Genomic DNA, 56,007 nt, shown 5'->3' on the forward strand with positions numbered 1-56,007 from the left:
GCAGCTTTACTGGTTTTTGCTTCGACACCTTGGATGGCAGCGCTGCAGGTTTGGTGACTGAGTCCGTACAATCACAACCTATCCTCGCCATCCGGTCAATCTGGAGGAAACAAATATGCTCCGCGCCATGATTTTTTTGATCGCTCTCGTTGCTGGTGGCGGTGCCGCGTGGATGTCTGTCGATGGGTTCGGCGCAGCGCCTGCGGCATCCGCCTATCCCGACGGCACGGCGACGATGGTCACGACAGATGTGCTTGTTGCAACGAATGATCTGCCATCGGGGACGCCTGTCGATGCCGAAACGATGCGCTGGCAACCTTGGCCCAAGGCCGGGTTGAATGAAGCCTTCATCACACGTGATTTGCGCCCAAATGCGATCCAGGACTTCAACGGTCAGGTCGTGCGCAGTGGTCTGACTGCCGGTGAACCACTTTCCGACGCGAAATTCACTGCGGGCGACGCCGGTGCGCTTTCCGTCATGCTGACGTCAGGAACGCGCGCTGTCGCCGTGCGGATCAGTGCCGAAAACAGTGCTGGTGGATTTGTTCTGCCCAATGACCGGGTCGATGTGTTGCTGACGACAAGTCGGCAGGACGGTTCTGGCCAAAACATCGTCAACAGTGGCGTGATCCTCAAGAACGTCAAAGTGCTTGCCGTTGATCAGATGGTTGACGGTAACAGCGACGCGGTCGTTGGCAAGACAGCCACGCTTGAACTGACCCCTGTTGAGGTCGAAATCGTTACAGCTGCGGAAGTTACCGGATCCATTTCGCTGGCTTTGCGCGCGATGGCCGACAATGGCGAGGATTCGACTGTGGTTGTCGCTGAAAAACGGACGCTGAGGATTTATCGCGGTGGCGCATTGGAAGTGATCAACCTCGACTGACAGCGGGGAGGACGAGCCCCATAGCGCAGATTGGACGAACAATGAAAAACGCCCCTTTACTGCTGACACCGGATGCCATGGTCGCGCAGCCGCGTGTCAGACCCTTAGGTCGCACGCCGCATATCAAAATTCATGCGTTCTGCGAGACAGAGACCCTTGAAGATGCGATGCAGAAAGTTGCGCGCGATCGGCGCTTTCAGCGTGCCGTGACTGACGTCATGCCGGGGGGCATCGGCGCTGCGATTGCGTTTTGCAGCAATAATCCAACCCCAGATGTCTTGTTGCTGGAGAGCCATGCCGCGAAACAAGACCTGCTCGAGGCATTGGCCGACCTGGCACCTGTCTGTGACGAAAAGACCAAGGTTATCGTGGTCGGCACATCCAATGATATCTCGCTTTATCGCGAGTTGATGGACGGCGGTGTCGCTGAATATCTGCTTGCCCCAGTTGATCCCTTGGCGATCATCGGCACGGTGTTGCGGTTTTTCCCGGAAAAGAACGCGGTCCGTATCGGCAAAGTCTGCGCGGTTGTCGGGACCAAAGGCGGAGTCGGGTCTTCGGTGCTGGCGCAAAATCTGGCCTGGACGATGTCGCAAAACGGGTCGGCGACGATTCTGGCGGATATGGATCTTCAGTTTGGAACCGCCGCACTGAACTATAACATTGATTGCCCAATCGGCTTTGCGGATCAGCTTCCAGAAGCGGATCGTCTTGACGGTGCGTTGTTGGAGCGTCTCTTGTTCAAGTACGGGCCGCATCTCAGCGTATTGCCGGGTGCGACAGCGGCACATACCGCCACAGAGCTTGACGCCGAAATCGTCGATAAAATGATGGAACTTGCCCGGACAATGTTTCCGCACATCATCCTGGATTTACCGAATGCCTGGTCACCTTTGGTGCGCTCGATCTTGGGAACCGCTGATGAGATCATCGTCGTGGCAGAGCCCGACTTGGCAAGCCTGCGCAATGCGCGCAGCCTGTTGGATTTCGTCAAAGCGGCGCGTCCGAATGATCCGCCGCCACGGTTGGTCCTGAACAAAGTCGGGATGCCAAAGCGCAATGAGATCAAGCCAGATAAATTTGCCGCAGCATTGAAAGTCAATCTGGCGGCGCAGGTGGCATTTGACCCGGCCAATTTTAGCGCCGCAGCAAACAATGGACAGATGATCACTGAGTTTTCAAAGAAGGCGGCGGTGACCCCGATATTGGGCCAATTGGCGCGGCAGGTCATGGGCCTTCCGTCAGCAAAAAAAGGGATCGGTCTTCGCAATTTCTGGCGCCGATAATCCGTTTATTGCGCAGTCAATCATCGATCCTGCCAATTCGGCCAGTCCATGAGGCTAGCTGATCTTACGGCCCGGTTCATGGGATAATCTGTCCATAGCTGGGTCTTGTTGCGTCAGACTGATCGGTCCCTCACGGCCATTGCAAGGAAACAGGGTATGTTCGGAAAGAGAAGCGAATTCAAACCAACGGTCGTCGAAAAAAAACCGGATGCACCCGAGCTGACCATTGTGGCAGAGAACCGTGAACCTGTCGCATCACCAAAGCAGGAAAAGCGTGCTGCAGAACCGCAAAAAGCCAAAGCCTATTATGACCTGAAAAAAGAGCTGTTCGCGGCGCTTCTGGAATCCATTGATGTCGCGCAGCTGACGACCTTGGACCCCGAGCAGGCGCGTATCGAAATCGGCAGTATTGCGAATGATATTCTGGCAGTCAAAAAGGCGGTCATATCCACCGCCGTTCAGGATGAACTGATCGATGACATTTGCAATGACGTCCTTGGCTACGGCCCGCTAGAGCCATTGTTGGCGCGCGACGATATTGCCGATATCATGGTCAACGGCGACAATTTCATCTTCATCGAAGTCGCAGGCAAAGTCATCCAGACCGATATCCGGTTTCGCGACAACACCCAGCTTCTTAACGTCTGCCAACGGATTGTCAGCCAGGTCGGACGTCGCGTGGATGAATCCAGTCCGATCTGCGACGCGCGGTTACCTGACGGCAGCCGGGTGAATGTCATCGCACCGCCACTTGCGCTTGAAGGGCCGACCTTAACAATCAGACGCTTCAAGAAGGATAAGCTGACGCTTGATCAGCTTGTCGACTTTGGCGCGATCACCCATGAAGGCGCAGAAATTCTGAAAATCATCGGGCGTGTCCGCTGCAACGTGATCATTTCCGGGGGCACAGGTTCCGGCAAGACGACATTGCTCAACTGCCTGACGCGTTATGTCGAACCCGATGAGCGGATCATTACCTGTGAAGATTCAGCTGAACTGCAGCTGCAACAGCCGCATGTGGTGCGACTGGAAACCAGACCACCCAACATTGAAGGTATTGGTGAGATCACCATGCGGCATCTGGTGAAAAACTGTCTGCGCATGCGCCCGGAGCGTATCATCGTGGGCGAGGTGCGTGGACCAGAGGCTTTCGACCTGTTGCAGGCAATGAACACCGGCCATGACGGATCTATGGGGACGCTCCATGCGAACAGCCCACGCGAGGCTTTGTCGCGGATTGAATCGATGATCACAATGGGGGGCTATTCGCTTCCCATGAAGACTATCCGCGAGATGGCCGTCAGCTCGATCGACATCATCGTGCAGGCGGCGCGTCTGCGCGACGGGTCACGGCGGATCACACATATTACCGAAGTCATCGGGATGGAGGGCGAAGTGCCCATCACCCAGGATCTGTTCATCTACGATATGACGGGTGAGGATGCGCGCGGCAATATCATCGGCCGGCATCGCTCAACCGGGATTGGCCGCCCCGCATTCTGGGAAAAAGCACGATACTACGGCGAAGAAAAACGATTGGCTGCCGCGCTGGAGGCGGCAGAAATAGCGGACTGATCGAAGGTCCAGACGAAAGGGTGAGGTCAAAATATGTCACAAAATCTGAACCTTCTTTTGACGTTCTTGCTGGCCAGCATTTTTGTCGGCGGCGTCCTTTTTGCTGTTCTTCAACCTCAGCTCGCGCATCTTGCGAATACGAAACGGCGCATGCGCCTAGTGTTGGGCGACGGCAGTTCGCCCACGGCAACGCACGGCGCGGCCAGCGGGATGCGGCGCCAACGATCTGTCGAAGATACGTTGAAGGCCATCGAAGAGAAACAGAGAGCCCAGGCAAAAAGCCGGTCTCGCAAAAGCCTTCAAAGTCGGTTGAGAGAGGCAGACCTGACTTGGTCAAACGCTTTATATTATGGGCTGTGCGTCGCGACGGCCTTCCTGCTATTTGCCTTGTTTCGGCTTGGTTTTGGCATGCAGGCGATTTTGGCCTGTGCCTTTGCTATGCTCGGTGCAGGCCTTCTTCCGCAATCATACCTGCGTCTTCGCCGTAACCGAAAATTGAAAGAGTTCGGCGTGCAATTTCCTGATGCAATTGACGTCATTGTCCGGGGTGTGAAATCCGGCATGCCGCTGGGAGACTGCATCCGGGTGGTCGCCTTTGAGGGGCAAGAACCGGTCCGCAGCGAGTTCAAGTCCGTGGTCGATGATCAAACACTTGGCGTGCCTGTCCAGGAAGCCGTGCAGCGTTTGGCAGAGCGGGTTCCACTGCCAGAGACGAACTTTCTGTCGATTGTCATTACGATCCAAAGCCGGTCTGGTGGGAACCTGACAGAAGCACTTGGCAACCTTTCCACCGTGTTGCGTGAACGCAAAAAGATGCGCGGAAAGATCAAGGCAATGAGTTCCGAAGCAAAAGCTTCTGCGGGGATTATCGGCTCTCTCCCGCCAATTGTGGCGTTCCTGCTGTTTCTGACCAGCCCGGACTATATTTCCCTGCTTTTCAATACGACGACCGGCAATGTGGTTTTAGTCGTCGCTGCGGTCTGGATGCTGATCGGCGTGCTGATCATGCGAAAAATGATCAACTTTGATTTTTAGGAATGTTGTGATGATTTTGAACATTCTCACAAACAACAAAGACATGGTTGTCGTCGTCATGACAGCGCTGGCTTTTTTCTGCACTGTGATCGCTCTTGGCTGGCCGTATCTGAAGGGTGACATCATCACAACACGGATGCAGCAGATTGTCGATGTTTCGGACAAGGACAGGCTGCGGAAAAAAGGAAAATCCAGCACTGGAAAACCACGTCTTTTGCTTCTGAGTGAGCCAAGTCAAATCCTGGCCGTTATCGTCGAACGATTTAACCTGGCGCGAAAACTTGAGGACGGCGCAACTGTTCAACTGCTCAGGTCAGCAGGGTTCAGAGGGCGTGCGCCCATCATTACCTTTCTCGCGATGCGTCTGCTGATGCCACTTTTATTGCTGGGATTGACGGCATTTTACTTGCTGGTTGTTATAAAGCCTGAAATTCCTTTCGCGGCCATCATTGCGATCATTTTTGTTTCTGGCCTGTTTGGATATTACCTTCCAGCGATCTATGTGAAAAACTGTATCGCAAAGCGGCAACAATCTATCAGGCGCACATGGCCGGACGCACTTGATCTGCTTTTGATCTGTGTTGAATCGGGCATGAGCAGCGAACATGCTTTTCGAAAGGTCGCAGATGAGATCGGTAACCAATCAAAAGAGCTCGCAGAAGAGCTATCACTGACCACAGCGGAATTGTCATTCTTATCCGATCGCCGCACAGCCTATGAAAACCTTGGAAAACGAACCAATCTTGATAGTGTAAAATCCGTTGTATCCGGTCTGATGCAGTCCGAAAAATACGGCACGTCACTGGGGCATGCATTGCGCGTGCTTGCGCAGGAAAGCCGTACCGCGCGGATGAGTGAAGCAGAGAAAAAAGCAGCCTCCTTACCACCAAAGTTGACGGTTCCGATGATCCTGTTTTTTCTGCCGGTCCTCTTTGCCGTGGTAATCACACCAGCCGCTATTCAGATCATGAATGGCTGATGAGGGATGAATTGACATGCCAGGGCAAAAAATAACCGAGACTTGCACATTATCTGCTGAGACAGGTCGGGCAGCGCGTCCCGATCCAAGGGCGAAATTCATTCGTCAGTTTGGTCGCGATTGCAGCGGTGGCATTGCGATCATGGCCGCGCTTTTGATGCCGGTACTGACACTTGGGCTCGGGCTGGGTGCGGAAACCGGATATTATTACATGACGCAGCGCAATCTTCAGAACGCTGCCGATCTGGCGGCGCATGCCGGCGCTGTCAGGCTGCGTGCAGGGGACGATGAAGCTGCAATTCGTGCCGCCGCGCTTCACGTGGCAAAAGCAGCAGGGTTTGTCGAAAGTGACGGCTTTTTCGATGTCAATGTCCCGCCCGAGACCGGACCGAATACTGGAAACCCGGCGAGTGTTGAGGTTCTCGTGACAAAAAGCCAGACACGGTTTTTTTCTGCGATAATCAACAGTGAACCGGTTCTTATTAACGCGAGGGCTGTTGCAAACGTCTTCTCCTCCGGGTCGTCAGCCTGTGTTCTGGCGCTTTCGCGCACCGACAGTCGCGCCGTCACGGTCAGCGGATCGACAGATGTCTCGCTCGACGGTTGCGATGTCGCATCGAACTCCAATGCGTCGGACGCCTTTTGGATGAGCAATTCTTCTGCGCGGCTGACGGTGGATTGTATCCAATCCGTTGGTGGCACCGTGAGCAATCATCAACTTATTCTTCAAGAATGTGCAGCCCCTAAGGAAAATGCGCCCGTCGTCCGAGATCCTTATGCTGATCTTGCAGAGCCTGAAACATCCATTCCTTGCGAAAGCAATGTCAATGTATCGGTCTTTAACCCGACGCAACCCCACCCAAGCGGTATGCCCGCGATGCGGATTTGCGGGGGGCTCGATATCAAGTCGAAAGTCGTTTTCAATCCGGGGCTTTATATCATCGATGGTGGTGACCTGACGATGAATGCAAACGGTGATGTGTCCAGTGCCGATGTCGGATTAACGGCTGACGGCGTCACCTTTTTCCTGAAAGGAACATCGACGCTTAAATTCAACGGGAATGGGAACTTGAATATCCAATCGCCGTCTTCGGGACCATATGCCGGAATTTTGTTCTTTGCCAGCCGTAGTCAGACAGGGCTGACGCATGAAATCCGTGGAAACTTTGGCTCTACAGCACAGGGGGCGTTATATGCCCCAACCTCCGCGATTAGTTTTAGTGGCAATTCGACAGCAACGAATGGATGCACGCAGATTATTGGTTTGACTGTCGAATTTACCGGGAATTCGACGTTGCGATCAAGTTGCAGTACTGAAAACGGTCGTATCATTGAAACGAATGTGTCCGTCAGGATCGTGGAGTGAATTAAATAAAATCTATTCAGATAAGCTTAACCGGCTAATCACTTTGTACCACTAAGATTCTGATGACCTCGCGTGTCACAACTGCGGATTTACACGCGTTCAGATAGGCTTGCTCTATGGAAATATCCACTGCACAGGCCGTTTGTAGCGCGAGACATGCATCTCGCAGAGATATGAAACCCATTATTCCGGCCCGCGCGATGAAAAAATGGGACTTTCGGGAAATTTCAATTTTATCCTGATCACCTGCTGTTGGATTTTGAAATGCGGTCTCGAGGCTGGATGCAAGATCCAGCAGTGCCGCGATAGCATGGGGATCACCGAGAAGTTCGCGAAAATCCTGAAAGACCCTGTCATCGAAATGTGCTGGACTAACGTGAACATCCTCCTGGATGCAAAAATTTTCTTGATGAGCCATTTTCAGCACCTGTGATATTCTATTCGTGCAATTATAGGGGAGATATTCTGGAATAAATAGTATTATTAGCCTCGGGTGGATGTTTCCATTTACTTTACTTTCGGCTTGGTTCCACCAAACGGCGCACTGTTGAATATGAAGATATTGAATCGATCTGTCACATCATAGGATGTTTGACATGATACAATGCAGACGGCATGTTCGAAGGCGATAAATGGCGGGCGACCTCTTGCTGGTAATCAGCAAGGCAGGACGACATGGTTGAACATTAAAAATGCCGCGCAATCGCAAGACAAAATATGGTTGCGAAGTGCCGCAGGAGAGAGACGTAAGGGGCTGTGGGGTTTGGTCTGATGACTGGTCATATAATGACATGAACGCAGCAGTGAAAATCATGGTTGTTGATGATGATGACCTTGTCCGGCGATATGCGGCTTTGGTGCTCGAAGCAGCAGGATACGATGTCTTTTCTTTTGGGGGTATCGAAGATGCTCTGGAAGCTCTGAAAAACGGAACGCACCCCGATTTGTTGTTCACGGATGTGTTGCTTGATGGAAATGAAAATGGATTTCACCTTGCGCGTCTTGCGCGCGTCATTTTGCCGGATCTGAAGGTTCTTTTTGCGTCCGGCTATGCCGACCCACGGTATTTTGATGAAGCACCGGAAGATATCGTGTTTCTTCCGAAGCCCTATAGTCGGCAAAGCTGCCTTCAGGCCGTTTCAGAAATTCTGGCGGCTTCACGATGATGAGGCTGCCCGCGCCGAGCGGCCACTGATCGCACCGCAGCATGAGGGCGATGAAGTGACACGGGACCTATCCGGCAGCATAAATACGACCGGCACCGCACCACATTAACCTGTCGAAACATGCTCTCCTACATGCGCCCAGGAGCTTTTTTGGCGCCGTGTCTGGCGCAGAGCCTCGCACGTAGTATCTGATTTATAATCATAAAATCATTCGCTCACCTGAAACTGATGCGGAGGTTGCGGCCTCGTTCGACGTAGGAGGCCACAGGCTTTCTGGCGCCGAAGCGGCGACGAAAACAGAGATCGTGACGATTGTGTCTTGCGCCCATCACAATCCTGACTAAAACCGTTTTGAATCCCGACTATTTTTATAAACAATGGAAACGTCATGTCTTACCCTGCCTCAATCCTCTGTCCCCTGTTTCGAGGCCATGCATTGATTCTTGGTTGCACCGCTTTAACGCTGTTGCCGGTCGCAGCCAGCGCACAAGATGATTCATCCTTTCGTCTGTCGCCGATCATCGTGCAGGCCGATGCGGTCATTGATGACGATGCCAATGCCATCGTGGCGCAGGAAATGTGGACCGGCGGCAAGGTCGCAACCAGCATTCTGGACACGCCAGCCTCGGTCAGTGTGGTCACCGCCAAAGAGATCGAGATGCGCAATGCCGATACGGTGGAAACCGTGCTGCAATATACCCCCGGCATCCATACTGATTACTACGGCTCTGACGACCGCAATGATTACGTGCTGGTGCGCGGTTTTCAGGCGACCAGCTATCGGGATGGCATGACTTTGGGGTCGATGCGCGATATCCGCGAGGATCCTTTCGCCTATGCGCGGGTCGAGGCGATCAGAGGCGCCAATTCCACCCTCTTCGGCGTGTCCGACCCCGGTGGTTCGATCAATTTCGTCACCAAACAGCCGCAATTTGAGCGGTTTGGCGAGGCTTATTCCACCATCGGCTCGCATGATCATGCAGAACTGGGTGTCGATTTCGGCGATACGTTGAACGCCAGCGGCACGCTGGCTTACCGCCTGACCGCCAAGGTGCAGGACAGCGGGCAGGAATATGACACCGGGCGCGACAACGGCACCTTGCTGATGGGGGGTCTGACATGGCAGCCGTCAGATGCGACCGCGCTGACCATCGTGGTTGACCAGTTGACCCGCGATGCGACACCCAACAGCGGTGGATATCCGCTGCAAGGCACGTTTGACCGCGAAAATTTCTTTGGCGATCCAAACCAGAACGACCATGACGTGGATCGCAAGACGGCTTCGGCCTTTCTGCGGCATGCGTTCAATGACAATCTGAACCTGCGCGCCAATCTGCGCTACAGCGATCTGACCGATAGTTTCGGCTATGTCTATCTGGCCGAAGGCACCGGGCCTGCCGGCATGGTCTATGACCGTGATTTTTATGGCCAAGACCGGTCTGCGCAAGAGCTGGTCGGCAATGTGATCCTGCAATATGACGCGCAATTCGCGGCTTTTGACAGCAGCACTTTGGCCGGTCTGGAATATCGCGATGCGCAAAGCACGGTGCGCGCCTCCTTCGCTGATGCGAGCCCCATCGACATCACCAACCCTGTCAATGCAGGGGCCGCCGTGACAGCCCCTTTGTTCACCGATGAGGATCGCGATTATCGCACGCGCTCGGCCTTCCTGCAGCAGAACCTGTCCTTTGACGACCGGTTCATCGCGACGGTCGGTGTGCGCCGCGATTGGCTGGATCTGGAAACAACCTCTCGTATCACATCCACCACGCAATCGGATGATTTCGCTGAAACCTCCTGGCGCGGTGCGCTGACCTATAAGATCACGCCAGAGATTTCGACCTATGCGAGCTATGTCGAATCCGTCGCACCGCCATCAATCGGTGTGGCACCGGAACGGGGCGAGCAATATGAGATCGGCGTGAAATATCAACCATCCGGCATGGATGCGCTGATCTCTGCCGCGGTCTTTGATCTGACCAAGGATAACGTCAGCGTGCCGGTGGTGCAGGATAACGGATCAATCGTGCAAGAGCTGATCGGCGAATCCCATGTCACCGGGTTCGAGGTTGAAGGCAAAGCCGCCTTGTCCAACCGGGTCGAGGTGATCGCAGGCTATTCCTATATCGATACCGAGGTGGTGCGCGGCAATGTGCGGGGCCGGGATGTGTCGGGCAATGAATTCGCGACCGTGCCGAACCATACCGCCTCGCTCTGGCTGAATTACACGCGGCCTGCGGGCGATGTGGTCAATGATCAGACGTTCGGGATCGGCGCGCGCTATGTCGGGGATTATTTCTATGGCATCCCGAATGGCGACAAGGCCGAGGCGGCGGTGATCGTCGATGCGTCCTATAGCTATGCCTTTGATCAAGGCGCGGAACTGGCGCTGAATGTCAGCAACCTGTTCGACGAACAGCATGTCGTGGGCTCTGCCACCGCCAATTACTACAACCCCGGCCGCAGCATCGCGCTGACCATGCGGCAAAGCTGGTAAGGCATCGCCCCGGTCCCGCAGCAGCGGGGCTGGGGTTTGTGCCTGCAGATCGGATTGGAGCTTTCCATGTTATCTTTCATGCGTCTCACGCTGGCCGCTGTGACCCTTGCCGCAACCGCGCAATTGATCAGCGCGCAGGATTACCCGCAGACAATCACCCATGCCTTTGGCTCCACGGTCCTGACCGAGAAACCCGCACGGGTCGCGACCGTGTCTTGGGCCAATCACGAAGTGCCGCTGGCCTTGGGCATCGTGCCGGTCGGCTTTTCACGCGCGAGTTTCGGCGATGATGACAGCGACGGTCTGCTGCCTTGGGTCGCGGCACGGCTGGACGATCTGGGGGCTGATGTGCCGGTCCTGTTTGACGAAGGCGACGGCATCGATTTCGAAGCGGTGGCAGCGACCGACCCCGATGTGATCCTTGCCGCCTATTCCGGCCTCAGCCAGTCTGATTATGACCTGCTGAGCCAGATCGCGCCGGTTGTGGCCTTTCCTGATCAGCCTTGGGCCACAGAATGGCGCGACATGATCCGCCTGAACAGCGCGGGTCTGGGCATGGCGGACGCGGGCGAGGATCTGATCCGCGACCTTGAAGCGCAGATCGCGGATGTTGTGGCGGATCATCCGCAGCTTGCGGGCAAGACGGCGATGTTCGTCACGCATCTGGATGCGCGCGATCTGAGCACGATTTCCTTCTACACCGCCAATGACGCAAGGGTGCGGTTTTTTGAAGATCTGGGGTTGGCCTCGCCCGCCAGCGTGCAAAGCGCCTCGGCCGATGGACTGTTCTTTGCGCAGATCAGTGCAGAACGGATCGATGATTTCGCCGATGTCGATATTGTGGTGACTTACGGCGATGCGACCTTGCTGGAGGCGATCGCCGCCAATCCGCTGGCGTCGCGCATGGCAGCGGTGCAAAGCGGATCGGTCGTTCTGCTGGGGAATGACCCGCTTGGCACTGCTGCCAATCCGACGCCGCTGTCGATCCCGTACATACTGGATGATTATGTGGCCTTGCTGGCCGCAGCGGCAGGCAAGGCAGAATGATTGCGACCGCGATCCTGCACCGGCCGCAGCTGACGCGCGGTGGCTGGCTGGCCGTCACGCTGGCCTTGTTGATCGTGGTCATGGGCCTGTCGGTGACCTTTGGCACCCGCGCGGTTGGCTGGTCTGACATTGGCGCGGCGCTGACAGGTCAGGTAGAGACCATCGGTCAGGCGGCGGTGGCCTTGCGTTTGCCGCGCACCTTGCTGGCGGCTTTGGCGGGCGCGGCGCTCGGTGTTGCAGGCGCTGTGATGCAGGGTGTGACCCGCAACCCTTTGGCCGATCCCGGACTGCTGGGCGTGAATGCCGGTGCGGCGCTGGCGGTGGTGATCGGCATCGCATGGTTCGGCATATCGGGCCATTATACCTATATCTGGACCGGCATCACCGGCGCGGCGCTGGCGTCGTGCTTTGTCTATGCCGTTGGATCGATGGGGCAGGGTGGTGCGACCCCATTAAAGCTGACGCTGGCCGGTGCCGCCACATCCATTGCCGCCGCTTCCGTCACATTGGCGCTGGTGCTGGGGCGCAATGACATCGCAGCATCGGTGCAATCCTGGCAAGTCGGCGGCGTCGGCGGCGCGACACTGGCTGCGACTTTGCCGATGCTGCCATTTCTGATTGTCGGCCTTGCCGTGGCAATGCTGTCGGCGCGGCATCTCAACATGCTTGCCCTTGGCGATGATACGGCGGTGGCTTTCGGCGTGCGTGTGTCGGTGGCGCGCGGCGCGGCCCTCATCGCGGCGGTCCTGCTCTGCGGTGTTACGACAGCGATCTGCGGCCCGATTGGCTTTGTCGGGCTGGTCGTGCCGCATCTGTGCCGCCTGCTGGTCGGTGTCGATCACCGCTGGCTGCTGCCGTTCTGCGCCGTGGTAGGCGCTGCCTTGCTGATCGGGGCCGATGTCGCAGGCCGCGTCATCGCCCGCCCGAGCGAGGTGGATGTCGGCATCGTCACCGCGCTGATCGGCGCGCCGGTCTTCATCGCCATCGTCCGCCGGCAGAGGCTGCGGGCGTTATGACCAGCGCTGTCTTGTCTCTGCCGCTGCTGCGGCACCGGCGCATCCGGCACCGGCAGATCGTCATTGCGATGCTGCTGGCCTTGCTGGTCGCTGGTGCGGCGCTGACGCTGAGCGTTGGCCAGACAATCACCCCGCCGTCTGATGTGCTGGCCGTGCTTTTCGGGCGCGATGTGCCCGGTGCCAGTTTTACCGTCGGCACCCTGCGCCTGCCACGCGTGGTGATGGCGATCCTTGCCGGGCTGTGTTTCGGGCTGGGTGGCACGGCTTGCCAGATTCTGCTGCGCAACCCGCTGGCCAGCCCCGATATCATCGGGATCAGCGCGGGCAGCGGGGCTGCGGCGGTTTTCGCCATCGTGGTTCTGGGGTGGAGCGGGTTTGGCGTCTCTGCCCTGTCGATCATCGGCGGGCTCGGTGCGGCGGCGCTGATTGCGGCGCTCGCTTGGCGAGACGGGCTGTCGGGCGGGCGGCTGATCCTGATCGGGATCGGCGTCTCGACACTGCTGAACAGCGCGATTGCCTGGCTTTTGCTCCAAGCGCCCGCATGGAGCCTGCAAGACGCGCTACGCTGGCTGACTGGCAGTCTGAACACGGCGTCCCTTGATCAGGCCCTGCCGCTGATCGTGGCCTTGCTGATCTGCGGCGGCGTGCTGCTGTCACTGACACGCGATATTGCGGCGCTGCAATTGGGTGATGACAAGGCCGCAGCCCTTGGCGTGCGGATCGGTGCTGTGCGCGTTGCGGTGATCCTCGCCGTCGTCGGCCTGATCGCGGTCGCGACAGCGGCCACTGGCCCCATCGCCTTTGTCGCCTTTCTGGCGGGTCCGATTGCGGCGCGGATCGCGGGGCCGGGCCAGCCGCCTTTGATCCCCGCTGCTCTCATCGGCGCTTTGCTGGTGCTGGGCGCGGATTATGCGGGGCAATTTCTGCTGCCGCATCGCTATCCAGTCGGGGTGGTGACCGGCGCTTTGGGCGCGCCGTTCCTGCTGTCGCTGATCATCCGGATGAACCGGACGGGGCGGCTGACATGAGTGATGCTGCCCTTGTGGCCCAATCCCTGACCGCAGGTTACGCCGATTCTATCGTGCTGTCGGATCTGAACCTGAGCGTGCCGCGCGGCCAGATCACCGCGATTGTCGGGGCCAATGCCTGCGGCAAATCCACCTTGCTGCGCACGATGTCGCGGCTTTTGGTGCCCAGCGGTGGGCAGATGCTGCTGGATGGGGCGCAGATCCACAAGATGCCGCCGCGCGCGCTGGCGCAACGGTTGGGTCTGTTGCCGCAACAGCCGGTTGCGCCCGATGGCATCACCGTGGCCGATCTGGTCAGCCGCGGCCGCCACCCGCATCACGGCCTGCTGTCGCGCTGGACCCCTGCCGATGACAGCGCCGTTGCGCAGGCGCTGGCCGCGACCGGCACGACGGACCTTGCCGATCGCGATGTCGATGCCTTGTCCGGCGGTCAGCGGCAAAGGGTCTGGATCGCCATGGCTTTGGCGCAGCAGACCGATGTGCTGCTGCTGGATGAGCCGACGACATTCCTTGATATCGCGCATCAGATCGAGGTGCTGGATCTGTTGATCGATCTGAACAAGGCCGCAGGCACGACCATCGTCATGGTGCTGCATGATCTGAACCTCGCGGCACGCTATGCCGATCACATCATCGCGCTGGCGGGCGGAAAGCTGCATGCCGCAGGCCCGCCGGATCAGGTGTTGACCACCACCATGGTGCGGGCGGTCTTTGGACTTGCTTGCAGCATCATGATCGATCCCGCCTCTGGCCGCCCGATGATGCTGCCGCACAGCCGCCATGACCCCCAGCCGCCAATCACAACAAGGACCGACATAAGATGACATTTTTCGCACAGATGACAGCGCAAGTGCAGGCGCTGATGGCGCTTGGCGGGATCGCGATTGTGGTGATCGCCGCCTTGTCGGTGGTCACACTCGGCATCATCCTATGGAAGGTGTATAGCCTGCTGCGGTTGGGTGCATGGGCCGGTGGCCGCACCCGCCGTGCTGTCGCGCTGTGGCAGGCCGGAGAGATTGCGCAAGCCTTTGCGCAGATTGCGCCATCGCACTCCTTGCGCGCACAGGTCGCACAGGCGGCGATGCACGGGTGCCGCGACCGACAGGATGATGAGGCCGCCGCGCGCGAAGAAACCGCCCGCGTTGCCCGCGCCGCTTTGGAACAGGCGCGCAGCGGGCTGCGGTCGCTGGAACTGATCGCGACGATTGCGCCTTTGCTCGGCCTGCTTGGCACGGTGCTGGGCATGATCGGCGCGTTTCAGGCGCTGCAACAGACCGGCGTGCGCGCTGACCCTGCCGCCCTTGCCGGTGGGATCTGGGAGGCTTTGCTGACCACCGCCGCAGGCATGGCGGTGGCGATCCCGGCCTCGGTCGCGCTGACATGGTTTGAAAGCGTGAATGACCGGCTGCGGTTTGACATGGAAGATGCGGCGACCCGGATATTTCTGGCGCGTCCTGCCGCCGATCAGCCGCTGGCCGCCTGAATGTTCACCTTCGACGCCCCAAGGCCAAGGCGCAAGCCCAGCCTGACACCGATGATCGATGTGGTGTTTCTGCTGCTCGTGTTTTTCATGCTGGCGGCGCGGTTCGGCCTTGATACGACGCTGCCGCTGGTCGCCGCAGGCGGTGGCGCGGAGTATAGCGGCCCCCCTCGGTTGGTAGATGTCGCCACCGATGGGCTGGCGTTGAACGGCGTGTCCGTGACGCCCGATGTGCTGCATGCGCGGCTGGCTGATATGACGCAATCCCCGGGTGATATGATCGTGCTGCGGCCAGCGGCCGCCACCGATCTGCAACGTGTGGTCGATGTGATGCTGGCGCTGCATGCGGCGGGCTTCACCCGTGTCGTGATGGTGGAGGCACCATGACGTTCGACATGCCCGCCCGCCGCACACCGCCCGAAAGCATCGTGCCGATGATCAATGTGGTGTTTTTGCTGTTGATCTTCTTCCTGATGACCGCCCAGATCACCCCGCCCGACCCCGTTGAGGTGACGCCGCCTGTCGCCGCAGTGGAAGACCCCGCAGCGGGGGAATTGACGTTGTTCATCGGTGCTGATGGCTATGCCGCCTATGACGATGCGCGCGGCGATGCCGCGGTGCAGGCGGTTCTGGCGCAGGCCGCAAATCAGCCCGCGCTGATCATCAAGGCTGATGCGGGCGCACCGGCAACGGCTGTTGCCGCTTTGCTACCAAAGCTGGCTGCTGGTGGCTTTGCCGATGTCGCACTGGTCACGGGTGCGCCATGAGACGCGGCATTGAAATCACCGGTTTCGGTCTGGTGGCGCTCGGCTTGCATCTGGCAGCGCTGGCGGTGTTTCAGGCGCAGCCCGAGGCTGGCGCTGCCGCCAGTGGCGCAGGTGGTGACGCGATGATCACGCTGCAAGCGGCGGATGGCAGCCTGGCCGAGATGATCGCCGATTGGGAACGCCCGCCAGAGGTGGCGACCGCACCCCCACCGCCGATGCCAGCGCCACCACCGGTCGAGACTGCCCCACCGCCGCCTGTCACAGCGGCCCCGGCATCGCCGCAGATGCCAGAAATGCCGCAAATGGCCATGCCGGACAATACAGCGCCAGCGCTGCCGATGGTCAGCGATCCGCCGCCCCTGCCGCCACAGCTGGCAGAGGTGCCGCCGCCAACTGCTGTCCGTCCGGTGGCGCGCCCGGACAGACCGACTGCGCCCGAACGCCCGGCCGCGCCGCCGCAACAGGCCAGCGTGGCACAGCGCGCGGCAGGGCAGGGCGGCGGCAGCGCTGCGGGCAATGCGGAAACGGCTGCGGCTGCTGCCGCTGCCCGGTCCAGCCTGATGGCCGAATGGGGCGGCACGATCCGCGCGCAGATCGAGCGGCGCAAATCCTATCCCCGCGCGGCGGGCAGTGCCGCTGGCACTGTGCAGGTCGCGATCCGTGTCGGTGCCGATGGCGGGTTGCAGGCTTTGGGGCTTGCGCAATCTTCGGGCAATGCCGCCCTTGATGCCGCCGCGATCGAGGCCGTGCAGCGCGCCGGGCGCTTCCCCGCCGCACCGACAGCCCTTGGCAGCGGGGCGCATGATTTCACCCTGCCGATGGCCTTCAGCCGTTAGCGGGTCCAGTAATAGCAGATATAGCTTCTGTCGCGGGTCAGGCCGAGCGTCGCGAAATGCGCCTTGGCCTGCCGGATCATCGCCTGTTCGGCAGCGATCCAGACAAACGTGTCAGGCGACAGCCGGTCAATGCGTGACAGTGCCGGCCACAGACCATTGCCATCCTGCCGCAGCACCCACTCCAGCGTCACGCCAGCGGGACGTGCAAGATCGGTGATCTCGGCCTTGTCGCCGACCTCGATCAGCGCGCGACCCCGGCAGGTGGGGCTCGCTTGGGCAAGGATCCGGCGGATCGCGGGCAGGGCGGTTTCATCACCGGCGATCAGCAGATCCTGGGTGACCGGAAAATCGCCGCTGCCCGGCCCGGTCAGCCCGATGACAGCGCCGGGTTGCGCATTCTGGGCCCAGTCACCGGCACGGCCACCTGCATGCAGATAGATGTCGAAACTGAATTGCCCGGCAGCGGGATCAAGCGTTACGAAAGTATAGGACGCCCGGTGCAAAGCATCCGCGCCGCTGGGCCAGATCGTGCGGTTGCTGTCATTGATCTGCGGCCAGACCGGCGCGCGGCCGTCAGGCGGCAAGAGCAGCGAAAAATGCATGCCGCCAGTGGTCAGCGCCGCAACACTGTCGCAGGCCATATGCACCCGCAGCATATTGGCCGAGATCATTTCCGTGCCGCGCAGCCGGGCGAGGTGGAAATTCGGGGGCCGGTGCAGCTTTGGCGCATCGCTCTGCCAGATCAGCGCGGCGCTGATGTCCGGCATGATGCAGTCGAAAAGCGTGATCACAATTTCCCGCGCCTGATGCAGGGTCAGCGCATCGGGCGCGGTCACATGTGCGTCCAGACGCCCCAGCGTTACGCGGATCACGGCATCGGCCGGGCCGCGCGACAGATACAATGCGTCCTGCTGCCGGTGATACGGCAAATCCCAAGCGGTGACCTGCACCTGCAATTTGTCCAGCAGATCATCTGGCAGGGGGCCGTCATGCTGCGTTGTCGTCTGGACAGCAGGCGTCAACGTGGCGTGGTTTTGCAAACTCATGCCGCATTCAGCCTTGTATAGGCGCCACCGCTTTGCAGCAGATCGTCGTGGCGTCCGATTTCAACAATGCGCCCGGCCTCCATCACGGCGATCCGGTCCGCGCCACGGATCGTGCCAAGGCGATGGGCGATCACCAGTGTCGTGCGGCCGATGGACAAAGCCTCCAACGCGGCCTGGATCTGGCGTTCGGTGGTGGTGTCGAGGGCGGAGGTCGCCTCGTCCAAGATCAGGATCGGCGGGTTTTTCAGGAAAGCGCGGGCAATCGCGACACGTTGTTTCTGCCCGCCCGACAAGGTCACACCGCGTTCGCCGACGATGGTGTCTAGACCGGCAGGCAGGCCCGCGATCATGCTGGTCAGTTGTGCTTGTGCGGCGGCTTGCAGGATCTCATCCTCACGCGCATCCAGCCTTCCATAGGCGATGTTTTCGCGCAGGGTGCCGCCGAACAGGAACACATCCTGACTGACGATACCCACCTGACGGCGCAGGCTGCGCAAGGTCATGTCGCGCACATCGATCCCGTCGATGGTGATCCGCCCGGCCTGCGGATCGTAGAACCGTGGCACCAAAGCCAGCAGCGAAGTTTTGCCCGCGCCCGAGGCCCCGACAAGGGCCAGCGTTTCGCCGGGCTGAATGTCGAGCGATATATCCGCCAAAACCGGCTGGCCGGGGCCGTAGGAAAAGGTGACATCCTCAAACCGGATCGCGCCTTTCAGCGCGGGGGCGTCATGGGCACCGGGATGGTCGGCGACGTCAGGCGCGGTTGCCAGCAATTCCTGATACCGGCGGAACCCGGCGATGCCACGGGGGTAAAGCTCGATCACCGCAGCGATCTTGTCAATCGGGCGGAAGAACACGCCAACCAGCAGCAGAAAGGCGACAAAGCCGCCGGTCGTCAATTCGCCGCGAAGCACAAAGAGCGCACCCGCGACCATGACGACGATCTGGATCATCCGCATGCCCATGTAATTGAGCGAGGCCGAAGCCGCCATGGTCCGATAGGCCAAAAGCTTGGTCGCGCGGTAGCGGGCGTTGTCCTGCGCAAACAGCGCCTTTTCATGTTCTTCATTGGCAAAGGCCTGCACGACGCGGATGCCGCCGACATTTTCTTCCAGCCGCACGTTGAAATCGGCGACACGGGCATAGATCGCCTGCCAAGCAGCGGTCATACGGCCACCAAAGACCGTGACGATAATCACGCTCGCTGGCACGATGGCGGCCGTGATCAGCGCCAGATTGGTATTGATCGTCATCATCAACGCGAAGGCCCCGACGAATGTCATCACCGCGATGAACAGATCCTCTGGCCCGTGATGCGCGACTTCGCCGATTTCTTCCAGATCGCGGGTGACGCGGGCGACCAGCTTGCCGGTGCGGACCTTGTCGAAATAGGAAAACGACAGCCGTTGCAGATGGGCAAAGGCCTTGCGGCGCATTTCCGTCTCGATATTGATGCCCAGCTTGTGGCCCCAATAGATCACGATGGCCATCAGCCCGGTATTGACCAGATAGACCGCCAGCAGCCCGATGGATACGAGCACCGTCAGCCATAGATCGCCACGGGGCAGCAGCACGTCGATGAATCCTTTGATCGCCAGCGGAAAGGCCAGTTCCAACAGGCCCGACAGGACGGCACAGCCGAAGTCGAGCCAGAACAGACCGGCATAGGGGCGGTAATAGGCGTAGAAATTGCGCAGCATGATGTCTTTCGCGTTCCGGTCAGCGTGCGTCCGGCGCGCCATTTGATGCCATACTACTTTTGTCAGGAATAGATTGGCAAGCCCGGAACTGCCATGATGACGCCGCCAGAGGCAGCAGTCGTTCTGCTGTTATTTCTCCCGGGGCATGGGCCTGCGACGTGTTTGCCGTCGACTATCTGATGCGACATGCCCGGTGAAACTTTTGGTCGTGATGGTTCGTAACTCTTTCACAATGCGCCAACACCGGCGCCAAAGGGAGAGAATGACATGACACTTACCATCCGTGCGGCTTTGATGACCGCAACAATTCTTGCCGCCGCACCGGCCAATGCTCAGATGGCGGAAAATCCGATGGTTGGCGGCGCACCGATGCTGGCAGAGCGCAACATCATTGAAAACGCCGTGAATTCAGCGGATCACACGACATTGGTAGCGGCTGTTCAGGCCGCCGGTCTGGTGGATACGTTGCAAACCGATGGCCCGTTCACTGTCTTTGCACCTGTGAATGCTGCATTCGCTGCCTTGCCTGCTGGCACAGTGGAAACATTGCTGATGCCAGAGAATATCGATGCCCTGACAGAGGTTCTGACCTGCCATGTCCTTGGCGCGAATGCCACGTCTGATATCATCTCTGGCATGATCGCCGATGGCGATGGTGTGCATATGGTCGAGACCTTGGGTGGATGCGTGCTTGAAGTGCGCGCCGCCAACGGGATGATTACCCTCACCGATGAAACCGGCGGCACTGCGACTGTCACCATTGCCGATGTGATGCAGTCAAACGGTGTGATCCATGTCATCGACAGTGTATTGCTGCCGGGTGCTGACGAGGCGCCGATGGAAACCGGCATGGCACCAAGCGCCAATCCGATGGTCGGCGGCGCTGCGATGTTTGCGGATCGCAATATCGTCGAAAACGCCGTGAATTCAGCCGATCACACCACCTTGGTTGCCGCCGTTCAGGCCGCCGGTCTGGTCGACACCTTGCAGAGCGAAGGTCCGTTCACTGTCTTCGCACCAACCAATGCTGCTTTCGAAGCGCTGCCAGAAGGCACGGTCGAGACGCTGCTGATGGAAGAAAACCGCGACACGCTGACCAAAGTTCTGACCAGCCATGTGGTCGCTGGCAATATCACGGCTGCAGATCTTGCAGCGCGTGCGCAGGCATCCTCTGATGGTTTCTACCATTTCAACACGGTATCGGGTGCGGCACTTTCCGCGCAGGTCGCCCCGTCAGGTGCTGTCTTTATCTTTGATGAAAACAGCAATGCCTACCGTGTCAGCATTGCGGATGTGATGCAGTCGAATGGTGTGATCCATGTTGTCGATGGCGTGCTGCTTCCGCGCTGATGATGCTCGGTGACAAGGCAGGCCTGTGACCCGCCTTGTCCCATACCTTACGACCTTCAGCAGCTATATCTGGCCGGCCCTCGGGCCGGTCTTTTCCGTCGATCCGCTGACTTGATGCGTGTTGCGCGGTCAACGCTGGACGAGTGGATGGACCTTCCTGCCACAAGACTTTATAGACCTTGTTCGATAACCGATCGAGCTATCCTTGCATCGCTGCGAAGGATAGAACCTCGTAGATCGTTCTGTGCCACAGTTCCCGCCGGGAGTGAGAGAATCCATGAAAACCAGTGATCTCCATCTCGGCAAAGCGTCCCGCCTGTCCGTTGCACCGATGATGGATTGGACGAACTCAATGATATGCATCAATAAAAACAAGTGAAATCGTATCGGTACGACAAGCCGTGTCGGACAAATGTCGGACTGACGGAGTGAGCAATGGACGCTGATCTCAAAATGCTATTCAGCAGCGCAGTAGGCGGTAGCGATGTCGCCGCCCGGTGGTCTGCAATTGATCAGTTGATGATGCTCTCAAAAGTAAGACCTGACATTGTCACGGATGTGACAGCGTGCGTTCTTATGTTCATGTTGCTTTCAGATGATGAAAATCAAAGCGGATCCACAGAGTTCTATCCGCATCTTCAAGCAGCAGAAAATAGCAAGTCGATACCCACTGGGGTCATCATGGATATTGAGAGACTGCGCGAAAAGATCAGGACGACATAGCTTCCATCTCCCGCTTAGCCGCGGCCCGGCGCGCGTCGATCCATTCTGCGAGATCTGAGATGTGAACGCCCTTCGCTGACTTCTGGCTGTGTTCGATGCGAACAACGGGAATCTTGATCTCACCCCGCGCGATTTTCACCAGAAATTTTTCAGGCTGCAGGTGTGAAAAAAAATCCCGACACACTTCGTCGAGCGGGATGATCGCCCGGCCATTATATTGAGCCATCAGGAGAAAAATTGTGTTCATGTTGAAAACATATAGATTTAACTCGCAGAAATCAACAAAAAAGATGAAGGTCATCGTTTCAAAGCTGCCCCTTCTAAAAAAAGATGCAATTGAAACTGCGAAGCTGATCGCTGCGCGGCGGAAGCGTAGGGACGACCAGAACACCATCTTCGATCATGATGATGAAAGCTATCTAACGAGCATCCAGAGCGGTGATGTTTATGAGCGCCAAATCCTGGAATGGATTTGCGACAGGTATGAAATTGTCAAGGGCAATGCCGATCACGCAATGTTCGAAAGGCTTGAACCTGTCAGGGCAGGCGTAAAGTTGTGTGGCCCTACGTCAATCGATGAGATCGATCAAATCATTGCTGTCCTGTTCGATGAAATGCCATGGCAGCGCGAGGCCCTGAATACCATTCACAAAGCTTGGAGATCGGAGCCTGACCGGCTTCCACCCATCCTGCTGTACGGCCCCCCGGGTTGGGGGAAATCAACGCTGGCGCGCCGGCTTGGCGAACTGTGCAAGAGACCAACCGTTGTACTTGACGCCGGATCTGCTGGTGCGGCGATGAGAATTGCGGGCGCGGAGCGAGGTTGGAGCACGGCGGCTCCGGGGGTACCGATTGAAATGATCATGTCTCACAAGTGTGCCGATCCGCTGATCGTGATCGACGAAATCGACAAGGTCGGATCAGTTAATTCACTGTCAAGTGTCAAGTCATCACTTGCGGATGCGTTACTGCCGATGCTCGAAGCCGGCACAGCAGCCCAATGGCAATGCCCCTATTTCCGGGTGTCTTTTGATATGCGAAAAGTCGGCTGGGTCCTGACAGCGAATGACTTGTCGAAAGTCTCAGATCCGCTTCGAGACCGATGCCTCCTCGTCAGCTGCCCAAAGCCTGAGCGGCGTGACATCATCGCAGCATGTACCAAGCTCGCTCAGGCTTTGGGCCTAGAGGATCCAGATATGGTCGGTGAAGCCGTCGCGGCGGCGGGGATGAAGCAAAGCCTGAGGGGAATGTCGCGCATCATCCTAGCTTTGAAGCGCTCGGCTGATGAGCCGAAACTCAACTAAAAATCCATCATCACAAAAACGTTATGCACCATAGTTCCGGGTGCATAACGATCAAAAAACGGGGTTGGCTTGTAAAAATCAAGGATATGATCACTTCTTTTCGGAAGATTAGCAATGGGTTTCAACATACTGATTTTATGAATTTTTTTAAAGAAAGTAGATCAGGGTAGCTGAACTTTTGGGTGTGTCTAATATTATGTATTTGAATACATAATGCCATCTAATTATTTGATTTTGTTAGATATTCTATTTGTATATTTTCGCAGAGGGGGCTTGCGCTGATGAAGAGATCGCAACATCTCTGAGGTACGCAGAATAATCTGCGCATATCACTCTATGAAAAACGGAAAACAACCATGTACGACCAGATCATCAACGACATCGCAAAGCGTATCATCTCAGAGATCGATCCCCAGCCGCTCCATGACGCATGCAGCGCGGAAGTTCCCAACGGTATCCCTCAACAGCCTGGCTACGATGCAAAGGACTCAGAAGAAGAGGATGACTCGTCTGAGTCATCCGACATGCACCTCCGCAAGATGATTGCCAATGTGCGGCGATACTACGACACGCACGAACTGGACTTCATCATCAAAGCTCAAACAGATATCGAGAATGCCAAGCGCTCGCCTGGTTGGAATAGCTTCGAGATTGGTTCAGCTTTCACCATGCCAGCCATTTTGCGCATGATCGAGAGACAGGCCGGTGAGTGTGATGAGACTTTTGGCGTGCTTGTTGACACTGTTTTCGCCGTCGAGAAGCTTCTCGATGAACGTTCTGGCAAGGAGTCAGTCGATATGTCACCGTATGACTTTATGGTGGAAGCCATCAGTTCTACGAAAGCATTTTTCAAGACCGGTGATCGTTCATTGATTTTTGATGCACAAGATCACGCCCGTAACGCCTGCATGTTTCCTGCCGCGGATACGCTCAAACAGCATATGATGTTTCTGGCATTCTATGACGCGATCAATTCTGTAGTGAAGGCTGAGGAGCGTGTGGGATGGGGCGCTTCAGAAAGCTCTGATCCCATTTACTGTCTCTATACGTGTGAAGAGATGATTAGCGTGTCCACTGACTCTGCGCTCTACCATGATATCCAGAAAGTTTTTGTCGGGTCGGTTAAAGAAGCCCGGACAAAGCTGAAGACTGCTATGAGCGAAATCGAAAACATTCTCATGATCCGAGGATGGATCCAGACCGCAGTTGAAATCGTGGATAATGGTGCCAATGGTGCCTGCGAATTTCGCATTGATACCGCTGAATCCCTTGTGAAGTTGATTAGCTCAAGCTGTCAGGACGAAGAAATCCAGGACGTTGCTGTTGATCTTCTCGATGCGATCAGGAAATCAAAAAACGTTTCTGAAATGCAGGTAGGGGCTGACGAAGATATGCACAGATATCTGGCCAAGCGTGCCAAGGATGCGCGAAAAAATATCAAAGAGGCCGTCAAGGAGCTTTCGAAATACGCTGATCCTTCTTGACCTGCATCACCCTATGAAAACCAAAAGGGCGGCCACTGGCCGCCCTTCCTCATTCATCAGGGCTGAAAAGGTCTTCAGCAGCTTCCGCTGCGCTTTTGCAGTCTCGCCAGCCCGCCACCGCTTCAGAATGGGCGCGCGCAAGGTCCCTGTACGTATCACCAGGTCCCAGCCGGCGGCGGTCGTCTGGATCAAGGCATTCGAAAGCCGTCGTCTCGATCTCAGAGAAGCGGGCAGGCGCGCAGGCTGACAGGCTGATGTATGTGAAAAACAGAAACCACTTCATGACAATCACTCCCACAGACCGGACGGCAGCGCAGTGTCGATACAGGCATCCTGCACCTGCGCGACAGCGTCGTCCCGATAGCGCCTGTCCGCGGCGATCTGCTCGGCATCAAGGCGGCGCTGACGCTCCACCTGAACAATCTGTTCTATTGTCGCCAAGCGGTCTTCAGCTGCGCGCAGATCGTCCAGGGCGGACGACCTGGACTGCCAAAGCAACAACCCGGCCAGGCTGACAGCCGTGACAACAAACAGGGGTAAGGCAGCTTTGAGAGCCGCAATCTTCATGCTTGCGAAAATCATTCTTCATATCCTCTTGATCGACTGTCTTTGTCAGCGTTCATGTCATCCCACGCAGCACCGAAAACGTATGACCCAACAACGGAACCCGCGAGCAGGATTAAGCCGTTGGCGATCGCTTCATGAAGCCGGAGATCCTCACCAAAAATGATCAGGTAACCAACCCCCAGGGCGGAGTAGACCAGGGTCGCGATGATGACGCGGCGCCTGATCCGCCAGGACCGTTTGACGTCATCTCTCATCACGCGGCCGCCAGCCATTTGGCGACTTGGAAACCGGGGCAGGCTTTGGCAGCATATTCGTTATGGCCAGATACCCGCTTGATCGTCGTCCTGCTCTTGATGTCATCGATCAGCCAGCGCGCGGCAGTATCCTGAGCAACTGTGAAGTTGTCGGAGAACCTGTCACGCTCAGATGATCCGTGACCCCCAAGCAAGCAGATCCCAATCGTGCCGGAGTTCTGGCCCATCACATGAGAACCAATGACATTTTCAGCACGGCCAGGCAGGATCGAGCCATCCCGGTCTATCAGCCAGTGATAGCCAATGTCTCGCCAGCCACGTTCTTTGACATGCCAGCGCCGGATCTCTGCGAACCTCTCAGCAAATGTCCTGTCAGACATCCAAAGCGGCCGCGTCGCGCTGCAATGCATGATGATCTCGTCGACAACATGCCTTGCCTTGCCCTGATAGATAACCTTCAGCCCCGGGATAGATGAAAGCGCAGCAATCGTATCACGATCAAGCTGACCAGTCTGGCGCAGCCCTGCGGCGCGCTGGAAAGACATCACTGCGGCGGCAGTCTGCCGCCCCCAAAGCCCATCAAAGGGCCCTGGGGGGTGGCCGGCAGAAGCGAGTATATGTTGTGCTTGACGGACATTCCTAGATGATAGCCTATGTTGTGCTTGACGGATATTCATAGATACCTGCGCTTTCTTTTTCTCTCTGAAATCAACAAATCATGCAGCAGAAAGCCATTTTGGCGGCTGCGTCTGGTCTGGTGCTCCACGTTCGTCGTTTTCCCCCAGCGTGATCTCGAACCGAGTTGTGATGCCGCGGTCTTGATGCACGAAGAACAAGGACTGCTCAGGCTTGTTGGCTGGGACCTTCAGAAAGCGGCTGGCATATTCGTCCCAGCCCTTGAGGGCGCCATTGACGATGACGCCCGGAAGCCACAGCGGCTGATGCCAGTGACCGATGATGAGATGGTCGAACTCACGTCCGATGCTGCGGCTATACTTGCCGACTTTCATCGCGCCGCGCATGATGGGCCCAAGGCTGCCGATGATACCATCACCGCCTTTTACGCCGAGATGATCACCGTGCGCCGCAAGGAAACGGATGCCATAGATCTCGAAGAATTCTTCGTTTGCTTCGCCGTATGAAAACGTAACGCGGGGATCATCTTTGAAATGCTTGTCCAGCAGAGCATAGATCAACCAATCCGCGTTGCGGTGAACGTAGCCCTTGGCCCGAGGGCGCTTGTCAAAGACCCGGCCGTGGTTGCCGCAGACGGCAGGGCAGTGAACGGCGCCAAATTCGTCAGCCAAGGTTTCCAGCGCCCATTGCAAAAGAGAAACGGCTTCAGGTATCGACTGCAAAACGGACAGCTCATCTGTCGCTTCAAGCTCAGCATGCAGCTCGCCTGATACGAAATCGCCAAGTAGGGGCACAACAATACCAGGGAACTGCTGATTGCCCATATAATTACGGCTCAGATGGACAACGCGCTCAACCAGCTCATGCACACGAGCACGGGCGATACGGACGTTGAACTCATTGACGCCGTGTATCTCGCGCGGGTTGACTGTTTCACCGAGGTGCCAATCGGAAAACATCACAACTGGCACCGACTGTCCGGCGCCGGCCTTCTTCGGCTGGATCAGCCACTTCGGCTTTTGGATCGGCGTATCAAAAACGTCCTGCAGCATATCAAGAACAACATCGCGTTCAGCATCTGCAAGATCCTGTTTGCGCAGACTTGCGCGGGCTTCATTCGCCGCGCGCTCAGCGGCAACGCGTTTCCGCCGCTCTGTTTCGATATCTTCGCGGGGCTCTTCGACTGGCGCGAATGCGCGGACTTCGCGCTGAACGCTCAACGAGCTTGCGATGTCAGAGTCGTCGAGAAAGCCCTCGCGATATGCCGCAGCGATAGTGCGGATCATGGTCGTATTCGGGATTTCCATCGTCTTTGCAGTCTGTCCGACTGAGCCTGTTTTTTTGAAAACTTTGGCGATTTTTTCAAGTTTTGCTGATGAAGTGTTCGGCATAGCAGATCCTTATTTGTTTGGTTATTTGCCGATCAGCGCATCCCATCCAAGCCAAGCGGCCATGCCCAACGCTGCAACGAGTGCTGAAAAGAAAGTCTTCAGCCCGTAGCTTGTGCCTCGGCGCGCCTGGCGCAGGAATTCAATGTCTGATCGAAGTTGGAAAATGTCGTCTGGACTGTTTGGGTCGACGCCGAGATTTTGGAATACGCGTGAAACGGCACGGTCTGCAGCTTCCTGCGCAATCTGTCTCATCTCGGAATCCGTCATGTTTTTAACTCTCGCAGCTTTCAACAACTTTAACATATGTACACGCTTAGAAAAACGCATACACGTTTTCGTTACACCGCTATGAAGAAGCTTTTATTCATAGCTGCGAATGCTTTCGAGAACCCGCCGGCCAGAAAAGTAGGCTCTGCCACGAACTCTATTGAAAGCGGCAGGGCGAGCTGACCGTGGCTGTTTGAGCCAATCACATAGACATCGCCGTCCGCCGTCATCATCAGTGCGTGTTGATATCCGCATCGGATCCAGCTGAATGCGATCGGCGAGATCAGTGCAATCTGATTTCTCTCAAATGCTGTGCCCATTTTGCCAGTTGCGTAGAGACCGGCGGAGGTCGAAAAAAGCAAGAAGCTTTCGTTAAGATCTCCGCCAAGATCCCATGCATCAAACGCAACTTTGATGTTCGAGATGACTTTGAAGTCGTTCGAAAACAAAGGGTTGCTTTGTGAACCAATCCCCATTTGCGGAATGGCATTCCAGTCCCCAACACGAGCATTCCCCGCACCCCAGAGGCGATCTTCATAACGAATGACAGATGAAAGTGGCGAAATGGCAGCCCTGGGCCTGACACGCTGAGCTGGAGCAGATGAAGCTCTGAGCTCGCTCGATATCCCCGAGAAACCCAGTCTTCCCAGTGTTGAATCTCCAAAGCCGACAAGCTTGTCGTATCTGTGAAACAGCCCGGACCCATCACTATAATCAAGCGCAAGAAGATCCGGGCGGACGGCGATTAGACCGTCTTTCTCAAGCCACTTTGACCATCCGTCCGTTTCACGACCCGCAATGCTGCCGGTCGTCATGTCACCGACAGCCGCACCATTTTCACTTGCAGCGATTGGCAATGAGCCGCTGAATGCAGTTCGAGTTTCTTCTGCGACAAATTTTGCAACGACTTGATCAACAACAGCCAGACCCAGGTTTCTTCCGTAAGAAGCCTGCGGTGCATTGGCTATGGCCGGGATCGTTATTGGAGCACAAGCCAATCTGCGCGGCTGAGTAAACCGAGAGCCCTTCGAGGAAATAGATGAAAGTCTCGCCCCAGATGTTGTGGCAGATGCACCAAATTCAAAGCTTCCGCCAAAAGTGTCGATAACAATTTCCGAGTTTGATGCGTCTGTGATCGGCGAGTCAAAAAAAACGTCAACAAAGCCGTATCCGATCGCGAAGTCATCAGGATCAATATCTGCTGTTCCGCGAGCTAAGATGACAGGATCTGCGCTCGACAGACGGCCTCTTCGAATCTGAACGCCGATTCTTTCTTTCTTAAAAACAGATCTAACGGCGATGCGGACTCCGACCGTATGTCCTGATTCTACAGGAGGGAAGGCAGATTCCAGGCGAACGATCTTCGCATTTTCCGTATCACTTGTTTGCAAGTAAAAGTTTGCAGAATTGGTTCCGAACCACTCCGTCCATTCCGATCCGTCAAATTCAAGTGTTTGCCCGACGAAGTCATTCTGAGCGTTATACCTTGAGACGCGAAAATCAGCTAGCGTCCAGTCGATATCCACAACATATTGACCCGGCGGGAGAAGAACTTCAGATCCGTCATCAGTTACAAAAATCGGCTGAGACGGCGTCGATGAGGTAAAGCTCAGTGTTGCGAAAACCGTTGACGTTCCGTCAAGAAATTCGGCCATTGTTCCGGCGTGAATGACGGCAATGACGGGTGTGGCGGTCGTAAATAGTCTTTCGGGAAGCTCGTTGTTTGCTTGGCGAGAGTCGATATAGACACTCTTTACCAAAGCCGCAGACGGCAATGTAAACGGTGTTGCATATCTTTTTGATACCAACTGCCGACTGCTGCCGCCACTTGTTGCGAGACTTCCTTCTGTTGCTGAAAGAGCGAAGGGAGTGCTTGTCACATATCTCCGACCGGCGTCGACATAATCAATGATATCTGGCATCGCGCCCGTTGTCGGAGTGACTTCAGGAATAATTTCACCATCATTCAGCGTTCCTTCACCCGCCACATGCATAACATATGCATCACTGACAGCATATGTCGCCCGGGGACCGGCGCCGACATTTCGCATGCGCGGCACGCCTGGCACGATGCTCGCAGGCGTAAAATTGAAAGCACCGGGCACGCCAATACCAAACTCGCCGTTGATTTGCTCTCCGGCGACATACAGATAGCCACGGAAGCCTGTGCCCGCCCCCTGCCCAGATCCGACGACCAGCTCTTCCGTATGACCGCCGATAGGCGGCGGCCCAATGAACACACCGTTTTCGTCAACGCCACCGATTGTATAGTCCGGCTGCCTGCCAGGATTTCCAAAAATTCCTGGTGATTCATAATCATCAATGCGAGGAAAAAGACCTTCAGCATCGATGAGATCAAGATCTTCAATGTCTTGAAGAAATTCTTCTTCTTCAAGAGCTGCTCTCTTCTTCTCAAACGGTGTCTGACCTTTCGCTTTGATTGCCGCCGGGCCGCCGCGCGCGGTCCGCGCACCGGTTGAGCGATCAGCACCAGTCTTCTTCTTGCGCGGCTGCTGCGCGGGCACAAGCTGTGTCTGGCGGATATATTCTTCGATACTCATGTTGCGGACTCCAGGTCCATGTCTCTGACAACATCAGCGTTGCTAGAGAGAGTTACTGTTATTTGCGTGATCGTTTCGTCACGAGCCTCGATCGACACGAACTGTGCATCGAGCTGCGTCGGGACTTCTTGCAAGCTGCGCTCCAGGACTTCGAGAGCTGAACCGTCGTCCGGCTCTTGTGCCCATTTGTACCCCAATTCCGCATATCTCGCTAAACTGTCTTCGATATCAGTCTCATCCAGAACATCTTCCTGATCATCTCCATCATTCCGAAGCTGTGCTGAGGCGACAGCAAAAGTGCCATCGTCCGGCCCGATATTGCGGCAGCGTGTAACAATCGCTGGCTCGAACGGGACATCAGCAGCGATATTCGCGACTGTCGGTGTTGTCGCAGTTACCGCTCTGCCAATGCTTGCGCCGATTTGGACCATGCCGATGCAGCGCCCGGATCCGTCAATTTCAAGCTCAAGCTTTTCCACTTTCCCCGTCATCGCGCCGCCAGGTATCCGCGGATCTGCGATGCGGCACACTGATGCCGTCGAAAGTGATGCGGCGACTTCGAATGGAACATCAAAAGTCGCTGTGATGCATCGCGCTGCTTTGGCCAGTCGTGCTCTTGCCCGCCAGAGGGCGGCTGTCAGGAGCGGGCCCGACAGCGCGAGATCGTTGCACAAAATCGGACGAGCGAGAGCAGCTTTTGGTATTGTGAACGTTTGAAAGCTCGTGACATAGCCGTTCCCGTCATCTTGCGGCGCGCGGTAAGACTGAGTAAGAAATGCTGACTCCGATGGCGCGATGTCAGCGCCTTCAACTGAGAGAGAAATCACCTCTGGCGCCGCAAATTCAACTATCCCCTGCAGATCTGATATCACTTCGATCAGCATGGTCTCGCGCCGCGGCTGCTCATAGAAACCATCAACCACAAGGTTCCCGCGCATCTTGTTCAAGAAGAAGTCTACCGCATAGGTGTCACCGGTAAATTCAGCATCGCGCGGCGGCGCGATATCAGCGGAAACTGAAAACGAGACCATGTCCTGACTATCCGTTTCCAGATATGCCCCCAACACCCGCCAGCCGCCGTCAAGCGTGTCGCCGGGGCGAGGCCAGGAGGCGACGAGGTCGTCTGGCGTGAACGTTGCAAGACCGTCAACGCTCATCAGATTTTCGCCCCACACGCCCCCCCGGCCGCCGTCAGGATCACGAAACCAGGGCACGGAAATGCACGGGACTGTCTGTGAGTATGAAACTTCCAGATCGATGATCACGCTGTTGATCGGCGATGACGTGAATGAGATATCAAGCGAGTCTTCTAAAAAGTTGTCAGCAACATCAACAACAGGCTGTGTGCCGTCATTTGCAATTGCAGCAAGACTCAGCGCTCCAGTTGTGCGATCCCAATGAAGCAGGGCGGGAAAACTTTCGAGGATTGCGGTTGCATCCGTGCGCTCAGCATCAGACACAAATGCTGCGTGATAGTTCGGCAAGAGCTTCAGCGTCTCAATGAATGCAGATTGCACTGCTGCATGATCATCAGGTCTCGCGATGAACTCGATATCGACTGTCATGCCTGTAATATTAGCGGGCACGCCAACCACTCTTCCGGCAAACAGAAGTTGCACATCACCCCCAACCTCTGCGGATATGAAGACACGCTGCTTGCGGGCTGGGGACAGCAAACCCACCCGAGGATTTTCAAGCGTCACTGAAGCTGTCGCAAAATGCCCTTCCTCTTCAGTAATGCGAATACTGAAGACATCTTCATCTTCGCGATTATGAACAGACGGATTGAAGGCTTCATCATTGCTGACCCATGCAAAAAATATCTTACCGATCATCAGATTTCCTCGAGCTCAAGCGACCATGTCGCGGATGCTTCCCATTCCTCGGAGCTCTCAGAACGACCCACGACACGCGTCTGAAAGATCGGCTGATATTCGATCCATGCCACGCTAGCCTGTGCCGAAAATGTGGCTGAAGTGCCGTTTGACCCTATTATCGGATCGGGAAACGGGTTGTTTGTTTCCGCATCGAACATCTTTGCGTTCGCAGCGGGGCGGGCAAAAGTGACGCTGTTTTGGCCGGGCTCGACTTTGATGATCCAGCGCACCGGTGGCGTGATCGTGCAGATCATGCCGCGCCAGACACTGTCAAAGCCAGGTAGTGACATGCCATCGCAGGACAGAGAGATCGCATATTTGCGAAGCTCTTCGCGTGTCAGATCGACAAGATTTCCGTTGACTGTCCTGCGCAGCTCGCCTGACTCAATTTGCTCGATGCTAGTGCTGATCCCACGAGCAGACCCGGGCGGGAAAAAGATATCAGCAACTGAGCCCGATACGAAAATTCTGCCTTCTGTTTCAGATGTCATCACTTATACCACCCAGGATTGCGAGTTGTAGAAGATGTGGAAGATTTCCGCAGGCTCTTTTCAAGCTTACCGACAACGTCGGAATCGCCGCGAAGATTGACTCTGCTGCCGTCAGGCATGTTCAGCATGACGGGCCGGCCGCCGCCGCCGGACATGCCAGAGCTATCGAAGGACCCAGCAAGGATAGGAGACGGCATACCAACCAGGCCACCTGTCGCAAAAGCCGGCAGAAAACCGTTGTTGATGTTGTCCAGCAATCCTCGGCCGAACTTGCGCACGGCGGCAGCCCGGACGACGTATTCGCCGTTTGATACGCGAGCAAGGATGCTGTCAGACGTGCCAGATCCAGCGCCCTGGATCATCCCGCCGGCGCTGCGTGAGACTGTTGGCTGGGGGGAGTCAACTAATCCGAAGTAAGCCCCCAGATTCATAAGAGATCGACCGACAAGTGTGTTTTGAAAGCCTTCCCAAAGCTCAGTCGCATTTGCGATAGCTGTGTTCATGGATTCACTCAGTTCAGTATCTATCCAGTCAAAAGATTCTTCATCTTCGTCTTTACCCCATATGCTACCCCAGAAGTTGTTCCACCTATCTGTAATATTTTGAAGTCTTCTGTTGAATCCTTCAGATGCTCCAGTCCAAAAATTATTCCAAATATCTGCAGCGATAGCGAGGCCACCACTAATTTGTCCCATTGCCCACCAAAAAATCTCTACGATATCGTCCCAGAAATACCAGAGAGCGACGAGAGCGACGATAACAGCACCAATCCCAATAATTATAGGGAGTGTAAAAACTGCCGCCACGCCGGCACCAAAAGCCGAAATTGATGCCCAAAAAGCTGCTAAGTTAGCAGTGAATGACGCAAAAGCTGCTGTACTGGATATCAGGGCAAAGAATGCCTTGATCGCTCCAAGTGATGCAACAGTTGTTTGAATAAGTCCAACTATGTTATTGAATTGCGTTAATATAAAGATAAGTCCGCCAACAGCAAACCATGCCGCACCGCCTTCACCAAGGGCTTGCTCAAAAAGCCAAACAAGCCCCAGAACAGCATTCTCGATCAAATCTTTCGTAGGCTTAATAAAATTGGTGTACATACCGTTGAAGATTTTACCAAAGTCAGTAAACATCTGCGCATCAGTGTTTCCAGCAATCGTGTTGAACATATCAGCAAGGACAAGGGCGACTACTACTGCAGTATTACCGAGACCAACAAGAATATCATAGGCGGCTTTTATTGCGCCATTCTCAATAGCTTCTCTGTCTCCGCGAATAGCGGACATAATATCACTAATGTTCTGAGCATTGTCTTTCATAAATTGCGTATCAATCGAGCCCTCACCCGACATGATTGCTTTGAAATCTGAATAGACATCTTTCAGATACAGATAAGCCCGGCCAACAGCCCGCATGGCTTCGAAAGCCGCCTCACCGAAGCCGATCAAATCTGCGCGCGCGGCCAGGATGTTCGGGTTCTGAATAGCGGCTGTGTTGCCGGTCAAAGCAGATACGATGTCTCGGATGTTCTGCGCGTTGCGCGCAAGAAAGTCAGACTTCGGCTGCCCCTTGCCGGAGAAAACGGCATAGAGATCAGAGATCAGATCCCTGACCTTTTCAGCGCCAGCTTCTGAAAATCTGACGATCTCTTCTCTATTGTTCGATAAAGCGGCGGCCAGGGCGTCCGAGCCGCGGGCGAGGTCAGGCGCGAAAACAAGCGCAACTTCATCGCGCGTCGCGCGGATCGTTGCAAACAAGCCTTCAATCGAATTTCTCGTCGATTGAGCAAGATCGGCTTGAGCCTCCGTTACGACGAGACCAAGATCTTTGGCGGCGACAATCTGACGCTCAATCCCTTCAGAGCCTTGATTCAGCAAGTCGATTGAACGAGCACCGTCATCACCGGCAAAAATTGACAAAGCACCGGTCTTCTTCGTGCCGTCTTCCATACTCGCGACGCTGTCCGCCAGATCGAGGAAAAGATCGAAGAGAGGCCGCAGGTTCCCCTCTGCATCGACAGCAGAAACACCAAGATCCGCAAGTTGTTCAGCTGAGCCGACATTGCCGTTGAAGGCATCAAACCCCTTGTCCGCGAGGTTGATCAGAAAACCGTTGAGTCCATCAACATCCATGCCGGCTTGCTGCGCGGCAAAACGCAGTGCAGTATATTGTTCAACGGTAAGCCCGACAGATCGCGCAAAACGGCCGGTTTCAGCAACTGAATCAACTCCAGATCTGGTCACTGCTGAAAATGCAGTTGCGACACCCGCAATCCCAAGCGCTGCAATAGATGATTGCCGGGCAACGGCTTTCATACCCGTGTTGATCGATGAGACCGCCCGGCCGGCGGTGCGGCCGGCAGATGCAACGATGCGCAAGCTGCGGTTCACATTGCTGATGCCGCTGCTCACAGAGCGAAGAGCTGAGCGAACAGTGCCTAGACCCGCGGAGGAAAGTCGTAGAACCAGTTTTTGTTCAGCCACGCGACAATTCCTTCATCGTTTTCTTCATGTCGTCAGCACTGCCGTGAGCAGCTGTGCGCTGTATGCTGAGCATGTCTGACAGATCGTTCGAACGTCTTCGGACATTGCAGAGCTGCGCAGCGATGAGCTGGCGCGGCGTCATCGATAGCGCGGCATCGAGAGATCCGTATGCGCAAGCGATGTCATGCACAGCTTGCGCAAGCTCAGACATTATTCCGCCGCGATCTCCTGCCCGACTTCTACCCCTGCGCCTGCTGCGAGTCCGGTCAGGCGCTTGATGAAACCCGGCATGTCGCCGGCGAAAGTTTCGGAGATGATCGCTTCAAGCAATGCGAGCTGAGTGTTCATATCGAGACTGTCAGCCGCAGCTTCAGCAGCTTCATCGTTCGGCGTACCGGTTCCCCATGCGATCAGAGCTGCCACGATGTCCGGGCCGAGCTTCATCAGCGCAGCACCGTCCAGGCCTTTACCATTCATAGCTTCAAGCAAAGAAGGAAAGCGGGAAAGCAGGACGGAGATGCCGCGCGCTGAAATCCCAATGACAGTGATATCGTGGCCGCGGATGGTTACAGTTTTGCCAACGCCGGCAAGCGCGATCAGATTGCTCATTACAGTGTCTCCTCCGAGCCAATAGAATAACCCTGCGGCTTTCCAGCGACGGGATATGCGGAGCCCGAAAGCTCGATCGTCCCGTTGTCAGATTCAGAGATCAGCGCGCGGGCGGATGCGGGGCGAACTTCGAGATCCCACACGCGCACTAAAGAGCGCACGCCCTCATCATTGACGCCACGGATCATGAATTCTCCACGAAGTGTCGGGTTGTTCGCGATGCCAGATTTGTGTCCGCCATCGATCGCAGCGGCGGCATATGAGACAGTCATCATGCCGTCGAGCGTGATCGACTCGATGATGCCAGCATCAGCGTCAAGGACATAGTCAACGTCCGCCACTGGCTGCGGATCAAGAGGCCCCACATCGTCACTGAAGACAAGGTTGGAAATTTTCAAGTGCGGCGTCTTATAGATACCGTCGATTGCAAAGGTTTCTTCGAATTCAGCGGCTTGTACAGCCGCTTGAGACATAACCTCAGCGTCTGCCATCATCGACGCCGCACGCGCGAATGCTGTCATTTGCACAAGAGTCATCGAAACAGATGCATCAACTTGCGTCACCGTCCGCTTCACAAGCGTCCGCGTGCCGCGGTTATTCGCATATCGTTCGCTCTCTTCGACAGCAATCTCGAGCGTGAATGCGTCAGCGTCACCCAAGTTTTGGAAGGCGGGCTGTCCAGACTTTCGGAAGAAGATCTCCGCCTTCGGAATTGTATAAAGCTCATTCGAAAGTGGCCGCATCGCGCGCCTCCTATGCTCTGTCGCGCGGCGCGCCGGCGACTGTTGTGACTGTTGCGCTGAAAGCTAGACGAGTCTGGCCAACAACAATGGATCCGTCCGCGTTCAATGCGGATTCAGTTGCATCAAGAGTGAATTCGCGAGTCAGCGCGCAGATCGCGGGATCTGATAAAAGAAGCTCTTCAGCTTGTGCCGAAATATCGTCCATTTCATCTTCGACGCTGTCGCTGTGCTTGCAGAGCAAGACGACGTTCACAGCCACAGTCCGTGTCTGACGCGCCAGGCGGCCGGTCTGCTTTGTCTCGATACGCTCGCCATCGACATGGATGAGCCAGCAAGGCAAGTCATCTGGTTCGAGCGGCCATGCACGAGCTTGAAACACACGCCCGCCAGTCTCAGAAATCGGAACAAGCGCGGCCGCAATCGCGCCGCGCACTTGTGCTCTGATATGCTGATTTGTGTCCGGCATCTATCACTCTCTGCTTTCAACATTAGTTATAACATAACAGTGCGCCATTACCAACTCGCTGCCCCCGGGCGCTATTCTGACAGAATGAGAGTTGTCAGACCGCCGGACGGGATAATCGATCGAACTGTGTAAGTGTCGCTACCAAAAACAAGAGTATCGCCGTGCCTGGGTGCAGGGACATCAGTAGCTTTCACAGTTGCTGCCTTCTTCGTGACTTCAACGAAGACGCCCTCTTGCTCGATGACCTGCTTGTATTCCTTGTCAAAGTGCAAATCGATCTCGACCGCCTGACCGCCGGATGCCGGGGTATATGTGCCGCGGTTGGGGTCTTTGAAAGTCGACATCATCAATCCTGAGAGAGCAGCGAAAAGACCATTCATCTATCTGTCCATTTCCAAAACAAGTTTAATTGCACAATCTGTGACAGGTGCTCCTGAATTTACGCATGACACATAGTGCGCGGCTGATCTCACAGAATCCTCGTTGATGCCGATGATTGGCTCAATCACGTGGAATATCACAATGTTTGGCAAAGCCATTAAAAAGAATAACGCGATCGATGCGCGCACTGATAGATGCGCGCAGCCGGTCAAAAGTGATGATTGATCACGCCGGTTCATATTGAAGTGAACCGTATGCTGTGATTGTCTCGCCGTTCATATTTCTGCTCATGAGATATGCCAGACCGCCGGCCAATACGACTTCTGTCACTTCAGAAACTGGCAATGAGCCAACTTCGAGCGGGTAGGACTGAGAATCTTCAGGTGACCCCTTTTCACGCTCAAGAGCAAAGACATAAACTGCATCGTTGCGAGGCATGTAAATGAATCTGCCGTCGATCTGTGGATAGCCAGCAAAAAGAGAATCATAAACAGGCACTGCGATAGAGTTTTGAAACTCTGCACCACCCGCGGATGTGGTGTAAACTTCAAGCCTTGTGATCGTCACGAGATAGAGCATGCTATTTCTCATGAAAACGCCATAAGCCATTTGTCCGCCCGTCGCTGCACCGGCATCAGGGTAATTGAAATCATTACCCGATTGAATGATAGATGGAGAACTTGGGTCGCTATAGTCAACAGCAACAAGATTTTCATTAGTGCGAGGAAAGGAGAAGTATGCAACACTGTTCACGGCATCAAATGCAATGCCGTTCAATCCCTTCCGCTCAGAAACTCCGCTTGTTATGTCAAATGTCGACAGAAGAACTGGAGTCGTCACACCATCATTTTCTTCAAGCTGCACAAGTTGCACAAGTTCCACGACATCGCGAACATGAATGCCATCTTCAATGATAGGAGTTGCAATAAAAAGTCGATCATCTTCGTGATGCATAATTCGTCTATATGAATCAGACACGATACCTTGATTGATCTCAGAACCCGAAATCGATGTAAGATTTGCGCTCTGTGACGTAATGATACCAGCCTTTGAAACTCCGAATGTGAAAACGTAGTTATCTGAAGCGACAACAACGGTTTCATCGTCGATGAACTTTACAAAATGCGCGTTCCCCACATCAAACTGATATGACTGATTCGAGATATCAATAAATGTTCCAGATGAATTATTCTTTGCATAACATTCAATGCCAAATCTGCTGACGTCAAATGTCGGAGTTTGTTCACCTCTGTCAAATGATCCGGCAAAATCAGCTTCAGAAATATCGCGAGGTCCTCTCCATGACTCGACTCTCACGAAAAGCGGAGCTGCCGCGATCGACATGCCGTCTGAAACTGAAATCCCGATATCGAATGATTTGAAAAGCTCACTGTTCATCGCGCTCTCAGTCAGTGAAAATGAAAATTCACCAGGCGCTGTCTGATCAACAACGATCGTGCTTTGTTCTTCTTGAAGTCCGACGACAGAGAACTGGAGCGGCAATCCGTCAGGATCGAACGCTTCGACTTTTACATTGATTTGACCATCATCAGTATCGATGAAATACCCGATGTCTGGAAAACTTGTAATGACGGGTGCGGAGTTGACAGTCGCAACTCTATTCCAAGCCCCGCAGCCTGCCGGCGCACCGCTTTCAGCTGAGCAGGTCCAGAGATATAGAGCTCCCGATCCCTGCGTATTTTGCGCAACATGCGCAAGAGTTCCTGGCTTCACGCCAGTGAAGGGCAGGTTATCTACGCTCTCGTATTTCTTCACGCCAGAGGCAAAGCCTGCACTGATTCCGCCAAGCATATGATAATCCTTACTACTGGTTCTCGAAGGGGATGATTGAAAGCGTGCCGGCGGCATCGACGCCGCGCGCATGAATGCGCTGTCCGGTCTTGATAACGATCGGCGTGGCAGCCCCGGCAGGAAGCGGGAAGGAGCCAGCAAGGATGCCGGCCGCGCCGGTGGCTGAGATACGCACGAATGCGGCGGCGTCGAGAGCGCTGACGAGATAGACGCCAGGCTCAAGAATGGAGGTAGATGCGCTTGCGGTTTCAGTGAAAGCAAGCAAGGTGCCGGCGTCGGAGTTCAGCGCAGAGAGAGCCACGGCCTCGCCGTTCTGGTTAGTCTGGGTGCGGATCATGTACGCGCCTCGCATGAATGGCCCGGCGCCAGGCGCCGGGCTGTGGGTAGATCAGTCGAGCTTCAGTTCGATCAGAGCATCAACGCCAGCCGGCGCTGAAGTGACGGAGCGGCCAATACGCATATTCGCAACCGCGGGTTCGCCGCCATCATCGGCGGCAGTGGTCAGGCCGATGCCGTCAAAGTAGATGACATCACCGACAGCGACGCCACCAGTAGCACTGACAGTTGTTTCAACAAGACCGGATGTGGTGATAGCGACACGATCTCCCTCAGCTGCGTCAGTAATTGCAAAACCGAAAAGAGAACCGATGACAATGAAATCGTCGGAGAGGACGTCGGTGGGAGCATTTACGGTGATGTTTACACCGGGGCCTTTATAATTCTTCATCTGAATCTCCAGATATTTGGAAGAGGGAATGGGGCGACTGATGTCGCCCCTTGGTTCTGATTACTGACCGTTGCCAGTCGACTTAACGAAGCCGCGCCAGCCGGTAGGATGAGCACCCGCAAACGTGCGGACGCGGAACGAAATACCATCAGTCAGGTGCGAATTCACTTCTTCCACCCGCGGTGCTTCGTAGCCGCGCAGACCTGCCAGTTCGATTGCATCACCCTCATTCGGCGATGCAGCAAGCATCCACTCATTGCCCTGCATGACAGGGTCAACGATAAGGTTCAGAGCGTTGGCGTAGATGTTCACCTCGCCCGTCACTGCGGCTGTGATTGGGGAAATCAGCTGCCGCGCATCTTTCGCAAGTGCGCTTGATACAACGAGATATGCACCAGTCAGACCCATCTCTTCACCATCCAGGTCCTTCACGTCGAACAGCTTTTGCTGTGCGGCCGCAATACCGTCAATGGAAAGCGGAGCAGAGATGAGGTTGCCGCGAGATGCGTGGAAAAGAGTTTTTCCATCTGCCAGTTTTGCGCCGAATGCTTCGCGCACCTTGTTGCGGCGGAGCTTGGTGATTGCAGTTGAGGTGCCAGCAATTACTGAATCAAGCATGCGAAGATCATCATTTACAATTGCTTCGAAAGTCAGGTTCAGAATTCGGCCGAACTTGGCAATTCGGAAAGAACCAGATTCAGTCGAAACGGTTCCCGCTTCGTATTCGCCGCCTTCGGCAACTTCCTTCAGCTCTGGGAAAGAGCCAACACTATATGTATTGACGGGCAGGAAGCTGTTCACAGTCGTCTCGCGCACAAGCGGCATCAAAGACATATTAACCTGGGCTTGCAGATCGCGGACCCGTCGCTCCATCGCACCGCCGATTGCAGATGTGAAGTTGAAATCAGACGAGCTGTGCATACCGCCAGAACGCATAACCAAAGAAATGACTTCCCGATCGTCCATTCGCCGGGCTTGCGCGCCAAGAGAACGACGGGCGATCTCGATAGGCTTGGCATTGCGGAAGTTGCCGACCTTTTCTTCAGGCATCTGCGTGCGGGAAATCAGGCCAAGCAATGCGTTTTCAGCATGCTCTTGGACAGTTTCACGCTCATCACGCGTAATGATAGCAGAGCTGTGACCGGTGCGGGTGTCGTTGTGTTCCTGGCGCGTAGCCATTTCAGACAGAATTTCTGCCCGAGCCTGGTTGATGTTCGTGCCAGCGTTAACCAGCTTTTCAGCAAAATCATCATCCAGCCGCGCACTTCGCACAGCAGTACGGATTTCAGCAGCGCGCTGACGCTCCTCGGTGACAGCACGTTGCGCAATTACTGCGGCATCTTCTGCCGGCTTTGCGCCATCAGTGTTCAATTCAGGGTCCATAGACCGCTCCTTTTTGTCTTCGCCAGCAAGGCCGACTTTTGTTTCGGGTGTAGGTTGGGGGTTCGAGCCATCGGAACGAACAGTGGCAGCAGCATCAGCAGGGATGCTGACAAGCGAGATTTCGGCAGGCTCCCAGTCGACCGCGCGCAAGAGCGGCACTTCGCCCTCGCGGTCTTCTCGGACATAGCGGTGGACCTTGTAGCCCACGCTCACTCCGCGGATGATGCCGTCTTGGACGTCGCGGAAAACCTCGTCGGCCTCCGGTCGCTTCGAGAAGCGAACGACAGCGATACCCTGCCCACTTTCAATACGGGCAGACTCGACGACGCCAACTTGAAAGCGGGTAGCAGCCATGTGGTCGAGCAGGAGAGGGGCGCCGGCGTTAAGTCGTTCCATCCGAATTGCTTCTTCAGAAACAACAAGCTCCTCGTCGTAGCGGTCGCCGTCCCAGGTCATCATCCGGCGCGTCGCGCCGGCTGTGAAAATCAACTCAACAGTGCGCACTGCTTCGTCGACCGTCGCGGGAGCGAAAGATGCCGAGCGATGCATCACGCCGAAAGCATCGCCGCGCAATTCCTCGCTGGTTTCAACTTGATCTTTAGGATCCATCCAATACTCCAAGCCTGTTTGGTTATGTTATAACATAACGCGAACCGATATCCAACTCGATCAATCGCGATACTGGTTTTCTTGAAATTCTCGATTCTATAGAAAGGGTTAAAGGGAGAATCGAATCTATGGCATTGCATGATACGGTAACCGCGCTGGCGGACGATTGGCGCGCGCGCCCCAGAAACTCATTTCAAGGGGTTGATCGAGACAAGATCCGCCGAGTTCTACGGCGGCTTGATATGGACGGTAATGGTGATCTTGTAGACTGCGTTTTTTCTCTTTTAGACGACGAGACCCAGACGTGGTTCGCTAAGGCTCCCAAAGGCTCGACGATATCAAGCGGGGCGAGCGTTGCTCATCTTGCATCGCACATCGGTATTCTCCAGCGCGGCAAGACGAAACTGGACCGAGAAGGGCGCGACTACTGGATCAAACCGCTACGGGATCTTGGCGGCATTGAAGCCGTGACACTGAAGGACGAGGTATTCATCGCCGGGCACGTTACCGCGAAGTCGCCGAACAGCTCATACAGGCTCGAACATTCATTCACTGAGATCCTGCGCTCACCCGACGGTGAATGGGAGTCGATGCTGGATGAGTGGTCGCGATCTGATGTCGCGCGGGAGCGAATGGCCTTTCAGGCGGAAATGGCGGAGATGTCACGCAAGGCGACGGATTCAGGGCATGCGCAGCTGATTCAATCGTCAGTTACAAATTACGCGCCAAGGTTTCTTCCGGGCTATGAGCTGCTTTACGTCGATGATGCAGACGGTGATAGGATCTCAAACAAAGAGCGCGATAAAATGGCTGAAGCTGGTGTGCAGCTTACATTGGCTGACGCAATGCCAGACGCCCTGTTGTGGCACCCCGAAACAGATTGGCTCTGGGTCATCGAAGCCGTGACAAGTGATGGTGAGGTGGACTCTCATAAAGTAAAGCAACTGACTGCGCTGTCAGAACGTTGTGGAAAAGCCGGTATCGGATTCACAACAACGTATCGGACCTGGAAGGAAGCGGCGGCTCGACAGGGTAGACATAAGAACATCGCATTTGAAACATTCATATGGATCCAAGAAGACCCTTCGAAGCATCTCTTGGTTGTCGGCTAGAGAATCGCGGCCAGCGCCTCCTGCGGGTCCTTGGCCCGGCCGATCGCGATGAGCTGCTCGCGTGTCGGGTAGCGCAGTCCTCTCAGGTCCGTCGCGTTGACCTGCGTGTGACCGGAGAACGTGCGGAAGAAGACGTCGACCGCCTCGGAGTTCAGGTAAGCGCACAGCCCGGCGGCGAGATCATCGGGGAGGCCTGCAAGTTTCTCGTGGAAATAGTTCAGGTGGTTCTCAAGGCCGACTCGAGGCCCGGAGTAGATCGCCGCCACTACCCGCCGCTTCTCTTCTTTCGCTGAGAAACGTTTTGCCAAGACATATGTCCCAGCCGCCGAGATCAGCTTCTCGGTTTCGGGGCAGTCAGCCAGGGCATTGCTTTTCTTGAACCCCTCGATCGGCCATACAACCGCGCCGGCTTTCATGTGTTGTGGATAGATCAGCGGAACCGTGTCGGCACCGGGGTCTGCACGGAGGTGCTCGCGGGCGCGGAAGTCGACAACCCTGCCGGTGGAGACCTGCACACCGATATCGGACAGAGAGCTCGGTAGGGCCTGGATGCTGGCGGCCAGCTTGTCCTCGCCGACGGGCAGCCGGATGAAGGAGCTCTTGTCATCCGGGCGCACGATCTCGTCGGACGGAGCCGAGCGGACGTAGCCTTCATCCGTCGTCAGGATCACATTGCCTTGCGTTGCGCCGCGGGTGATCTTGAAAATGATATTCTCTTGGAGAACCGCATCATCTTTGAATGCCGTCCGGCGAGACTCGAAGACATGCAGGCGCTCGAGCCCGAAATCCTCGAGCATCATTTGGCGGAACGGCTGGTAATAGGGGCCGTTGCAGAAGCTTCGCGGCGTGATCGCAACCATTTCACCACCAGTCTCCATCTGCGTCATCGCTGCTCCGCAGAAGCCGGAGTAGAAATTCACGGTCTCGATGCCGAGTGTCCGCAGGGCCGCTCGCCAGGTCGACCCGGTCCCCAGCTTCCCATATGGCGGATTGAGGATCGCGTGGGTGAACCGCAGATCGGCACTGAACATCGGCTCGGCGCTGGCAAGGATATAGTCGTCTCGAAGCACGCGGAACGTCACATGCACTCCGGCGGCATCCGCGGCCTTAGCGGCAGCGGCCATATGCACTTCGAGTAGATCAGCCAGGTCTGGCCAGATCTCGAATGCCGTAACATCGATTGTCCGGGGCTTACGTTTGCGGTTGCATGCCTCATTGATGAACGCTGCTGACAAAGCGCCCATGCCAGCCCCGGCATCGAGAAGCTGGACGTGATCGGGCATCTCACCAAACATAGTCGACATGAATTCCGCAATAGGCGCCGGGGTCATGTATTGGCCAAGCTCGCTGCGGCGGGCTTCGTCAAGCGTCGGAGAGAATTCGCGGCGGGTCTGGTCGATCTGTGCGATAAGCATGCTGTTTGAATCCTGTTTTTCAACAAGACTCGCACGCAGCTGCACTTATGTCTACCTCGGAAAGGTCAGTCTTCGTTCACTAAGAAGGCGTTCATGCCGCCCGACTTCGAGACCCTGCCGTCGCTGTCCAGCGTGACTTTCGCATCTTCGACCTTGCGCGCCCATTCTGCGATTTCGTCGAGCTGCGTGTCAGGATCGTAGCCCATCGACGAGACCGCTTGCGGCCAAGTCATGAACCCCGCGCGGACCGCTTCGAGCATCGCAGCTCCGTCTTTGCGTGGATCAATCTGTTCATGTGCCGGCGGCGTAAACTCGGCATTCGCAGACTGGATCGGCCAAGAGCCGGCGATGTTGCCGGCCTTCACGAAGGCTTTCCAGATCGGCGCGCACAGCATGGGGATCAACATCTGCCACTGGCGTTGTTCGACTTGGCGTCGGAACTCGATCTTGCCGGCCCTCAGGCTGGAGTAGTTCGCGCCGGACAGGTCGCCCGAGATTTGGTCGTAAGTTACGCCGGCGCCAACGCCGATAGAGTGCAGGGCGGCGCGGCTAAAGGCCTCATGTCCGGCGGAAGGAGTTGGATTGATCGTCGTGATGTTCTCGCCAGGATCCAAATATGAGATCATGCCCGGGTAGAGCTTCTCGATCCTGTTGCCGTCCTCGTCTTCGTCGACGGGGGCGAGTGGGCGGGAGTCGTCACCGGGATCCTCGCGCGTCACGACGAGGGCGATGGCCGCTTCCATTTTCGCTCGCACGAGCGCGGCTTCGTGATATTCGCCGAGATCCTGCAGCTTTGTCATCACTGCTGAAAGCTCGGGGACGCCCCGCACTTGTCCGGCGCGCTGCTTTCTGTAGATATGGAGGACTTCTTCGGCAGGAACGCGCACAGACGACGAGAAAGCCGCGCCAAGACGGGTCAGCGTGTCGCCGGGGTGATCGCGGTGAAGCCAGAACGCAACGCGGCGACCAAGTGCGTCGAACTCCACGCCGAACACGATCCTCCCGCCACCTGGAAGAGTCTCGTGTTTGAGGTGGTCGAGATGATCGGGCTCCAGGACCTGCAACTGCAGCGGCACAGTCAGGCCGTCCTCGGCGCGGCGGTAGCGCAGGCGGACAATGCACTCGCCGCTCTCCGCAACAGTACGACGGATGAGGGATTGCAGGCCGTAAATGTCGAGCTGGCCCTCGGCGTCGCACTCCGTCGTTTCGGCCCACGCCTTCCATGCCTCGGCGAGCCGTTTGTCAGTAGTTTTCTTGCCGGTACGCGGCCGGGCGACGATGCCGGCACCGATATCATGTGCGACAACAATGTCGATCACTCGCGCAGCGTAAGCATTGTTTCGGACCATGTCTCGGCTGGAATTGCGCAGTCGGGCAAGGGCCGGGCCTATTTCAGCATTTGCTGACGAGCCTTGGGCAACCCAGCCGCCGTCGCGTTTCTTCTGGCGGGCGGAGTCGTAGCTACGCACGAGATTGACGGCGGCCCGGGCTTTTAGGCGCTCCAGTTCGGCGCGGGGAGAGAAGATCCCGACGGCTCTGTCGATGAGGCTGCGCTTCATGGGTTACCTTCCATATTGTGTGAAGCTGAAGCGGCGACGCTGGGATTTTGAAGGTCCCAAAACAGAACGTTCCATCTCTGCGAGCAATGTCCGCATTTCAGATAGACTTGCGTAGTTCACTTCTTGCCGAGTTGATCCGTTCGAGTAAGCAACACGAAGTGCGCCGCGCGCGATAGCTGCGCGAAGCTCGTCAACTTGAGCTTGTGTGTATCCGCTCATGACGCCATCACTTTCACCAAACATTATCTCGGAAGCCCTGCTGCGGCCGCCGCTTTGATTTTCGAGACCTTACAGGCTCTCTGCTTTCAACAACATTAACATGAGAGGGTTCTTTTACCAACTCGACAGCCGCAGCAGGAACCTGTTGCGGCGCGGGCAGCTTTTCATTGACGCGAATTGTTGTGCCTGCATTTTCTGCTACGCGCTTGTTCAGTTGGAGGCCTGCGGCTTGCAGGCCACACAATGCGGCATATGCATAAACGCGGCAGTCCAGAGCTTCGTTGCGCTTGCCGCTCGGGCATTGCCACACATAGAACCTGTTGCCCCCAACCATCTTCGGGCGGGGCTTCTCCGCTGTCAGCTGTGCGAAATACTCTGCGTCATATGTTGCAGGAAAATGCGTGTAGCCTGGCCCCGGCTCGGTGAGAGCCAGTCGCCTGAAAATCATGTCTTTGGCGGCCTGCGTACCGACGCTGTAGAGCGGAACCCGGCCTTTGTTTTTCAGCGAAGGCTTGCGGGGCCAGACAGGGGATCGCTTGCCCGTTTGATCTGATTTACCTTGTATAGCCCACACGCGCCGGCCGCTTAACTTGCGGCAGAAGGCGTAGGCGGCTTGGCTGTGGTGACCTTGGGTGTCGACTGCGGCCGCTTGGACCGACATTGTTCGGCCGTCTTCGCGCGTCCATTGCGTCAACAGGTAATCGTCGAGATCCTGCCAGACGTCTGGCAGGCTCGGATCACCGGGGAAGATCTTGTAGTCGATCCCCCACGATTCTTCATCCTGCCCCCAGCCGACAACCTCGACTTCCAGGCGGTTGTCTTGGGTGTCGACGCCCGCTGTGAGCAGGCCAACGCCTTGGGGTAGGGCGGCGGCATAGGCCTCGCGTCGGGCCAGTAGGGCCTCGTCGCCCACGGTCTCTGTCGCCACCTCTTCGAATGTCTCGGCCAGCTGAGTGTTGATGAATGTCTTCAGCCGTTCGGGGTCATTCTTCGACAGCACAAACTTGGCAGCCAGCTTCGATAGTGGCTCCCAAGGACTGTAAAGTTTGTTGATATGAAAGCCGGCATGCTCATTTGAAACGGCGTCTTTGCCGCATTCAGTGCATGTAGCCCTGCCTACTTCGTTCTCCGCATCCAACCGCCAGGATCGGGTGTTCATAGGATCCTGATCTTTGTCACAGCATTTGAATTTCCGGGTCTGTCGCCACTTAACGAGGGGCAGTGAATCAAGTCGATCAGGCTCGGTCCAGCCAGCACCGCATTCTTCACAGTAGATCATGGCGGTATCTGTTAGGTGCTGTCCGTCAGCGTCTTTGTTCCACTGCACATGCTTCCAAGTAAGGACCTGCTCGTGGTCGCAGTGCGGGCATGGAACATAGGGGCGCCGCATGTCGGATTCTAGCCATGACGTTTCAATTCGCGAAGCGCCTTTGATCGTCGGGCTGCAAACCCTGACGAACAAATAGCTGGTCGGGAATGTGCCGGCGCGCTCTTCGGCAAGCGAGAGCGGATCCCCTTCGGATCCGGCTGATGCGGGAAACTTGTCGATCTCGTCGGCCAGCACCAGGCGGATCGGCCGCTGCGCAAGCTCGGTGGGGGAGTTTGCGCCGACGATCGAGATCTGGCCGCCGGGGAAGCTCTTGTGCAGAATAGTGTTGCCGGACGCGCGGGCCCGGTCATCGATGATCCGCCTAAGTTTGGGGCTGTCGCGCAACATCGTGGCCAGCCTGTCTTTCGACCAGGTCTCGGCAGCGCTCTCGGTTGGATAGACGCAGAGAATAGGCGACGGATCTCGGTGAATGTGGAAACCGACGATATTGAGGATCAGCTCAGTCTTGGCTAACTGGGTGCAAGCCATAACACTGATGATGTGAACGCCAGGCTCAGTGACTGATTTCATCGGACCGCGCGCGATAGCCACGCGGCTTGTGTCCCAACGCCCACCCGTACTGGAAGCCTCCCGGCTCAGGTACCGGGTCTTGTCTGCCCATTGGATTAGATCGATCTTCGGCGGCGGGCGAAGTGTTTTTGCCCGCGCCTGGGCAAGCGCCACCGCGAAAGGTGAGGCGAGCGTTAGGTCATGTTGGCTCATCTTCATCCTCGTCTTCGTCATCGTCGACATCCTGAGCCCCCCTCTTGGTCTCTTCAGACGCCTTGAGAATAACCGCGTCCGCCTTCGACATTTCCGCCAGTGCTTCGGAGACTTCCTTCTTCAGGAAAGCTTCAACTTTTGCCGCGTCTTTTTCATGTGATAGGCGGATCGCGGAGCGGGCAGGGATGGCAAGCATCCTGGATCGGATCGTCGCGTTTTCAATATCAACAATGCCTACCGCGACTGCAATCTCGACAACTTCCCCGCGGGCTTTCTGCAGCTCGATCTCAGCCAGCTGGGCCTTCGCTGCCATGTGTCGGGCGCGCGCCGCTGACCAGTCGTGCGATCCGTCCGCATCTCTCCCTGCCATTCGGTCCTGCAGATAGCGGATGTAGGCCTGAACAGTCGGCGCAAGCTCATATCTGCCGCGCTCGCCTTTGGGCAGAATCCCCTCTTTAGCCAGTTGCTGAACTCGACGGTCTGTCAGCATCAAAAGCTTGGCAATAACCCCCACAGGATATGCAGGTGTACCAGCAGCGGAAGGCGGTGTTTTTGCAGGCATATCAGTCTCCGTGCTTGCGCGCGTCAAAGCGGTTTGCGCATCCGGGGCACGTCACCATCTGCGGCTTCTTCTCGACGGTCTCGGGCTTATCTTCAGCAGCATCCAAGGATCGTTCATCAATCACGAGACGGGACAGCTCATCATCGTTAAAACCGGTCAGCGACAGATCGATATGATCTTGCAGTTCGCCCAGCTCAAGCTCGAGAAGTTCCTCATCCCAACCGGCATCTAATGCCAGGCGGTTATCGGCAATCACATATGCCCGGCGTTGGGCTTCGGTGAGGTGTGAAAGTCGGATAACTGGGACGTGTGTCAATCCAAGCTTTTTCGCAGCAAGGACGCGGCCATGACCAGCGATAATCTCGCCGTCATCGGATGCCAATACAGGGTTGGTAAAGCCGAACTCCTGCATGGATGCCATGATCTTTTTGACTTGCGTTTCGTTATGTGTCCGGCTGTTGCGAGCGTAGGGCAGAAGAGCTGCCAACTCTACCTGCTCTATCCCTGCTGGCATTTTGACTTTAGTCATATAGTTACCTTTCTGCGAAACGAAGCGCAATTTTATTACTCAGCGCTACAGATTAAACGGGGCACGAATAACCCGTGATGGAGCCAGACCCCAGGAAGGACCCAATAGGGGGGGAGGGGGCAGGGGGGCATCATGCTGCATCACCAAGGCGGGTAAGGGCCAGCAGTGACAGGAATGATGGTCCACTGACATTGGTCTCCTGGATCACTTTATTTTTCATCTTAATCTCCATCTTCATTGCTTCCCCAATGTCATTTTGCCTAACATCCATGTTAGCTAAAGTGACACTGGCTATCCTTCTTCGTTGGCGTATTGCTCTCTGAAATCAACAAGCTGTCACTAAAAGGACCTGGACATCAACGCTCCAGCAGACACGCTAGACCGCTTCACGCCGTCCAGCGGCCGCTTATGCAGCGCAGCGGTGATCAGGTTCTCAGGCGTACTTTCTTTATAGCGAATGGCACTCTCAATCATCTCACTGTAGTTGGGTTTAATCATTACTGTCTTACCGATAGCGCCGGTTCCCATCGTTGCGATAATCATCTTGAGTTTCGTATTTTCCATGCATCATGTCCTTGTAATCCGAGTGTAAGTCCGACATAAATCTCTGAAATCAACAAATCAAGAGGTCCTGGACTCGGCCGCCCCTACATTCGACGGAATTCTATCATCTGCGCCTGCAACCCTTGACCATCCATCAGCCGCAACATCCCAGCTCGTCTGGAATGGCTGGCAGCTGGTCCATGGGCCACTTGTGCCGCACTTGCACTCAAGCATCACAAGTGAGGCGAACATGCCCTTGGTGCGCAGCATGAGCTCCTTGTTGCCACAGTTGGGGCAGGGGGCAGGAGCGAGTTGAGTTTGAGACATTATGGCTCCTATCTTTGTCTGTTCGACAAGCGGGTGAAGATCCGATCGAAATGCCCATCAAGCTCACGACGCCACACCTGCTCGCCGCCCTCAAAGAAACCAAGCAAAGGCTTGTATGAAATGTCGGCCCCCTCGAAATGCGCAATCTTCCTGATTCCTTTTCCGCGTTGCAGGCGCTTGTAGATCCCCTCGGGAAGGCCACGCGCCCCCGTCTGTTCTGAAGCTACGAAAAGCGCCTTGATAGACCCGGGCTGCTTGACTGCTGCTAAAGACTTACGGCGCTCGGCGCGCGACCAGTTGCCCGACTTGTCAGTCTTCGCGAAGCGGGTTGGGATGACGCCGACCGGACTTGCTTGCGGCAATGCCGCGCTGATCGCGCGATCCATCCCCGTCAAAGGTCTCTTGCCGCCCCGCTCCTGCACTTTCAAGTAATGCCGGGACCCGACGGACGGGCGCTCCCGGACCTCGGCAAAAGGCTCTGCGTCTTTCACATTCGCGCGCCAGACAATAAAGGCGTTCTGAGTAAACCTTGTCGGACGGTCGAAACGGGAGCGCATTGCATCCCGGTTGCTCTCAAGTATATCCGCGGCTGTGTCGTTCAAAGCAAAAACGGTCGCGCGCTTTACAATATTGTCTGCCATGTCGCCGAGGCGGCGGGCGACGAGCGGTGCGTTGGACTGGACTCTGATCATGCAAATCTCCTGCCCGAAAATTATAGCATGACGTATCAGTGATCGCAACAATGCGCAATTTTCCGCAGGATATGATGAATTCGTCGAAATTCGTTGAAGGTGATCAAGGTGGGCGGGTGAAGTGGGCCGCTGCGCGGTAGACAAGACGGTAGACAAGGACCCCACCCGAACCCAATCTCCGCAATTTTTTCAGCGGTAGACAGGGTAGACTACTTTCTTACAAAAGATTTAGGTAGTAGTTAACTAACTGATATTTAATACTATTTCTTAATCAATTTTCTGTAAAGGCACTTATGTCTACCACTCTCAAACTTTGTGGGAAAGTCGTCTACCCTGTCTACCGCCTATGCTGCGGAGTACCCTGAGGCTGTTGAGTAGGTCGAGTTTGAGCTGTCGATCAGGCCTTTTTTGTCTGGCCCAAATCCTATAAATAGCAGCCGAAGAGGGGCGAAAAACGAGTGGTGGGCGAAATTTTTTGTTGAAAAGTTGAAAAATAGACTTGCGCATTTATCGGCGGGAAATACATCTGATGCATAGATCAGTCAAACAAAGGTAAAAAACGTCATGATAAACACTATCTCAGCAGCCGCATCGCAGGGTTACCCCCGGCCGCAATCGCCGCTGGCGTCACCTTCTACCGCCGCAAAGAACGGCTGGAACATCCTGCCGGCAGCTTTGACCGCGCCGGGCGCTTCTTCTCATCTGAAGTCACGAACAAGACCCGCAGCTGCCGGGGGCGCCATCCCGGTGGCATCCGTTCTCCGAGATGATCGCCGCCCGCACAGCTGAGCATTGCGCAGAGCTCCACGGCACGCCTGACCTGATCCATGTCCGCCGTGTTGCGCGGGCAATGGGATCGAAGCAAACGCAGCCAACGCGTCTTTGCTGATTTTTGCATCTCGATCGGCAAAGCACTGAAGCGCTGATCTACGAAAGGATAGATGATATGACTGAAAAACAGACAAATTTTTCATACTGGGAGAAGAACAACATCCCCCGACCAGATCTTAAAGATATTGAAACGGGAGACATCTGCGGGTTGGAACGCGACAAGGTCCAAGAATTTCTGAATGATCTTGTTCTTTTGAGTGAACGGCATGGCATCGTTCTGTCGCACTGGTGCGCAGGAACCCTTATTCAAAAGCTCGATGAGTCATTTGAGGGATACAGCGTCTATCGTGATGGTGATTTTCTCACAGACCTTGCATCTTACTCAAAAGTATCGGCCGCCGCATCAGAAAACAACAAGGAATAAACTATGGAAACTCAAACCACCACCTACCCAGCATCCGCAGCCCTCTTCGCCCGCAATTCATCAATCAGCTTTGAAGTTGACTGCATCTCCAGCCTGATCGCTGACCAGATCTGCCGCGCCAGCATGTCCAACGCTGACCTGCACGTCGCCCGCACCATCGATGAAAGCGGGTCTGTGGACTTCAGTGTCTACCTGCTGGGCGCCGCAGCCGATCTGCCTCATCACTACAAAATCTCCGGCAACAGGGTCCACAACTACCTGATGCCCGACGGCAATGGTTTTATTGTCGATGAAGATGCAGTGACAAAGCTGATTTTCATACTGCGCAATCGCTTCACTGTTCATCCTGAAGTCGCCCTGGATGACATAGAAGAGTACAGCGGCATTTGCGTCGCAAGCTGAACATCACCAATCCCACCAACATCAACATGTTTGTTGAAAACAGAGAGAAAAATCATGATCAAGATCGAGAAGAAGAACAAGCACCTGATTGAAGCAGAGCTGAAGAAGTTATGCGCCACATCACAGAAGGAACACTGGAGATATGAGTTGGCAGGTGAGATTGATTGCGAATTTTATATTGAGTATCTGGACTACCCTTATAGCCCGGTAATTAACAGATATATTAGTGACTCACTTCTTTGTGAAACTGCATCACCTGATTATATGAACTATAACAGCTTCGTGCGGATTTTTTGCGACGAACTTCTTGGGCGGCACGGGAAACTTGATATCATTCGCGGGTTCGAATATTACAATCCGAAAGGTGTATTAGCCCAAAGCTGTGAGTATGGTGTTGTCATCCTCGGTCATACCCATCCCTTCAAAAACGTAATTGACGTTAAAAAGGAGCCGACACTCAAGATTACCATCGAGATCACGGATGATGGTGCATTCATGCACCCGTGCGAAGATTACGTGTTCGTCATGCCACCTGAGATGGTTGTTGAAAGCAGAGAGAAAAACAAGTCTGATGCCAACAAATCTAAGGGGATCATGAAGAAGATGTATGAGAGGCTTTCAAGCTTTACCTCTTAGTTTGCCATAAAAAACTAGTAGAGCGAAAATAAATCGCTCTACCATCTACCCAACCCACCCAAACTGTCATATCTGTTGAAAACAGAGAGTAAAGGAAATACACATGCTCAACTTCGCAAACGCCAAACCTGCATCAAACATCATGCCCGCCGGCACGCTCGTCACCGCAACGCTATTCGTCGAAGAGCTTCGGGCATCATCGGCTGGAAATCATTACTTGAACGTCCGGGCTGAGATTACCGCGCCTCGCAATTATGCGGGTCGTAAAGTCTGGATGAACTTGATGCTGACACAAGCCAGCGGCGCAGAGCCGTCTGACGTGGGATATGCACAGATCAAAGCAACTCTGGAAGCGAACGGCAACGATGCTGAAAGCAATCCTTCCGCATTCGAATTCGAAGACTTTGCGGCCGTAGCGACTGCAATTCACGGATCCCGTGCCGAGCTGAAGCTCGGTGTCGAAGACATGACCGGGGGCGGGCAGAAGAACAACGTCAAGATGTTCATCTCACCCAATCCCGCAAGCGGGACCCGGCAACTTCACGAGCAGCTCATGTCATCGATCAGCGAAGAGCCGACGGCTTGGCCGCCTATCTCTGTCGTTGATTCATTCGATGCGATGCTCGCTGAAGTATCGCAACCCCTCGACAATCCGCCCCTTTAATTTGGAGAACTGAAAATGAAAAATTCACTTACACATTCGCGAGCAACGCCCTTTTTTACCGAAATTGTGGTGGGGAAGATCATGCCAAACGGCGGCGGCCTGGCATTTTTTGAGGGAGATCAGGCAGCTTACATCACGCCGGCCGCAACATCTCTTTTGCAAATGAAAGCGGGCGACACGTTCAACGGCTTGATTGTCGAGAACCGCTCTGCCGGCTCTGTGCCGTGGTTTGTTCAGCACGTGTCTCCGTCGGGCACAAAAACACCTGACGGTCTCGATTGTCACATCATGACAGCGCTGAAAGAATATGATGCACTTGATCTCGATGCTCTGACCGAAGAAGTGGCTATCACATCTTGCGAAGAGCAGACGCCAATTATGTCAGCGCAAGTGCGCGCCGTTGCGGAAGCTCTTTTCAGTGACGGAAAGCTGAACAAAGTCATCGTGCTTTCGAAGATCTCTGACACCGAAGTCTTCTTCACAGCTATTCCGTCCGAGCTTGTCGAAATCACTGCCGCCGGGGTTTGCTGATATGATGATGGAGGCAGCGATTTTTGGACTATCAAGAGACAACTTGGCATCGCTGCCCCCCACTGACTTTCAAGCACTTGCCGTTTCCGTCATGAAATGCGCTCTCGATGACGCTCTTTGGATTGAGAGTGATCGAATGATCGACAGGTCTACTGATCGAAACAGACGCAAGCATGAGCGACGCGAAGCCATAGAGTTTTTTGCGGGCGCGATCGACGCGGAAGCTGACGAAGATATCGGATGCGGTGATGACGATGAGCTTCTAACGCTTGAAAGGTGGTGTGATCTCGCTGATCTGAATTTCCATTTGATCCGCAAGATTGCGCTGACGAAGATCTTCCAGCGATCACCGGCACATAGAGATCTGCTTGGCAGAATATGTGAAAAGCATAGCTTAAATGTTGAATATGTAGAGAATCTTAATACCAACAAATCAAACAGGTAACGAAATGAGCGACACAATCAATCGAACAGATCTACTGACAGTTCTGACATCCACCGACGGAGCCTCGGCGACGAAAACATTCACGTTCAATCAAGATACGCAAGATGTGGAAAAGCAGAGTTACGGCCGCGGGTATACATTCGCTGTAGATCAGACTGTGATCAGCAGTATCCATGATTTGAATACCTGCCTCATTGAAATGCAGGATCTCAAAGAGTCCTTCTTGATCCGCGGCGAGCCGAAGCCCGGCATCGATATGCGCAAATCCCGTCGACTTCTTCACCCATGCAGCAAGAACGGCGATCCTGCGACATTTGATAGTGCGGCGCGGCGCTGGTTTTGCGTTGATTTTGACGGAATTGAGCAGCCAGATTTTGTTGATGTCGTTGACGACCCCGACGGCGCGGTCGAGTATCTAATGACGTTCTTGCCCGACGAATTCCAAGATGTGACTTGTGTTTGGCAGTTCAGCTCAAGTCAGGGCATGAAGCCCGGACAGATAAGCTGCCACCTGTTCTTCTATAGCGAAAATCCTCTCTCGGACGATGATCTCGACAGATGGTCGTCGAATCTGAATGCAGGACATGGGTGTAAAGTTGTCGACCCGGCCGTTTATCGCGCTGTTCAGCCGCTTTATGTCGCAGCTCCGATCTTTAATGGAATGTCAGACCCTCTTCCTCACCGCGTCGGTCTGCGGCAGGGTCTGGAAGACACTGTCAGCGTAGTAATACCTGATGTCGAAACCCCACTCCCCCTTGAAATGGTCTCTGCTGGATCATACGGGCGGGATCCCGGCGCGGGGTATGCAGCGAGGCTGGATCAGATTGGTGGGGTGGGTGGTTTTCATAAAACCATACTTGCAGCAATCGGATCATATTTCTCTGATACTGAAAAGCCTGACGCAAATTCACTGAAAGCCGATATCCGTCTCGCAGTAACGAATTCAGACGCCGGCGGGCGCAGCTTTGCTGACATTGAGCGCTATATGACGGACAAGTTTCTCGACGACATGATCGACTGGATCCGGCCGCGTGAAGCGAAGAAGAGGGCCGAGCGGAAGAAGTCTGCGCCGCGCGCGGCTGACACAGGCATCGTCGTTCGGAATATGCCAGCGAATATCGACGTCGAGGATGCTGTCATCACTTCTGATGTTCCTGCGCCATCAAAAAAAGCAATTCAAGCACCCGAAAACTTCA

At 55.6% G+C, this 56,007-nt stretch carries 61 protein-coding genes and 1 pseudogene (2 of these 62 only partly in view); 30 read left to right on the forward strand and 32 right to left on the reverse strand.

Annotated features, from left to right (window positions below; all coding sequences use genetic code 11):
* A protein-coding gene (locus VOY09_RS05680) for a prepilin peptidase (RefSeq protein ID WP_322893433.1) crosses the window boundary here: on the forward strand, positions 1 to 57 show its final stretch. Its footprint begins 462 nt before the window's first position; the window shows 57 of its 519 coding nt (coding positions 463-519); the start codon falls outside the window, past its left edge; its stop codon occupies positions 55 to 57.
* 70 nt (positions 58 to 127) lie between these two features.
* Positions 128 to 886: a Flp pilus assembly protein CpaB gene (cpaB, locus tag VOY09_RS05685; RefSeq protein ID WP_322893434.1), complete on the forward strand. Its 759-nt coding sequence runs from the start codon at positions 128 to 130 to the stop codon at positions 884 to 886.
* Between the two features lie 104 nt (positions 887 to 990).
* On the opposite strand, the gene VOY09_RS05690 is transcribed toward cpaB, so the two are convergent.
* Entirely contained in the window at positions 991 to 1,458 is a 468-nt protein-coding gene (locus tag VOY09_RS05690) for a hypothetical protein (protein ID WP_322893435.1), read from the reverse strand.
* On the opposite strand from VOY09_RS05690, the gene VOY09_RS05695 reads away from it, so the two are divergent.
* The 5 genes from VOY09_RS05695 to VOY09_RS05715 all read left to right on the forward strand — a co-directional run bounded on the left by VOY09_RS05695 (position 1,447) and on the right by VOY09_RS05715 (position 7,127).
* Complete coding sequence (locus tag VOY09_RS05695; RefSeq protein ID WP_322893436.1) at positions 1,447 to 2,172, forward strand: hypothetical protein; 726 nt, start codon at positions 1,447 to 1,449, stop codon at positions 2,170 to 2,172. The genes VOY09_RS05690 and VOY09_RS05695 overlap by 12 nt on opposite strands.
* 156 nt (positions 2,173 to 2,328) lie before the next feature.
* The gene (locus VOY09_RS05700; RefSeq protein WP_322893437.1) at positions 2,329 to 3,747 is read left to right on the forward strand and encodes a CpaF family protein; all 1,419 of its coding nucleotides are present in this window, start codon (positions 2,329 to 2,331) and stop codon (positions 3,745 to 3,747) included.
* A 33-nt stretch (positions 3,748 to 3,780) separates the two neighbouring features.
* On the forward strand, positions 3,781 to 4,782 hold the full coding sequence (locus VOY09_RS05705) for a type II secretion system F family protein (RefSeq protein WP_322893438.1): 1,002 nt from the start codon (positions 3,781 to 3,783) through the stop codon (positions 4,780 to 4,782).
* 10 nt (positions 4,783 to 4,792) lie between these two features.
* Positions 4,793 to 5,761 (forward strand): type II secretion system F family protein, encoded by a 969-nt coding sequence (locus VOY09_RS05710; protein ID WP_322893439.1) that lies wholly within the window; start codon positions 4,793 to 4,795, stop codon positions 5,759 to 5,761.
* Between the two features lie 16 nt (positions 5,762 to 5,777).
* Positions 5,778 to 7,127 (forward strand): TadE/TadG family type IV pilus assembly protein, encoded by a 1,350-nt coding sequence (locus tag VOY09_RS05715; RefSeq protein ID WP_322893440.1) that lies wholly within the window; start codon positions 5,778 to 5,780, stop codon positions 7,125 to 7,127.
* A gap of 34 nt (positions 7,128 to 7,161) precedes the next feature.
* Here VOY09_RS05715 and VOY09_RS05720 read toward each other — a convergent pair whose 3' ends face one another.
* Entirely contained in the window at positions 7,162 to 7,545 is a 384-nt protein-coding gene (locus tag VOY09_RS05720) for a hypothetical protein (protein WP_322893441.1), read from the reverse strand.
* A 274-nt stretch (positions 7,546 to 7,819) separates the two neighbouring features.
* On the opposite strand from VOY09_RS05720, the gene VOY09_RS05725 reads away from it, so the two are divergent.
* From VOY09_RS05725 to VOY09_RS05770, 10 genes are all read left to right on the forward strand, one after another.
* Positions 7,820 to 8,293 (forward strand): response regulator, encoded by a 474-nt coding sequence (locus tag VOY09_RS05725; protein WP_322893442.1) that lies wholly within the window; start codon positions 7,820 to 7,822, stop codon positions 8,291 to 8,293.
* A gap of 388 nt (positions 8,294 to 8,681) precedes the next feature.
* Positions 8,682 to 10,790, forward strand: a complete 2,109-nt coding sequence (locus VOY09_RS05730) for a TonB-dependent siderophore receptor (RefSeq protein WP_322893443.1) — start codon at positions 8,682 to 8,684, stop codon at positions 10,788 to 10,790.
* 66 nt (positions 10,791 to 10,856) lie between these two features.
* Positions 10,857 to 11,837, forward strand: coding sequence for an iron-siderophore ABC transporter substrate-binding protein (locus tag VOY09_RS05735; RefSeq protein WP_416236732.1), 981 nt, complete (start codon positions 10,857 to 10,859; stop codon positions 11,835 to 11,837).
* A complete protein-coding gene (locus VOY09_RS05740; protein WP_322893444.1) occupies positions 11,834 to 12,853 on the forward strand; it encodes an iron ABC transporter permease in 1,020 nt (339 codons plus the stop codon). Before VOY09_RS05735 ends, VOY09_RS05740 begins: the two co-directional genes overlap by 4 nt.
* The gene (locus VOY09_RS05745; protein ID WP_322893445.1) at positions 12,850 to 13,881 is read left to right on the forward strand and encodes an iron ABC transporter permease; all 1,032 of its coding nucleotides are present in this window, start codon (positions 12,850 to 12,852) and stop codon (positions 13,879 to 13,881) included. The genes VOY09_RS05740 and VOY09_RS05745 overlap by 4 nt, the downstream gene beginning before the upstream one ends.
* A complete protein-coding gene (locus VOY09_RS05750; protein ID WP_322893446.1) occupies positions 13,878 to 14,705 on the forward strand; it encodes an ABC transporter ATP-binding protein in 828 nt (275 codons plus the stop codon). Before VOY09_RS05745 ends, VOY09_RS05750 begins: the two co-directional genes overlap by 4 nt.
* Positions 14,702 to 15,364 carry a MotA/TolQ/ExbB proton channel family protein gene (locus VOY09_RS05755; RefSeq protein ID WP_322893447.1) on the forward strand — a complete coding sequence of 221 codons (663 nt, stop codon included), beginning with the start codon at positions 14,702 to 14,704 and terminating at the stop codon, positions 15,362 to 15,364. Before VOY09_RS05750 ends, VOY09_RS05755 begins: the two co-directional genes overlap by 4 nt.
* A complete protein-coding gene (locus VOY09_RS05760; RefSeq protein ID WP_322893448.1) occupies positions 15,365 to 15,748 on the forward strand; it encodes a biopolymer transporter ExbD in 384 nt (127 codons plus the stop codon).
* On the forward strand, positions 15,745 to 16,128 hold the full coding sequence (locus VOY09_RS05765) for a biopolymer transporter ExbD (RefSeq protein WP_322893449.1): 384 nt from the start codon (positions 15,745 to 15,747) through the stop codon (positions 16,126 to 16,128). Before VOY09_RS05760 ends, VOY09_RS05765 begins: the two co-directional genes overlap by 4 nt.
* Positions 16,125 to 16,964, forward strand: a complete 840-nt coding sequence (locus VOY09_RS05770) for a TonB family protein (protein WP_322893450.1) — start codon at positions 16,125 to 16,127, stop codon at positions 16,962 to 16,964. Before VOY09_RS05765 ends, VOY09_RS05770 begins: the two co-directional genes overlap by 4 nt.
* On the opposite strand, the gene VOY09_RS05775 is transcribed toward VOY09_RS05770, so the two are convergent.
* The gene (locus VOY09_RS05775; protein ID WP_322893451.1) at positions 16,961 to 18,010 is read right to left on the reverse strand and encodes a siderophore-interacting protein; all 1,050 of its coding nucleotides are present in this window, start codon (positions 18,008 to 18,010) and stop codon (positions 16,961 to 16,963) included. The two genes, VOY09_RS05770 and VOY09_RS05775, sit on opposite strands and share 4 nt — an antisense overlap.
* Positions 18,007 to 19,710 (reverse strand): ABC transporter ATP-binding protein, encoded by a 1,704-nt coding sequence (locus tag VOY09_RS05780; protein WP_322893756.1) that lies wholly within the window; start codon positions 19,708 to 19,710, stop codon positions 18,007 to 18,009. Before VOY09_RS05780 ends, VOY09_RS05775 begins: the two co-directional genes overlap by 4 nt.
* Before the next feature lie 294 nt (positions 19,711 to 20,004).
* Here VOY09_RS05780 and VOY09_RS05785 point away from each other — a divergent pair.
* From VOY09_RS05785 to VOY09_RS05795, 3 genes and pseudogenes are all read left to right on the forward strand, one after another.
* Positions 20,005 to 20,529 (forward strand): annotated as a pseudogene (locus VOY09_RS05785) (fasciclin domain-containing protein); the annotation flags it as partial.
* Between the two features lie 18 nt (positions 20,530 to 20,547).
* Positions 20,548 to 21,060, forward strand: coding sequence for a fasciclin domain-containing protein (locus VOY09_RS05790; protein ID WP_322893757.1), 513 nt, complete (start codon positions 20,548 to 20,550; stop codon positions 21,058 to 21,060).
* Between the two features lie 435 nt (positions 21,061 to 21,495).
* The gene (locus VOY09_RS05795) at positions 21,496 to 21,783 is read left to right on the forward strand and encodes a hypothetical protein (RefSeq protein WP_322893452.1); all 288 of its coding nucleotides are present in this window, start codon (positions 21,496 to 21,498) and stop codon (positions 21,781 to 21,783) included.
* Here VOY09_RS05795 and VOY09_RS05800 read toward each other — a convergent pair.
* Positions 21,770 to 22,030, reverse strand: a complete 261-nt coding sequence (locus VOY09_RS05800; RefSeq protein ID WP_322893453.1) for a pyocin activator PrtN family protein — start codon at positions 22,028 to 22,030, stop codon at positions 21,770 to 21,772. The genes VOY09_RS05795 and VOY09_RS05800 overlap by 14 nt on opposite strands.
* On the opposite strand from VOY09_RS05800, the gene VOY09_RS05805 reads away from it, so the two are divergent.
* Positions 22,029 to 23,087, forward strand: a complete 1,059-nt coding sequence (locus VOY09_RS05805) for an AAA family ATPase (RefSeq protein WP_322893758.1) — start codon at positions 22,029 to 22,031, stop codon at positions 23,085 to 23,087. The two genes, VOY09_RS05800 and VOY09_RS05805, sit on opposite strands and share 2 nt — an antisense overlap.
* Positions 23,088 to 23,443: 356 nt before the next feature.
* Positions 23,444 to 24,571 (forward strand): hypothetical protein, encoded by a 1,128-nt coding sequence (locus tag VOY09_RS05810; protein ID WP_322893454.1) that lies wholly within the window; start codon positions 23,444 to 23,446, stop codon positions 24,569 to 24,571.
* A gap of 49 nt (positions 24,572 to 24,620) precedes the next feature.
* Here the strand turns inward: VOY09_RS05810 and VOY09_RS05815 are convergent, their stop codons facing one another.
* From VOY09_RS05815 to VOY09_RS05905, 19 genes are all read right to left on the reverse strand, one after another.
* A complete protein-coding gene (locus VOY09_RS05815; RefSeq protein WP_322893455.1) occupies positions 24,621 to 24,854 on the reverse strand; it encodes a hypothetical protein in 234 nt (77 codons plus the stop codon).
* Between the two features lie 5 nt (positions 24,855 to 24,859).
* Entirely contained in the window at positions 24,860 to 25,153 is a 294-nt protein-coding gene (locus tag VOY09_RS05820; protein ID WP_322893456.1) for a hypothetical protein, read from the reverse strand.
* Positions 25,150 to 25,392, reverse strand: a complete 243-nt coding sequence (locus VOY09_RS05825) for a hypothetical protein (RefSeq protein WP_322893457.1) — start codon at positions 25,390 to 25,392, stop codon at positions 25,150 to 25,152. Before VOY09_RS05825 ends, VOY09_RS05820 begins: the two co-directional genes overlap by 4 nt.
* The gene (locus VOY09_RS05830) at positions 25,392 to 26,069 is read right to left on the reverse strand and encodes a peptidoglycan-binding protein (protein ID WP_322893458.1); all 678 of its coding nucleotides are present in this window, start codon (positions 26,067 to 26,069) and stop codon (positions 25,392 to 25,394) included. Before VOY09_RS05830 ends, VOY09_RS05825 begins: the two co-directional genes overlap by 1 nt.
* A 39-nt stretch (positions 26,070 to 26,108) precedes the next feature.
* Positions 26,109 to 27,419 (reverse strand): hypothetical protein, encoded by a 1,311-nt coding sequence (locus tag VOY09_RS05835; RefSeq protein ID WP_322893459.1) that lies wholly within the window; start codon positions 27,417 to 27,419, stop codon positions 26,109 to 26,111.
* 21 nt (positions 27,420 to 27,440) lie between these two features.
* On the reverse strand, positions 27,441 to 27,671 hold the full coding sequence (locus VOY09_RS05840; RefSeq protein WP_322893460.1) for a hypothetical protein: 231 nt from the start codon (positions 27,669 to 27,671) through the stop codon (positions 27,441 to 27,443).
* A gap of 86 nt (positions 27,672 to 27,757) precedes the next feature.
* Complete coding sequence (locus VOY09_RS05845; protein WP_322893461.1) at positions 27,758 to 30,247, reverse strand: RCC1 domain-containing protein; 2,490 nt, start codon at positions 30,245 to 30,247, stop codon at positions 27,758 to 27,760.
* Positions 30,244 to 32,082, reverse strand: coding sequence for a hypothetical protein (locus VOY09_RS05850; protein WP_322893462.1), 1,839 nt, complete (start codon positions 32,080 to 32,082; stop codon positions 30,244 to 30,246). Before VOY09_RS05850 ends, VOY09_RS05845 begins: the two co-directional genes overlap by 4 nt.
* Entirely contained in the window at positions 32,082 to 32,615 is a 534-nt protein-coding gene (locus tag VOY09_RS05855) for a hypothetical protein (protein WP_323811269.1), read from the reverse strand. The genes VOY09_RS05850 and VOY09_RS05855 overlap by 1 nt, the downstream gene beginning before the upstream one ends.
* Positions 32,615 to 35,098: a phage tail tape measure protein gene (locus VOY09_RS05860; protein ID WP_322893464.1), complete on the reverse strand. Its 2,484-nt coding sequence runs from the start codon at positions 35,096 to 35,098 to the stop codon at positions 32,615 to 32,617. Before VOY09_RS05860 ends, VOY09_RS05855 begins: the two co-directional genes overlap by 1 nt.
* Positions 35,091 to 35,309: a hypothetical protein gene (locus VOY09_RS05865; RefSeq protein WP_322893465.1), complete on the reverse strand. Its 219-nt coding sequence runs from the start codon at positions 35,307 to 35,309 to the stop codon at positions 35,091 to 35,093. The genes VOY09_RS05860 and VOY09_RS05865 overlap by 8 nt, the downstream gene beginning before the upstream one ends.
* Positions 35,309 to 35,707, reverse strand: a complete 399-nt coding sequence (locus VOY09_RS05870) for a hypothetical protein (protein WP_322893466.1) — start codon at positions 35,705 to 35,707, stop codon at positions 35,309 to 35,311. Before VOY09_RS05870 ends, VOY09_RS05865 begins: the two co-directional genes overlap by 1 nt.
* Complete coding sequence (locus tag VOY09_RS05875) at positions 35,707 to 36,450, reverse strand: hypothetical protein (protein WP_322893467.1); 744 nt, start codon at positions 36,448 to 36,450, stop codon at positions 35,707 to 35,709. Before VOY09_RS05875 ends, VOY09_RS05870 begins: the two co-directional genes overlap by 1 nt.
* A 10-nt stretch (positions 36,451 to 36,460) precedes the next feature.
* On the reverse strand, positions 36,461 to 36,916 hold the full coding sequence (locus VOY09_RS05880) for a hypothetical protein (protein ID WP_322893468.1): 456 nt from the start codon (positions 36,914 to 36,916) through the stop codon (positions 36,461 to 36,463).
* A gap of 71 nt (positions 36,917 to 36,987) precedes the next feature.
* Positions 36,988 to 37,296 carry a head-tail joining protein gene (locus VOY09_RS05885; RefSeq protein WP_322893469.1) on the reverse strand — a complete coding sequence of 103 codons (309 nt, stop codon included), beginning with the start codon at positions 37,294 to 37,296 and terminating at the stop codon, positions 36,988 to 36,990.
* A gap of 226 nt (positions 37,297 to 37,522) precedes the next feature.
* Positions 37,523 to 39,109, reverse strand: a complete 1,587-nt coding sequence (locus VOY09_RS05890) for a hypothetical protein (protein WP_322893470.1) — start codon at positions 39,107 to 39,109, stop codon at positions 37,523 to 37,525.
* Positions 39,110 to 39,122: 13 nt separating this feature from the next.
* Positions 39,123 to 39,446 (reverse strand): hypothetical protein, encoded by a 324-nt coding sequence (locus VOY09_RS05895; RefSeq protein ID WP_322893471.1) that lies wholly within the window; start codon positions 39,444 to 39,446, stop codon positions 39,123 to 39,125.
* Between the two features lie 51 nt (positions 39,447 to 39,497).
* A complete protein-coding gene (locus VOY09_RS05900; RefSeq protein ID WP_322893472.1) occupies positions 39,498 to 39,836 on the reverse strand; it encodes a DUF2190 family protein in 339 nt (112 codons plus the stop codon).
* A 60-nt stretch (positions 39,837 to 39,896) separates the two neighbouring features.
* Positions 39,897 to 41,828, reverse strand: a complete 1,932-nt coding sequence (locus VOY09_RS05905; RefSeq protein ID WP_322893473.1) for a Mu-like prophage major head subunit gpT family protein — start codon at positions 41,826 to 41,828, stop codon at positions 39,897 to 39,899.
* A 128-nt stretch (positions 41,829 to 41,956) separates the two neighbouring features.
* Here VOY09_RS05905 and VOY09_RS05910 point away from each other — a divergent pair, with 128 nt between their 5' ends.
* Positions 41,957 to 42,940, forward strand: coding sequence for a BsuBI/PstI family type II restriction endonuclease (locus tag VOY09_RS05910; RefSeq protein ID WP_322893474.1), 984 nt, complete (start codon positions 41,957 to 41,959; stop codon positions 42,938 to 42,940).
* Here VOY09_RS05910 and VOY09_RS05915 read toward each other — a convergent pair.
* The 8 genes from VOY09_RS05915 to VOY09_RS05945 all read right to left on the reverse strand — a co-directional run bounded on the left by VOY09_RS05915 (position 42,937) and on the right by VOY09_RS05945 (position 50,878).
* Complete coding sequence (locus tag VOY09_RS05915; protein ID WP_322893475.1) at positions 42,937 to 44,355, reverse strand: hypothetical protein; 1,419 nt, start codon at positions 44,353 to 44,355, stop codon at positions 42,937 to 42,939. The genes VOY09_RS05910 and VOY09_RS05915 overlap by 4 nt on opposite strands.
* A gap of 65 nt (positions 44,356 to 44,420) precedes the next feature.
* The gene (locus tag VOY09_RS05920; RefSeq protein ID WP_322893476.1) at positions 44,421 to 45,914 is read right to left on the reverse strand and encodes a phage portal protein; all 1,494 of its coding nucleotides are present in this window, start codon (positions 45,912 to 45,914) and stop codon (positions 44,421 to 44,423) included.
* Between the two features lie 3 nt (positions 45,915 to 45,917).
* On the reverse strand, positions 45,918 to 46,157 hold the full coding sequence (locus VOY09_RS18265; protein WP_416236733.1) for a phage head-tail joining protein: 240 nt from the start codon (positions 46,155 to 46,157) through the stop codon (positions 45,918 to 45,920).
* Positions 46,147 to 48,225 carry a phage terminase large subunit family protein gene (locus tag VOY09_RS05925; protein ID WP_322893477.1) on the reverse strand — a complete coding sequence of 693 codons (2,079 nt, stop codon included), beginning with the start codon at positions 48,223 to 48,225 and terminating at the stop codon, positions 46,147 to 46,149. Before VOY09_RS05925 ends, VOY09_RS18265 begins: the two co-directional genes overlap by 11 nt.
* Positions 48,212 to 48,787, reverse strand: a complete 576-nt coding sequence (locus VOY09_RS05930) for a hypothetical protein (protein ID WP_322893478.1) — start codon at positions 48,785 to 48,787, stop codon at positions 48,212 to 48,214. The genes VOY09_RS05925 and VOY09_RS05930 overlap by 14 nt, the downstream gene beginning before the upstream one ends.
* A 1-nt stretch (position 48,788) precedes the next feature.
* The gene (locus VOY09_RS05935) at positions 48,789 to 49,316 is read right to left on the reverse strand and encodes a ParB/Srx family N-terminal domain-containing protein (RefSeq protein ID WP_322893479.1); all 528 of its coding nucleotides are present in this window, start codon (positions 49,314 to 49,316) and stop codon (positions 48,789 to 48,791) included.
* Positions 49,317 to 49,655: 339 nt separating this feature from the next.
* Positions 49,656 to 49,880 carry a hypothetical protein gene (locus VOY09_RS05940; protein WP_322893480.1) on the reverse strand — a complete coding sequence of 75 codons (225 nt, stop codon included), beginning with the start codon at positions 49,878 to 49,880 and terminating at the stop codon, positions 49,656 to 49,658.
* A gap of 314 nt (positions 49,881 to 50,194) precedes the next feature.
* Positions 50,195 to 50,878, reverse strand: a complete 684-nt coding sequence (locus tag VOY09_RS05945) for a hypothetical protein (protein ID WP_322893481.1) — start codon at positions 50,876 to 50,878, stop codon at positions 50,195 to 50,197.
* A gap of 946 nt (positions 50,879 to 51,824) precedes the next feature.
* Here VOY09_RS05945 and VOY09_RS05950 point away from each other — a divergent pair.
* The 7 genes from VOY09_RS05950 to VOY09_RS05980 all read left to right on the forward strand — a co-directional run.
* A complete protein-coding gene (locus VOY09_RS05950; RefSeq protein WP_322893482.1) occupies positions 51,825 to 52,133 on the forward strand; it encodes a hypothetical protein in 309 nt (102 codons plus the stop codon).
* 3 nt (positions 52,134 to 52,136) lie between these two features.
* Positions 52,137 to 52,535, forward strand: a complete 399-nt coding sequence (locus tag VOY09_RS05955) for a hypothetical protein (RefSeq protein WP_322893483.1) — start codon at positions 52,137 to 52,139, stop codon at positions 52,533 to 52,535.
* Between the two features lie 54 nt (positions 52,536 to 52,589).
* Entirely contained in the window at positions 52,590 to 53,171 is a 582-nt protein-coding gene (locus VOY09_RS05960) for a hypothetical protein (RefSeq protein WP_322893484.1), read from the forward strand.
* Positions 53,172 to 53,274: 103 nt separating this feature from the next.
* A complete protein-coding gene (locus tag VOY09_RS05965; RefSeq protein WP_322893485.1) occupies positions 53,275 to 53,835 on the forward strand; it encodes a hypothetical protein in 561 nt (186 codons plus the stop codon).
* Positions 53,836 to 53,850: 15 nt separating this feature from the next.
* The gene (locus tag VOY09_RS05970; protein ID WP_322893486.1) at positions 53,851 to 54,366 is read left to right on the forward strand and encodes a hypothetical protein; all 516 of its coding nucleotides are present in this window, start codon (positions 53,851 to 53,853) and stop codon (positions 54,364 to 54,366) included.
* Between the two features lies 1 nt (position 54,367).
* Positions 54,368 to 54,811 (forward strand): hypothetical protein, encoded by a 444-nt coding sequence (locus tag VOY09_RS05975; RefSeq protein WP_322893487.1) that lies wholly within the window; start codon positions 54,368 to 54,370, stop codon positions 54,809 to 54,811.
* A gap of 4 nt (positions 54,812 to 54,815) precedes the next feature.
* Positions 54,816 to 56,007: the start of a virulence-associated E family protein gene (locus VOY09_RS05980; RefSeq protein WP_322893488.1), read on the forward strand. It continues 1,361 nt past the right edge of the window; 1,192 of the gene's 2,553 nt are visible here — the first part of the coding sequence; it begins with the start codon at positions 54,816 to 54,818; its stop codon lies off the right edge, out of view.

This window comes from Yoonia sp. 67-2, from assembly GCF_035117555.1.
In the GTDB taxonomy this organism is placed as follows: domain Bacteria; phylum Pseudomonadota; class Alphaproteobacteria; order Rhodobacterales; family Rhodobacteraceae; genus Yoonia.

Coding starts and splice junctions, on each gene's coding strand:
- VOY09_RS05705 (WP_322893438.1), top strand. CDS start 3,781: ATGTCACAAAATCTGAACCTTCTTTTGACGTTCTTGCTGGCCAGCATT.
- VOY09_RS05925 (WP_322893477.1), bottom strand. CDS start 48,225: ATGAGCCAACATGACCTAACGCTCGCCTCACCTTTCGCGGTGGCGCTT.
- VOY09_RS05795 (WP_322893452.1), top strand. CDS start 21,496: ATGGACGCTGATCTCAAAATGCTATTCAGCAGCGCAGTAGGCGGTAGC.
- VOY09_RS05815 (WP_322893455.1), bottom strand. CDS start 24,854: ATGAAGTGGTTTCTGTTTTTCACATACATCAGCCTGTCAGCCTGCGCG.
- VOY09_RS05835 (WP_322893459.1), bottom strand. CDS start 27,419: ATGCCGAACACTTCATCAGCAAAACTTGAAAAAATCGCCAAAGTTTTC.
- VOY09_RS05900 (WP_322893472.1), bottom strand. CDS start 39,836: ATGAAGAATTATAAAGGCCCCGGTGTAAACATCACCGTAAATGCTCCC.
- VOY09_RS05730 (WP_322893443.1), top strand. CDS start 8,682: ATGTCTTACCCTGCCTCAATCCTCTGTCCCCTGTTTCGAGGCCATGCA.
- VOY09_RS05945 (WP_322893481.1), bottom strand. CDS start 50,878: ATGATCAGAGTCCAGTCCAACGCACCGCTCGTCGCCCGCCGCCTCGGC.
- VOY09_RS05735 (WP_416236732.1), top strand. CDS start 10,857: ATGTTATCTTTCATGCGTCTCACGCTGGCCGCTGTGACCCTTGCCGCA.
- VOY09_RS05855 (WP_323811269.1), bottom strand. CDS start 32,615: ATGACATCTGAAACAGAAGGCAGAATTTTCGTATCGGGCTCAGTTGCT.
- VOY09_RS05870 (WP_322893466.1), bottom strand. CDS start 35,707: ATGAGCAATCTGATCGCGCTTGCCGGCGTTGGCAAAACTGTAACCATC.
- cpaB (WP_322893434.1), top strand. CDS start 128: ATGATTTTTTTGATCGCTCTCGTTGCTGGTGGCGGTGCCGCGTGGATG.
- VOY09_RS05875 (WP_322893467.1), bottom strand. CDS start 36,450: ATGCGGCCACTTTCGAATGAGCTTTATACAATTCCGAAGGCGGAGATC.
- VOY09_RS05920 (WP_322893476.1), bottom strand. CDS start 45,914: ATGAAGCGCAGCCTCATCGACAGAGCCGTCGGGATCTTCTCTCCCCGC.
- VOY09_RS05940 (WP_322893480.1), bottom strand. CDS start 49,880: ATGGAAAATACGAAACTCAAGATGATTATCGCAACGATGGGAACCGGC.
- VOY09_RS05955 (WP_322893483.1), top strand. CDS start 52,137: ATGGAAACTCAAACCACCACCTACCCAGCATCCGCAGCCCTCTTCGCC.
- VOY09_RS05780 (WP_322893756.1), bottom strand. CDS start 19,710: ATGCTGCGCAATTTCTACGCCTATTACCGCCCCTATGCCGGTCTGTTC.
- VOY09_RS05845 (WP_322893461.1), bottom strand. CDS start 30,247: ATGAGTATCGAAGAATATATCCGCCAGACACAGCTTGTGCCCGCGCAG.
- VOY09_RS05890 (WP_322893470.1), bottom strand. CDS start 39,109: ATGCTTGGCGGAATCAGTGCAGGCTTTGCCTCTGGCGTGAAGAAATAC.
- VOY09_RS05885 (WP_322893469.1), bottom strand. CDS start 37,296: ATGAATGGTCTTTTCGCTGCTCTCTCAGGATTGATGATGTCGACTTTC.
- VOY09_RS05965 (WP_322893485.1), top strand. CDS start 53,275: ATGCTCAACTTCGCAAACGCCAAACCTGCATCAAACATCATGCCCGCC.
- VOY09_RS05865 (WP_322893465.1), bottom strand. CDS start 35,309: ATGTCTGAGCTTGCGCAAGCTGTGCATGACATCGCTTGCGCATACGGA.
- VOY09_RS05765 (WP_322893449.1), top strand. CDS start 15,745: ATGACGTTCGACATGCCCGCCCGCCGCACACCGCCCGAAAGCATCGTG.
- VOY09_RS05910 (WP_322893474.1), top strand. CDS start 41,957: ATGGCATTGCATGATACGGTAACCGCGCTGGCGGACGATTGGCGCGCG.
- VOY09_RS05790 (WP_322893757.1), top strand. CDS start 20,548: ATGGAAACCGGCATGGCACCAAGCGCCAATCCGATGGTCGGCGGCGCT.
- VOY09_RS05710 (WP_322893439.1), top strand. CDS start 4,793: ATGATTTTGAACATTCTCACAAACAACAAAGACATGGTTGTCGTCGTC.
- VOY09_RS05950 (WP_322893482.1), top strand. CDS start 51,825: ATGACTGAAAAACAGACAAATTTTTCATACTGGGAGAAGAACAACATC.
- VOY09_RS05975 (WP_322893487.1), top strand. CDS start 54,368: ATGATGATGGAGGCAGCGATTTTTGGACTATCAAGAGACAACTTGGCA.
- VOY09_RS05715 (WP_322893440.1), top strand. CDS start 5,778: ATGCCAGGGCAAAAAATAACCGAGACTTGCACATTATCTGCTGAGACA.
- VOY09_RS05755 (WP_322893447.1), top strand. CDS start 14,702: ATGACATTTTTCGCACAGATGACAGCGCAAGTGCAGGCGCTGATGGCG.
- VOY09_RS05820 (WP_322893456.1), bottom strand. CDS start 25,153: ATGATTTTCGCAAGCATGAAGATTGCGGCTCTCAAAGCTGCCTTACCC.
- VOY09_RS05700 (WP_322893437.1), top strand. CDS start 2,329: ATGTTCGGAAAGAGAAGCGAATTCAAACCAACGGTCGTCGAAAAAAAA.
- VOY09_RS05915 (WP_322893475.1), bottom strand. CDS start 44,355: ATGCTTATCGCACAGATCGACCAGACCCGCCGCGAATTCTCTCCGACG.
- VOY09_RS05805 (WP_322893758.1), top strand. CDS start 22,029: ATGTTGAAAACATATAGATTTAACTCGCAGAAATCAACAAAAAAGATG.
- VOY09_RS05800 (WP_322893453.1), bottom strand. CDS start 22,030: ATGAACACAATTTTTCTCCTGATGGCTCAATATAATGGCCGGGCGATC.
- VOY09_RS05935 (WP_322893479.1), bottom strand. CDS start 49,316: ATGACTAAAGTCAAAATGCCAGCAGGGATAGAGCAGGTAGAGTTGGCA.
- VOY09_RS05840 (WP_322893460.1), bottom strand. CDS start 27,671: ATGAGACAGATTGCGCAGGAAGCTGCAGACCGTGCCGTTTCACGCGTA.
- VOY09_RS05930 (WP_322893478.1), bottom strand. CDS start 48,787: ATGCCTGCAAAAACACCGCCTTCCGCTGCTGGTACACCTGCATATCCT.
- VOY09_RS05960 (WP_322893484.1), top strand. CDS start 52,590: ATGATCAAGATCGAGAAGAAGAACAAGCACCTGATTGAAGCAGAGCTG.
- VOY09_RS05830 (WP_322893458.1), bottom strand. CDS start 26,069: ATGAATATCCGTCAAGCACAACATAGGCTATCATCTAGGAATGTCCGT.
- VOY09_RS05725 (WP_322893442.1), top strand. CDS start 7,820: ATGCCGCGCAATCGCAAGACAAAATATGGTTGCGAAGTGCCGCAGGAG.
- VOY09_RS05880 (WP_322893468.1), bottom strand. CDS start 36,916: ATGCCGGACACAAATCAGCATATCAGAGCACAAGTGCGCGGCGCGATT.
- VOY09_RS05970 (WP_322893486.1), top strand. CDS start 53,851: ATGAAAAATTCACTTACACATTCGCGAGCAACGCCCTTTTTTACCGAA.
- VOY09_RS05810 (WP_322893454.1), top strand. CDS start 23,444: ATGTACGACCAGATCATCAACGACATCGCAAAGCGTATCATCTCAGAG.
- VOY09_RS05895 (WP_322893471.1), bottom strand. CDS start 39,446: ATGATCCGCACCCAGACTAACCAGAACGGCGAGGCCGTGGCTCTCTCT.
- VOY09_RS05905 (WP_322893473.1), bottom strand. CDS start 41,828: ATGGATCCTAAAGATCAAGTTGAAACCAGCGAGGAATTGCGCGGCGAT.
- VOY09_RS18265 (WP_416236733.1), bottom strand. CDS start 46,157: ATGTTTGGTGAAAGTGATGGCGTCATGAGCGGATACACACAAGCTCAA.
- VOY09_RS05850 (WP_322893462.1), bottom strand. CDS start 32,082: ATGATCGGTAAGATATTTTTTGCATGGGTCAGCAATGATGAAGCCTTC.
- VOY09_RS05740 (WP_322893444.1), top strand. CDS start 11,834: ATGATTGCGACCGCGATCCTGCACCGGCCGCAGCTGACGCGCGGTGGC.
- VOY09_RS05770 (WP_322893450.1), top strand. CDS start 16,125: ATGAGACGCGGCATTGAAATCACCGGTTTCGGTCTGGTGGCGCTCGGC.
- VOY09_RS05775 (WP_322893451.1), bottom strand. CDS start 18,010: ATGAGTTTGCAAAACCACGCCACGTTGACGCCTGCTGTCCAGACGACA.
- VOY09_RS05720 (WP_322893441.1), bottom strand. CDS start 7,545: ATGGCTCATCAAGAAAATTTTTGCATCCAGGAGGATGTTCACGTTAGT.
- VOY09_RS05760 (WP_322893448.1), top strand. CDS start 15,365: ATGTTCACCTTCGACGCCCCAAGGCCAAGGCGCAAGCCCAGCCTGACA.
- VOY09_RS05750 (WP_322893446.1), top strand. CDS start 13,878: ATGAGTGATGCTGCCCTTGTGGCCCAATCCCTGACCGCAGGTTACGCC.
- VOY09_RS05825 (WP_322893457.1), bottom strand. CDS start 25,392: ATGAGAGATGACGTCAAACGGTCCTGGCGGATCAGGCGCCGCGTCATC.
- VOY09_RS05745 (WP_322893445.1), top strand. CDS start 12,850: ATGACCAGCGCTGTCTTGTCTCTGCCGCTGCTGCGGCACCGGCGCATC.